Origin of the sequence: Pseudomonas sp. ZY71, assembly GCF_036542145.1 — a bacterium.
GTDB classification, from domain to species: domain Bacteria; phylum Pseudomonadota; class Gammaproteobacteria; order Pseudomonadales; family Pseudomonadaceae; genus Aquipseudomonas; species Aquipseudomonas koreensis_A.
This window is the reverse complement of record NZ_CP144274.1, coordinates 3,387,994-3,444,785: the sequence shown is the minus strand read 5'-3', so window position 1 is coordinate 3,444,785 and position 56,792 is coordinate 3,387,994. Positions and strand designations below refer to the sequence as shown.

Annotated in this window: 53 protein-coding genes (2 of these 53 only partly in view); 23 read left to right on the top strand and 30 right to left on the bottom strand. The window is 58.9% G+C overall.

The features are described from left to right. From VY732_RS15235 to VY732_RS15225, 3 genes are all read right to left on the bottom strand, one after another. Positions 1–689 carry the beginning of a hypothetical protein gene (locus VY732_RS15235; RefSeq protein ID WP_331691108.1) on the bottom strand. Its footprint begins 2,614 nt before the window's first position, so 689 of the gene's 3,303 nt are visible here — the first part of the coding sequence; its start codon is at positions 687–689; its stop codon lies beyond the left edge, outside the window. A 222-nt stretch (positions 690–911) separates the two neighbouring features. After that, positions 912–2,660: a phosphoethanolamine transferase CptA gene (locus VY732_RS15230; protein WP_331691107.1), complete on the bottom strand. Its 1,749-nt coding sequence runs from the start codon at positions 2,658–2,660 to the stop codon at positions 912–914. Between the two features lie 211 nt (positions 2,661–2,871). After that, entirely contained in the window at positions 2,872–3,054 is a 183-nt protein-coding gene (locus tag VY732_RS15225; protein ID WP_016983768.1) for a DUF6026 family protein, read from the bottom strand. Positions 3,055–3,327: 273 nt separating this feature from the next. On the opposite strand from VY732_RS15225, the gene gnd reads away from it, so the two are divergent. The 3 genes from gnd to VY732_RS15210 are packed head-to-tail and all read left to right on the top strand — an operon-like array spanning position 3,328 to position 6,646. Then, positions 3,328–4,308 (top strand): phosphogluconate dehydrogenase (NAD(+)-dependent, decarboxylating), encoded by a 981-nt coding sequence (gene gnd, locus VY732_RS15220; protein ID WP_331691106.1) that lies wholly within the window; start codon positions 3,328–3,330, stop codon positions 4,306–4,308. Then, complete coding sequence (gene zwf / locus VY732_RS15215; RefSeq protein ID WP_331691105.1) at positions 4,305–5,828, top strand: glucose-6-phosphate dehydrogenase; 1,524 nt, start codon at positions 4,305–4,307, stop codon at positions 5,826–5,828. Before gnd ends, zwf begins: the two co-directional genes overlap by 4 nt. Then, positions 5,825–6,646 (top strand): HAD family hydrolase, encoded by an 822-nt coding sequence (locus VY732_RS15210; RefSeq protein WP_331691104.1) that lies wholly within the window; start codon positions 5,825–5,827, stop codon positions 6,644–6,646. Before zwf ends, VY732_RS15210 begins: the two co-directional genes overlap by 4 nt. A 125-nt stretch (positions 6,647–6,771) precedes the next feature. Here VY732_RS15210 and nhaB read toward each other — a convergent pair whose 3' ends face one another. From nhaB to VY732_RS15195, 3 genes are all read right to left on the bottom strand, one after another. Continuing rightward, positions 6,772–8,274: a sodium/proton antiporter NhaB gene (gene nhaB / locus VY732_RS15205; protein WP_137216743.1), complete on the bottom strand. Its 1,503-nt coding sequence runs from the start codon at positions 8,272–8,274 to the stop codon at positions 6,772–6,774. A 73-nt stretch (positions 8,275–8,347) separates the two neighbouring features. Next, positions 8,348–9,649, bottom strand: a complete 1,302-nt coding sequence (locus VY732_RS15200; protein ID WP_331691103.1) for a hypothetical protein — start codon at positions 9,647–9,649, stop codon at positions 8,348–8,350. Between the two features lie 279 nt (positions 9,650–9,928). Further along, entirely contained in the window at positions 9,929–10,195 is a 267-nt protein-coding gene (locus VY732_RS15195; protein WP_116030401.1) for a hypothetical protein, read from the bottom strand. 354 nt (positions 10,196–10,549) lie between these two features. On the opposite strand from VY732_RS15195, the gene VY732_RS15190 reads away from it, so the two are divergent. Then, entirely contained in the window at positions 10,550–11,875 is a 1,326-nt protein-coding gene (locus VY732_RS15190) for a sigma-54 dependent transcriptional regulator (protein WP_137216741.1), read from the top strand. 99 nt (positions 11,876–11,974) lie between these two features. Here VY732_RS15190 and VY732_RS15185 read toward each other — a convergent pair whose 3' ends face one another. The 9 genes from VY732_RS15185 to VY732_RS15145 form a co-directional block, all read right to left on the bottom strand. After that, the gene (locus VY732_RS15185) at positions 11,975–13,282 is read right to left on the bottom strand and encodes a hypothetical protein (RefSeq protein ID WP_077572754.1); all 1,308 of its coding nucleotides are present in this window, start codon (positions 13,280–13,282) and stop codon (positions 11,975–11,977) included. 45 nt (positions 13,283–13,327) lie between these two features. Beyond that, on the bottom strand, positions 13,328–14,074 hold the full coding sequence (locus VY732_RS15180; RefSeq protein ID WP_077572755.1) for a hypothetical protein: 747 nt from the start codon (positions 14,072–14,074) through the stop codon (positions 13,328–13,330). Between the two features lie 44 nt (positions 14,075–14,118). Continuing rightward, positions 14,119–14,799 (bottom strand): C39 family peptidase, encoded by a 681-nt coding sequence (locus VY732_RS15175; protein ID WP_077572756.1) that lies wholly within the window; start codon positions 14,797–14,799, stop codon positions 14,119–14,121. 63 nt (positions 14,800–14,862) lie between these two features. After that, positions 14,863–15,870 carry a heme utilization protein gene (locus VY732_RS15170; RefSeq protein ID WP_077572757.1) on the bottom strand — a complete coding sequence of 336 codons (1,008 nt, stop codon included), beginning with the start codon at positions 15,868–15,870 and terminating at the stop codon, positions 14,863–14,865. Between the two features lie 73 nt (positions 15,871–15,943). Then, on the bottom strand, positions 15,944–16,519 hold the full coding sequence (locus tag VY732_RS15165; protein ID WP_116030400.1) for an adhesin: 576 nt from the start codon (positions 16,517–16,519) through the stop codon (positions 15,944–15,946). A 1-nt stretch (position 16,520) separates the two neighbouring features. Further along, positions 16,521–16,970 (bottom strand): hypothetical protein, encoded by a 450-nt coding sequence (locus VY732_RS15160; protein ID WP_331691102.1) that lies wholly within the window; start codon positions 16,968–16,970, stop codon positions 16,521–16,523. Between the two features lie 357 nt (positions 16,971–17,327). Then, entirely contained in the window at positions 17,328–17,852 is a 525-nt protein-coding gene (locus tag VY732_RS15155) for an AAA family ATPase (protein WP_331695875.1), read from the bottom strand. Then, complete coding sequence (pnuC, locus tag VY732_RS15150; RefSeq protein ID WP_331691101.1) at positions 17,849–18,412, bottom strand: nicotinamide riboside transporter PnuC; 564 nt, start codon at positions 18,410–18,412, stop codon at positions 17,849–17,851. Before pnuC ends, VY732_RS15155 begins: the two co-directional genes overlap by 4 nt. 150 nt (positions 18,413–18,562) lie before the next feature. After that, positions 18,563–20,197, bottom strand: coding sequence for a methyl-accepting chemotaxis protein (locus tag VY732_RS15145; RefSeq protein WP_077572761.1), 1,635 nt, complete (start codon positions 20,195–20,197; stop codon positions 18,563–18,565). Between the two features lie 305 nt (positions 20,198–20,502). Between VY732_RS15145 and VY732_RS15140 the strand changes: the two genes are divergently transcribed. Further along, a complete protein-coding gene (locus tag VY732_RS15140; RefSeq protein WP_077572762.1) occupies positions 20,503–21,333 on the top strand; it encodes an undecaprenyl-diphosphate phosphatase in 831 nt (276 codons plus the stop codon). After that, positions 21,330–21,761, top strand: a complete 432-nt coding sequence (locus VY732_RS15135) for a DUF1294 domain-containing protein (RefSeq protein ID WP_331691100.1) — start codon at positions 21,330–21,332, stop codon at positions 21,759–21,761. The genes VY732_RS15140 and VY732_RS15135 overlap by 4 nt, the downstream gene beginning before the upstream one ends. Positions 21,762–21,878: 117 nt before the next feature. Here VY732_RS15135 and VY732_RS15130 read toward each other — a convergent pair whose 3' ends face one another. Further along, positions 21,879–22,238, bottom strand: coding sequence for an MmcQ/YjbR family DNA-binding protein (locus VY732_RS15130; RefSeq protein ID WP_095118795.1), 360 nt, complete (start codon positions 22,236–22,238; stop codon positions 21,879–21,881). Then, entirely contained in the window at positions 22,235–23,143 is a 909-nt protein-coding gene (locus VY732_RS15125) for a LysR substrate-binding domain-containing protein (RefSeq protein WP_212621993.1), read from the bottom strand. The genes VY732_RS15130 and VY732_RS15125 overlap by 4 nt, the downstream gene beginning before the upstream one ends. A 127-nt stretch (positions 23,144–23,270) precedes the next feature. Here VY732_RS15125 and VY732_RS15120 point away from each other — a divergent pair, with 127 nt between their 5' ends. Beyond that, positions 23,271–23,882 carry an FMN-dependent NADH-azoreductase gene (locus VY732_RS15120; RefSeq protein ID WP_077572766.1) on the top strand — a complete coding sequence of 204 codons (612 nt, stop codon included), beginning with the start codon at positions 23,271–23,273 and terminating at the stop codon, positions 23,880–23,882. 236 nt (positions 23,883–24,118) lie between these two features. Then, a complete protein-coding gene (locus VY732_RS15115; protein WP_137216731.1) occupies positions 24,119–25,156 on the top strand; it encodes an alpha/beta hydrolase family protein in 1,038 nt (345 codons plus the stop codon). 120 nt (positions 25,157–25,276) lie between these two features. Here the strand turns inward: VY732_RS15115 and VY732_RS15110 are convergent, their stop codons facing one another. Continuing rightward, complete coding sequence (locus VY732_RS15110; RefSeq protein ID WP_331691099.1) at positions 25,277–26,464, bottom strand: MFS transporter; 1,188 nt, start codon at positions 26,462–26,464, stop codon at positions 25,277–25,279. Between the two features lie 276 nt (positions 26,465–26,740). Continuing rightward, entirely contained in the window at positions 26,741–28,327 is a 1,587-nt protein-coding gene (locus tag VY732_RS15105) for an ABC-F family ATPase (protein ID WP_077572769.1), read from the bottom strand. 380 nt (positions 28,328–28,707) lie between these two features. Between VY732_RS15105 and lpxO the strand changes: the two genes are divergently transcribed. Next, positions 28,708–29,607, top strand: a complete 900-nt coding sequence (gene lpxO, locus VY732_RS15100) for a lipid A hydroxylase LpxO (RefSeq protein ID WP_077572770.1) — start codon at positions 28,708–28,710, stop codon at positions 29,605–29,607. A 117-nt stretch (positions 29,608–29,724) separates the two neighbouring features. On the opposite strand, the gene ku is transcribed toward lpxO, so the two are convergent. Continuing rightward, positions 29,725–30,591 (bottom strand): non-homologous end joining protein Ku, encoded by an 867-nt coding sequence (ku, locus tag VY732_RS15095; RefSeq protein ID WP_331691098.1) that lies wholly within the window; start codon positions 30,589–30,591, stop codon positions 29,725–29,727. A gap of 190 nt (positions 30,592–30,781) precedes the next feature. On the opposite strand from ku, the gene VY732_RS15090 reads away from it, so the two are divergent. Continuing rightward, complete coding sequence (locus tag VY732_RS15090; protein WP_077572772.1) at positions 30,782–31,102, top strand: hypothetical protein; 321 nt, start codon at positions 30,782–30,784, stop codon at positions 31,100–31,102. 52 nt (positions 31,103–31,154) lie between these two features. Continuing rightward, a complete protein-coding gene (locus VY732_RS15085; protein WP_331691097.1) occupies positions 31,155–32,309 on the top strand; it encodes a PQQ-dependent sugar dehydrogenase in 1,155 nt (384 codons plus the stop codon). Between the two features lie 108 nt (positions 32,310–32,417). Here VY732_RS15085 and VY732_RS15080 read toward each other — a convergent pair whose 3' ends face one another. Continuing rightward, the gene (locus VY732_RS15080) at positions 32,418–33,518 is read right to left on the bottom strand and encodes a peptidase C39 family protein (protein WP_331691096.1); all 1,101 of its coding nucleotides are present in this window, start codon (positions 33,516–33,518) and stop codon (positions 32,418–32,420) included. Positions 33,519–33,610: 92 nt separating this feature from the next. On the opposite strand from VY732_RS15080, the gene VY732_RS15075 reads away from it, so the two are divergent. The 4 genes from VY732_RS15075 to nudC all read left to right on the top strand — a co-directional run bounded on the left by VY732_RS15075 (position 33,611) and on the right by nudC (position 37,972). After that, the gene (locus tag VY732_RS15075) at positions 33,611–35,185 is read left to right on the top strand and encodes a RimK family protein (protein ID WP_331691095.1); all 1,575 of its coding nucleotides are present in this window, start codon (positions 33,611–33,613) and stop codon (positions 35,183–35,185) included. 7 nt (positions 35,186–35,192) lie between these two features. Then, positions 35,193–36,116 carry a magnesium transporter CorA family protein gene (locus VY732_RS15070; RefSeq protein ID WP_331691094.1) on the top strand — a complete coding sequence of 308 codons (924 nt, stop codon included), beginning with the start codon at positions 35,193–35,195 and terminating at the stop codon, positions 36,114–36,116. A gap of 206 nt (positions 36,117–36,322) precedes the next feature. After that, the gene (locus VY732_RS15065) at positions 36,323–37,135 is read left to right on the top strand and encodes a crotonase/enoyl-CoA hydratase family protein (RefSeq protein WP_137216946.1); all 813 of its coding nucleotides are present in this window, start codon (positions 36,323–36,325) and stop codon (positions 37,133–37,135) included. Between the two features lie 6 nt (positions 37,136–37,141). Next, entirely contained in the window at positions 37,142–37,972 is an 831-nt protein-coding gene (gene nudC, locus VY732_RS15060; protein WP_331691093.1) for an NAD(+) diphosphatase, read from the top strand. On the opposite strand, the gene VY732_RS15055 is transcribed toward nudC, so the two are convergent. Then, entirely contained in the window at positions 37,940–38,719 is a 780-nt protein-coding gene (locus VY732_RS15055) for a TSUP family transporter (RefSeq protein ID WP_095118808.1), read from the bottom strand. The two genes, nudC and VY732_RS15055, sit on opposite strands and share 33 nt — an antisense overlap. A gap of 331 nt (positions 38,720–39,050) precedes the next feature. Between VY732_RS15055 and sfnG the strand changes: the two genes are divergently transcribed. Beyond that, on the top strand, positions 39,051–40,133 hold the full coding sequence (sfnG, locus tag VY732_RS15050) for a dimethylsulfone monooxygenase SfnG (protein WP_331691092.1): 1,083 nt from the start codon (positions 39,051–39,053) through the stop codon (positions 40,131–40,133). Between the two features lie 122 nt (positions 40,134–40,255). Here sfnG and VY732_RS15045 read toward each other — a convergent pair whose 3' ends face one another. Continuing rightward, on the bottom strand, positions 40,256–40,735 hold the full coding sequence (locus tag VY732_RS15045; RefSeq protein WP_038361256.1) for a nuclear transport factor 2 family protein: 480 nt from the start codon (positions 40,733–40,735) through the stop codon (positions 40,256–40,258). 55 nt (positions 40,736–40,790) lie between these two features. Next, on the bottom strand, positions 40,791–41,354 hold the full coding sequence (locus tag VY732_RS15040) for a TetR/AcrR family transcriptional regulator (protein WP_007914737.1): 564 nt from the start codon (positions 41,352–41,354) through the stop codon (positions 40,791–40,793). A gap of 216 nt (positions 41,355–41,570) precedes the next feature. Between VY732_RS15040 and pssA the strand changes: the two genes are divergently transcribed. Further along, positions 41,571–42,914: a CDP-diacylglycerol--serine O-phosphatidyltransferase gene (pssA, locus tag VY732_RS15035; protein ID WP_331691091.1), complete on the top strand. Its 1,344-nt coding sequence runs from the start codon at positions 41,571–41,573 to the stop codon at positions 42,912–42,914. 122 nt (positions 42,915–43,036) lie between these two features. Here pssA and efeO (VY732_RS15030) read toward each other — a convergent pair whose 3' ends face one another. The 4 genes from efeO (VY732_RS15030) to efeU are packed head-to-tail and all read right to left on the bottom strand — an operon-like array spanning position 43,037 to position 47,255. Then, on the bottom strand, positions 43,037–43,861 hold the full coding sequence (gene efeO / locus VY732_RS15030) for an iron uptake system protein EfeO (protein ID WP_137216952.1): 825 nt from the start codon (positions 43,859–43,861) through the stop codon (positions 43,037–43,039). A 29-nt stretch (positions 43,862–43,890) separates the two neighbouring features. Then, the gene (gene efeB, locus VY732_RS15025) at positions 43,891–45,189 is read right to left on the bottom strand and encodes an iron uptake transporter deferrochelatase/peroxidase subunit (protein WP_137216953.1); all 1,299 of its coding nucleotides are present in this window, start codon (positions 45,187–45,189) and stop codon (positions 43,891–43,893) included. Between the two features lie 18 nt (positions 45,190–45,207). Continuing rightward, complete coding sequence (gene efeO, locus VY732_RS15020) at positions 45,208–46,407, bottom strand: iron uptake system protein EfeO (RefSeq protein ID WP_331691090.1); 1,200 nt, start codon at positions 46,405–46,407, stop codon at positions 45,208–45,210. A gap of 8 nt (positions 46,408–46,415) precedes the next feature. Further along, positions 46,416–47,255, bottom strand: coding sequence for an iron uptake transporter permease EfeU (gene efeU, locus VY732_RS15015; RefSeq protein ID WP_123594525.1), 840 nt, complete (start codon positions 47,253–47,255; stop codon positions 46,416–46,418). A gap of 291 nt (positions 47,256–47,546) precedes the next feature. Here efeU and VY732_RS15010 point away from each other — a divergent pair, with 291 nt between their 5' ends. The 6 genes from VY732_RS15010 (at position 47,547) to VY732_RS14985 (ending at position 54,495) form a co-directional block, all read left to right on the top strand. Next, entirely contained in the window at positions 47,547–48,563 is a 1,017-nt protein-coding gene (locus VY732_RS15010; protein WP_331691089.1) for an AraC family transcriptional regulator, read from the top strand. A 225-nt stretch (positions 48,564–48,788) separates the two neighbouring features. Next, positions 48,789–50,453 (top strand): AMP-binding protein, encoded by a 1,665-nt coding sequence (locus tag VY732_RS15005; protein ID WP_331691088.1) that lies wholly within the window; start codon positions 48,789–48,791, stop codon positions 50,451–50,453. Positions 50,454–50,469: 16 nt separating this feature from the next. Then, positions 50,470–51,231 (top strand): SDR family NAD(P)-dependent oxidoreductase, encoded by a 762-nt coding sequence (locus VY732_RS15000; RefSeq protein ID WP_150792682.1) that lies wholly within the window; start codon positions 50,470–50,472, stop codon positions 51,229–51,231. A gap of 12 nt (positions 51,232–51,243) precedes the next feature. Beyond that, positions 51,244–52,437, top strand: a complete 1,194-nt coding sequence (locus VY732_RS14995; protein WP_331691087.1) for an acetyl-CoA C-acyltransferase — start codon at positions 51,244–51,246, stop codon at positions 52,435–52,437. Between the two features lie 142 nt (positions 52,438–52,579). Further along, positions 52,580–53,707: an acyl-CoA dehydrogenase gene (locus VY732_RS14990; protein WP_331691086.1), complete on the top strand. Its 1,128-nt coding sequence runs from the start codon at positions 52,580–52,582 to the stop codon at positions 53,705–53,707. A 14-nt stretch (positions 53,708–53,721) separates the two neighbouring features. After that, on the top strand, positions 53,722–54,495 hold the full coding sequence (locus VY732_RS14985) for an enoyl-CoA hydratase (RefSeq protein WP_331691085.1): 774 nt from the start codon (positions 53,722–53,724) through the stop codon (positions 54,493–54,495). Between the two features lie 711 nt (positions 54,496–55,206). On the opposite strand, the gene VY732_RS14980 is transcribed toward VY732_RS14985, so the two are convergent. Both VY732_RS14980 and VY732_RS14975 read right to left on the bottom strand, forming a co-directional pair. Beyond that, entirely contained in the window at positions 55,207–56,358 is a 1,152-nt protein-coding gene (locus VY732_RS14980; protein ID WP_331691084.1) for an acyl-CoA dehydrogenase family protein, read from the bottom strand. 3 nt (positions 56,359–56,361) lie between these two features. Next, positions 56,362–56,792, bottom strand: the final stretch of a protein-coding gene (locus VY732_RS14975) for an enoyl-CoA hydratase/isomerase family protein (RefSeq protein WP_331691083.1). The gene runs 676 nt beyond the window's last position; the window shows 431 of its 1,107 coding nt (coding positions 677–1,107); the start codon falls outside the window, past its right edge — the gene reads right to left on this strand; the stop codon is at positions 56,362–56,364.

Genomic DNA, 56,792 nt, shown 5'->3' with positions numbered 1-56,792 from the left:
TTTCTTATCGTCACCTCGGGGATGGTCACGACGAGCGGCGTCGTTCCGTTTGCCTGCTCCTCGGTCAGCTCCGGGGCTTCGTAGAATATACCGCCACAGGTGAACTGGAGCTTATCGCCGGCGGAAGCAAACGGATAAGGCGGCGTGCCGTCGCCCTTGCCGAGGGTGACGGGTATGCCGTTTTTGACGTTCTCCATGTTGATGCCACCCTCCAAAATCTCCTTGGGGATGGACATGACCAGAGCTGGATGGCCCGGGGTTTCGCTGTGGTCAGGGCCACCGGGGAGGGTGGTTTTGACCAGCACCTGCATCACTTCCGAGTGTTCGGGCGTACCGCCGAGGCGGGTGACGGCGTAGGAGATTTTGTGCATACCATCGGGAAAGTGTTTGGCCTGCACGAATATTTGCAGCTCGGTGTTGACCTCATCCTTATCAACGATTTCCAGCCCTATCAGCTGGTCGGAACCCCGCCAGATCCGCAGCGAGTCGCCGATATCCATCGTCCCCCAAGGCCCGGCCTGGCATAGCAGACCCTGACGAGGGAAGTTGAGCTTCAGTGCGGCGAGATTGATGCCCCACGTCAGAGGCGTCTGCGTCACCGGACCTGTACGGCCGGGGATTTTGAGCTCCTTGAGCAGTCGCGGGGCGTTGTTGGATGGGGCGTTGTTGGATGGGGCGTTGGCGGACATAGCGTGGCACTCCGTGGGTTTGAGCGATGGAGTGATTGAACGGCTAAACGGCAGTTTGCGCACCTGTCAGATCTGACAGGTGCGGGCTGAAATCCGACGTACGGTACCCATGTTTCCGGCCCTTGGAATAAAAAAAGCTCTGCATCTTTCGATACAGAGCTTTTCAATGGATCAGGCAAAACGCACTTCGGTTGCGTTCACCTAGAGAGATCCACAGCAGCTTTACTGCTGCGCGACGCCCGCAGGTGCTGCGTCGGGTTTCTTCGGCTTCATCAAACTGAAGTCGATCAACGCGCGCTGCTCAGTCTGGTACGGGTCGCCGATCAGCAATGGGCGCGCCTTGAAGCTGTCGCTGACCAGGCTCTTGCTGCGGTCGAGTTCATCGAAACTCAAACCGGCGAGGTCAGCCCAGGTGTGGATCAGGTGCGAGCTGCTGTAAGGGCGATCCAGATCACCGGCGAAGTTCCAGTCGTGGTTGGCCTTCCACTTCGGCGATGCCCAAGCCATGAACGGGATGGTGTACATCGGCGCAGTCGGTTTGTTTTCGTTGCGGCCCAGGGTCTTGTGGCCCACCGAGTCGAACACGTCTTCACCGTGGTCGGAGAGGTACAGCAGGAAGCCGTTCGGATCGGATTTGGCGTAGTCCTTGATCAGGCTCGACACGACGAAGTCGTTGTACAGCACGGCGTTGTCGTAGCTGTTGTAGGTCGGTACCTGATCATCACGCACACCCGGTGGCACGCCGTTGCGATCCTGAAACTTGTCGAACGTCGGCGGATAGCGGTACTGGTAGCTCATGTGCGTGCCGAGCAAATGCACAACGATGAGTTTGCGCGGTGCCGCATCAGCCAGCGCCTTGTTGAACGGCTCGATCACATCACCGTCGTACTGCGCGGCGTTCTGGTTGCGGTTGTTGTTCAGGTACACCTGCTCGTCAGCCTGTTCGGAGAAGGTCGTGAGCATGGTGTTGCGCTTGGTCATGGTCTGCTGGTTGGTGATCCAGAAGGTTTTGTAACCGGCCTGTTTCATCATGCTGACCAGCGACGGGGTCGACAGGTACAGATCCGGATGCTCTTCGTCAGCAAAGGTCAGCACCTGCTGCAACGCTTCGATGGTGTACGGGCGAGGGGTGACGACGTTGTCGAACACCGCCAGTTGATCCTTGAGCTTGTCCAGTTCCGGCGTGGTGTTGCGCTGATAGCCGTAGAGGCTCATGCGCTGACGGTTGGTCGACTCACCGATGACCAGCACCAGGGTCTTCGGTTGGTCGGCCGAGGCGTCCTTGAGGTTTTTCAGCGGCGGGATCTTGCTGACGTTATGCAGCATGCCCTGCATGTCGGCGAGGGTGTCCAGATAACGGTGATAAGCCACAGCCATCTGCCATGGCACTGCAGGCTCGATGCGGGTTTCGAATTTTTCGAAGCCTTGGGCGAAGGAGCCCATGCGCAGGGTTTGCTTGACCAGTGGATAGCCGACCACGGCGATCACGATTGCGGCGGCGGCTACCCATGCACGGCCACGGGGCATGTACACCGGGCGCAGGCGGGTCCACAGGAAATACGCGAACGCGGTATGTGCAAGGAACGCCACCACCATCCACCAGGCAAAGTACTGGGTCATGTACTCGCCCGCTTCAGAGATGTTCGACTCGAACATGATGAAGATGACGCTTTGCGAGAATTCCTGCTGATAGATGAAGAAATAACCCAGACTGGCCATCGAACAGGCCCACAGCACCACGCCGATCACGGCGGCGAGGACTTTGGTGCGTTTGGGGAAGAGCAGCATTGGCGCCAGCCACAGTGCGCTCATGAAGAACGCCTGACGGAAGCCGCTGAAGCCGGAGGTGCCGGTCAGCTGGATCAGCAGTTGGGTGATACCCGAGAAGTACCAGAAGAATACAAACAGCCAGAGAAGTCCGGCCCAGTCGAAACCTGTCGCAGTCGTTTTGCTGCGTTTGAACAATGCCATTCGGCGCTCCAGCTCACTCGTTACAACCACCGCCGGAACATCCATGAAGCCGACGAACGGAGGCCGTACACGCAGGTACGGCCAGAATGGGGCGGAGTATTACGAAGAGAATGTGAAAAGTTTGTGAGTTGCCGCTTTTTGGCTTTCGCCAGGCGGGCAGCGGTGCATCATGTCGGGAACAGCGGCGGCCGTTCCCGAATCGGGCGGGGGATCAGGCGTGGGGGTGACGCTGAACGACCGGCAAAGGTTGCGGTTGCGCACCCTGGGTCAACAGGCGCAGCTGCGCCAGCTCCTGCTTCAACTGGTCGCGTTCGTCTTTCAACTGACGCAATTCATCGCGACGAATCGTCACGTACAGGGTTTGTGGCGGCATTGCTGTGTGTACTGTGCCCATTGCTCACCTCGCAAATGGCGTGCATCAACTGTAGGTCGCGCCCGATTTGGGTCGCTGACTTACTATCGGCGCCGATTTTGATTTCTTTTGCCTGTGAATGGAACTTTTTTATTTTTCATGGTCGGTGTGTCTTCTGCATGATTCGGGGCGTTATCAGTCTGGATCGGGCACAATGCCCGGAAACTTCATCGCAACGCTCTGGACTAACCTCCATCAGTCGCGTTGGGCTATAACCCATGACACACATTTATTTGTAGTAAGGAGCATCAGCACATGCAACTCGGGATTATTGGACTGGGCCGCATGGGCGGCAATATTGCGCGACGTCTGATGCTCAACGGTCACACCACCGTTGTTTACGACCGCAATACCGCTTTCATCGATAACCTGGTCGCCGAGGGCTCCACCGGCGTCGCCGACTTGCCGGCACTGGTTGCCGGCCTGGCCAAACCGCGCGCGGTCTGGGTCATGCTGCCGGCCGGCGCACCCACCGAAGACACCATCAACACCCTGAGCACGCTGCTTGAAGCCGGCGATACGATCATCGATGGCGGCAACACCAACTATAAGGATGACATTCGCCGGGCCAAGAACCTGGCCGAAAAAGGCCTGCACTACATCGACGTCGGTACTTCCGGCGGCGTCTGGGGCCTGGAGCGCGGCTATTGCATGATGATCGGCGGCGACGCTGAAACCGTGCAGCGCCTCGACCCGCTGTTCGCCGCACTGGCGCCGGGCATGGGTGACATACCGCGCACCAAGGATCGCAAGTCCGACGACCACCGCGCCGAACACGGCTACATCCACGCCGGTCCTGCCGGTGCCGGGCACTTTGTGAAGATGATTCACAACGGTATCGAGTACGGCATGATGGCCGCGTTCGCCGAGGGCTTCGACATTCTCAAGACCAAATCCAGCGAGCGCCTGCCGGAAGATCAGCGTTTTGATCTGAACGTGGCTGACATCGCCGAAGTCTGGCGTCGTGGCAGCGTGGTGTCGTCGTGGTTGCTGGATCTGACCGCTGATGCACTGGCCAGCGATCCGAAGCTCGACGGCTTCTCCGGCTCTGTTGCCGACAGCGGCGAAGGTCAATGGACCATCGAAGCGGCCATGGAACAAGCGGTGCCGGTGCCGGTGCTGTCGAACTCGCTGTTCTCGCGCTACCGTTCGCGCGGTCAGGGCACCTTTGGCGACAAGATTCTTTCGGCCCAGCGCTTCGGCTTCGGCGGCCACGTGGAGACACCGAAGAAATGACCCATACGATCCGCAGAAAATCCAAGGCAGAACCCGCACCACCGACCACGCTGTTTTTGTTCGGTGCCCACGGCGACCTGGTCAAGCGCTTGCTGATGCCAGCGCTGTACAACCTCAGTCGCGACGGCTTGCTTGACGAAAATCTGCGGATCGTGGGCGTTGACCACAACGCCATTACCGATGAGGCCTTCGCGCAGAAGCTTGAAGACTTCATCCGTACCGAAGTGGCGGCGAAGGTCGGCAAGGGCGATCAGATGCTTGATCCGGCCTTGTGGGCCAAGCTCGCCAAAGGTATCAGCTACGTTCAGGGCGACTTTCTGGACGACAGCACCTATTCAGCCCTGGCGGCGAAAATCGCCGACAGCGGCACCGGCAATGCGGTGTTCTACCTGGCCACCGCGCCGCGTTTCTTCAGCGAAGTGGTGCGCCGACTCGGTAGCGCCGGTTTGTTGGAAGAAACCCCTGAAGCGTTCAGAAGGGTGGTGATCGAGAAGCCGTTCGGCTCCGATCTGCAAACCGCTGAAGCGTTGAACGCCTGCTTGCTCAAGGTGATGTCCGAGAAGCAGATCTATCGGATCGACCATTATCTGGGCAAGGAAACCGTGCAGAACATTCTGGTCAGCCGGTTCTCCAACAGCCTGTTCGAAGCGTTCTGGAACAATCACTACATCGACCACGTGCAGATCACCGCAGCTGAAACCGTCGGTGTCGAAACCCGTGGCAGTTTTTACGAGCACACCGGCGCACTGCGTGACATGGTGCCCAATCACCTGTTCCAGTTGCTCGCCATGGTGGCGATGGAACCACCGGCGGCGTTCGGCGCCGACGCGGTTCGCGGTGAGAAAGCCAAAGTGGTCGGGGCGATTCGTCCGTGGACCACTGAAGAGGCGCGGGCCAACTCGGTTCGCGGCCAGTACAGCGCCGGCGAAGTCGACGGCAAGTCACTGAACGCTTATCGCCAAGAGCCTAACGTTTCGCCTGAGAGCAGCACCGAAACCTACGTTGCACTGAAGGTGATGATCGACAACTGGCGTTGGGTCGGCGTGCCGTTCTACCTGCGTACCGGCAAGCGCATGAGTGTGCGCGATACCGAGATCGTCATCTGCTTCAAACCGGCGCCGTATGCGCAATTCCGTGACACCGAAGTCGACGAATTGCAGCCGACCTACCTGCGCATCCAGATCCAGCCCAACGAAGGCATGTGGTTCGACCTGCTGGCCAAGCGACCGGGTCCAGCCTTGAACATGGCCAACATCGAACTGGGTTTTGCCTACAAAGACTTCTTCGAGATGCAGCCGTCGACCGGTTACGAAACCCTGATCTACGACTGCCTCACCGGCGATCAGACGCTGTTCCAGCGCGCCGACAACATCGAGAACGGCTGGCGCGCCGTGCAACCGTTCCTCGACGCCTGGCAACAGGACGCGAGCGTGCAAACCTATGCCGCCGGTGAAGACGGTCCGCAAGCTGCCGAAGATCTGCTGACTCGCGATGGCCGCGTCTGGCATGGCCTGGGATGAGTGACTTGCCGAAACAACCTGTCCGTTTTCTGCTCAGCGACATGGACGGCACGCTGTTGCTGCCGGATCACACGCTGAGTCAGCGCACCATTGATGCGGTGCGTTCGTTGCGTGAGGCGGGCGTGTTGTTCAGCCTCGCCACGGGCCGACCGCCGAAAGCCATGCTGCAGCAGATCGAAGCCCTGGGCGTTGATCTGCCGACAGCGGCGTTTAACGGTGGAACCATCGTCAATCCGGATGGCAGTTTGCTGGTTGCGCATTACCTGCCGGCGACCACCGCGCTGATTGCGCTGGCCACGTTTGCCGATCAGCCGGATGTGGAAATCTGGGTGTTCAGCGGCGGTGACTGGCTGCTCAAGGATCCGCACGGGCCGATGGTGCCGCGCGAACAGCATGGCCTCGGTTACCCGCCGGTGGTGGTCGAGAGTTTCGAGCCGTATCTGGAACGCATCGACAAGATTGTCGCGACCAGCAACAACACTGATCTGTTGATCGAACTGGAGGCGCAACTGCTGGCCAAGGTCAACGGCATGGCGCAGGTGTCGCGTTCACAACCGGTGTATCTCGACGTGACCGCGCTGGAAGCCAACAAGGGCACCGCGCTGGCGACCCTGGCCGCGCACTTGGGCATAGCGTTGGAGCACACTGCTGCGATTGGTGACGGCGGCAACGACCCGGCAATGTTTCATTGCGCAGGGCTGTCGATTGCCATGGGCCAGGCGGAGGAGGCGGTAAAGCGCCAAGCCGACGTGGTCACAGCGCCGAACACCGAAGACGGCGTGGCCCTGGCGATCGAAAACTACATCCTCCCTCGCTGAAAGCACGCAAAACCAAATGTAGGAGTGAGCCTGCTCGCGATAGAAATATATCAGTCACCATTTCCTGGGGCTGACACACCGCTATCGCGAGCAGGCTCACTCCTACAGTTTTTAAGCGGTGTTGATCAGAGCCAGTAGCTCACCGCATACCAGCCCAACAGGCCCATGACGAAAGTGTACGGCAACGCCATCCACACCATCCGCCCATACGACAGACGCACCAGCGGTGCAATCGCTGAAGTCAGCAGGAACAGAAACGCCGCCTGGCCATTCGGCGTCGCGACACTCGGCAAATTCGTACCTGTATTGATCGCAATCGCCAACGTCTCGAAATGCTCACGGCTCATGTGCCCGGCGAGGAATGCCTGTTTCACTTCAGTGATGTAGATCGTCGCGACAAACACGTTGTCACTGATCGCCGACAACAGGCCGTTGGCAATAAACAGCATGCCCGGTTGCTGTTCGACCGGCAGGGCCAGCACCCACTGGATCAACGGCGCAAACAGCTGTTGATCGTGAATCACCGCCACCACGGCAAAAAACACCACCAGCAATGCCGTGAACGGCATGGCGTCCTTGAATGCACTGCCCAAACGATGCTCGTCGGTGATGCCGGTGAACGCGGTGATCAACACAATTACCATCAAGCCGATCAGGCCGACCTCAGCGATGTGAAAGGCCAGGCAGCCGATCAGAATCAATGCCGCCGCGCCTTGCACCAGCAGTGCCGCGCGTTGACGCGCCGTACGTTCGGCGTTGTCTTCGGCAGCGTAGTTGGCCAGCACAGTGCGAACGTTGTCCGGCAGCAGCGTGCCGTAACCGAACCAGCGCAGCTTTTCCAGCAACACGCAGGTGACCAGGCCCGCCGCCAGCACCGGCAGCGAAACCGGCGCTACTTTGGTGAAGAACTCGCCGAAGTGCCAGCCCATTTCATGGCCGATCAGCAGGTTCTGCGGCTCGCCCACCAGTGTGCACACGCCACCCAGCGCCGTACCGACAGCGCCGTGCATCAACAGGCTGCGCAGGAACGCGCGGAATTGTTCCAGGTCTTCGTGGTGCAGTGCCGGCAGGTTCTGGTCGTCGGCAAACTCACTGTCCTGACGCGGATCGTTGCCGGACGCGACACGGTGATAAACGGAATAGAAACCGACCGCTGCACTGATGATCACGGCGGTTACCGTCAAGGCATCGAGAAACGCCGACAGAAACGCGGAAAGAAAGCAGAACATCAAGGCCAGCGCCGCTTTTGAGCGCACGCCCAACAACAGCCGCGAGAACAGAAACAGCAACAAGTCCTTCATGAAATAGATGCCAGCCACCATGAACATCAGCAGCAGGATCACCGGAAAGTTGTGCACCAGTTCATCGTAAAGCGCCTGCGGTGTAGTCATCTTCAACAGCAGGGCTTCGATCAGCAGCAAGCCGCCGGGCATCAGCGGATAGCACTTGAGCGCCATCGCCAGAGTGAAGATGAATTCGATCACCAACAGCCAGCCGGCCGCGACCGGGCCAACGGTGAACAGCACCAGCGCATTGAGGATCAGAAAACCGACGATGGTCGCCTTGTACCAGCGTGGCGACTGCCCGAGAAAGTTGTGCGCGAACGCCTGGGCCATTGAACCGGACATCGGTTGCTCCTTGTCTTTAGAAGCGCGCAAGTTGCCGGATGCCTTGCGGAAGATCAAGTACAGTCCGTGTTTTTCAATGATTGAGGTAACGCGCGACCATTGCTCGGTAGTTGCCATCCAGCGAATAACCGCCGACGAGGATCGCGTCATCCGCCTGCAGGGCCAGCGAATTAGCCGTGTCGAGACTGCGCCCCAGACGCGTGCGCAGCCAACCTTTGCCTTCGCCGAAACTGTGATCCAGGCCGCCATCACTCAAATAACGGGCCACGATAAAATCCGCTTCGATTCCACCAATGGTTGCGCCGACCGCGATAATGCGGCCGTCCGCCATGCGCTGGGCGGCGCTCCATTGGCAGCCGCTGGGGCCGATTTCCAGCAGGTGGGGCTGGCCGCCATGGTTGTGCAGGTTCGGACGGCCATTGGCGTGCAGGCTGTACGCCATGCAACGGATTGGGTCGCGGCTGCTGCCGAAGCAGTGCAGTGCATCTGAAGATTCAATCACCCGACTGACTTGGGCGCTTTTGCCGTGGGCCCTGAAGGCCATGAATCCGTCTACGGCAAAACGCTCGTCGAGACGGCCATTGGGCTCATAGCGCGCTAACAGACCCTCCTGTGGAAAGTCGATTGAACCCGCCACCACAATGCGCCCGTCCTTTTGCAGCATCAGACTGCTCAGCCAGGTGTTGAGCAGCAAGTGACGAATCATCACGAAGCCGCGGCCGTTGAAGGTTTCATCGAGGCTACCATCGGGCTTGAGGCGAATCAGCATGCCGGCATGGTCGGCGAGTTCGAAGTGGTGATTGGCGATCAGCAGAATATGGCCATCGTCCTGCACGACGAAGTCGCAGGCTTCGGCACCCGGTACGCCGGGCGGCAGCCAGCTGTCGCGGCTGCCCATGGACAGATCACCGGGCAGGCCCACCACTTGACGACCGTTGTCACCGAAACTCGGATCCGGCTTGCCCTGTGCGTCGAACAAGGCCAGCGCCGGCAAGGTGCGATGAGCGTTTTCATAATGCAGACCAGCGAGCAGGATGCGCCCGTCGGGGAGTATCCGGACTTTGCCGGCGGTGGCTTCGAAGCCAAGGGCGAAGGTAGTGATCACGCTGCCTTGAACACCGAAGGACAGATCGGCGGAGCCATCGGCGAGCATGCGGGCCAGTCCGAATCGGCTGCCGGCGGCGACGCCGACTTTCGCCGCGACCAGAATCCGACCCTGCGCATCGACGGCGACATCCACCGTCAGGCTCGACACGCTGCCAGCGAAATACACTTGGGCAACGCCAGTCCCGGCAAATGTCCTGTCGAGTTGACCGGTCCGGTTCAATAACGTCGCTGATAACGCCGGTAGCGCAAAAGTGTTCAGAGTGGACATGCACGCATCTCCTTGCGAGTTGACCCGTACCGGGAGCCGGGCGGGTAACTGCATGAGCGAAACATTCAATCCCTGAACCGGGAGAAGTACAACTGTAAGAACTAACAGGTGGAGAGTCGCACTGTGCCAGAACAGTGTCTTTTTGAACCAATAGCAAGCCGGCCAAGCAGTTAAGCCTGAGGAAGTTGCAAATAGTTGTACAAAAGTACGAAGGGTTAAAAAGAAAACAACTAATAGAAGAGGGCGGATGACCTGAACGTCATCCGCATCGCCCGGCTGTTAGTGTGGCATCGACCAGGATTGCAGGCTGTAACCTTCTTCGCTGAGTTCAGCGCGAGCCTGCTGCAGCAGTTGCTCGAGTTGCGCCGGATCGGAATAGGCGCTGCTTGGGATCTGTTTGCGACCGATATGGGAATTGGTCCGGTCGACGACGGTCAGGCTCAGTTCGCCATTGCCGTCTTGTGGCGCCCAGGCCACGCACTGGAAAGGTTTGAACGCGTGGTTGGCAATCAAAAGTGCTTCGTTGATACGGAGCGGGGCGGTCATGGGGTTTTCTCTCTGTCGTGCCCAATCAAGTGATGTGCCGTCGGTTGGGCTTACCGTGCGGCTGGTACTTGTACTGATGCACCGAACCCGCAGGCAGGTCACACATGAAACAAAGAAATTTCAACTTTCTTTCATGGCGTTGCTTTGCAGAGAGGTTTTTGAAAGCTCCCTGAAAGGTTAAGGCTGGAATTAGTCGATAGCTTACTAACAACTTCCGTTCTTATAACGGGTTTGCTTGTACACCTATAAGCAATCGATACAAGGCGCTGTCAAAATCTTGCTAATGTTACAGTCGGGTCTGCCAAATGACTGTTTTTACAATCATTTCTAATAATTTGGCGCCAAGGAACAGTCATGAGCGAAGCGCCTGCGTTACGACGTTTATTGGTGGTCGATCCGTGCGACGATTGCCACCGCTTATTGCCCGGATTACGCGGCGTAGGTTGGGATGTCGACAGCTGTACTTTGGAAAACGCCGGCGATAGAAGTTGTGATGTCGGTTTGTTGCGATTGCAGCCGTTTCACCTCGAACGTCCCGAAGCCGTCAAGGAGCTGATCAGCCGCAGCGGCACCGAATGGATCGCTGTGCTCAATCAGGAAGTCCTGCGTTTACAAAATGTCGGTGATTTCGTCTGTGAATGGTTTTTCGATTTCCATACCTTGCCGTTCGACGTGTCGCGGGTGCAGGTCACCCTCGGCCGGGCATTCGGCATGGCACGGTTGCGCGGGCAGGGCACGATTCACGTGGATCAGCCCGAACATGAACTGCTTGGCGACAGCAAACCGATCCGTGAACTGCGCAAGTTACTGAGCAAACTGGCACCCACCGAATCGCCGGTTCTGATTCGCGGTGAAAGCGGCACCGGTAAAGAACTGGTCGCGCGCACGCTGCATCGACAATCCCAGCGCCACAGTAAACCGTTTGTGGCGATCAACTGTGGGGCGATTCCTGAGCATTTGATTCAGTCCGAGCTGTTCGGCCACGAAAAGGGTGCTTTTACCGGCGCGCATCAACGCAAGATCGGGCGCATCGAAGCGGCCAATGGCGGCACGCTGTTTCTCGATGAAATCGGTGATCTGCCGCTGGAATTGCAAGCCAATCTGCTGCGTTTCCTGCAAGAAAGGCACATCGAACGCGTCGGCGGCAGCCAGCCGATTCCGGTGGATGTGCGCGTTCTGGCGGCGACCCACGTCGACCTTGAGGCCGCCATCGAGAAGAAGCGTTTTCGTGAAGATCTGTATTACCGGCTCAACGTCCTGCAAGTGGTCACCGCGCCTTTGCGCGAACGCCACGGCGACCTCTCAATGCTGGCCAACCATTTTTCCCACTTTTACAGCCACGAAACCGGCCGACGCCCACGCAGTTTCAGCGAAGACGCGCTGATTGCCATGGGCAAGCATGACTGGCCGGGCAACGTCCGTGAGCTGGCCAACCGTGTGCGGCGCGGGCTGGTGTTGGCCGAAGGCCGGCAGATCGAGGCCCGAGACCTGGGGCTGATCAGCCAGCACTCGATCGCGACCCCCATGGGCACGCTGGAAGACTACAAGACCCGCGCCGAACGCCAGGCACTGTGTGATGTGTTGAACCGGCACAGCGATAATCTCAGTGTTGCGGCCAAGGTCCTTGGCGTGTCTCGGCCGACGTTTTATCGCCTGCTGCATAAACACCAGATTCGCTAGATAGCTGAAGATCAAAAGATCGCAGCCTGCGGCAGCTCCTACAGGGATTACACATTCCCAATGCAGGAGCTGCCGCAGGCTGCGATCTTTTGCTTTTACCTAGAAGTAATACGGGAATTTCAGGCTGAAGGAAAAGTCCGGGGCATCGTCGGTCAGACCGATCGACAAGTTCGGAACAATCGTCAGGTTGTCGGTGGCCGCAATGGTCATGCCGACGTTGAAATAACCGGCGTTGGCGTCACTGGACACCACCGATTGCCAATCGCCGCCATCCTGTTTCAGCTTGCTTTTGCGTTGCACCAGGTCAGACATCGAGAACGACATACTCATCTTCTCGTTCAGCGCAAACGCAATACCGGCGCCGATCTGGAAGCTGTCGCCGATCTTTACCTTGCCCGGGTTTTTCTGGTTGACCGTCGAGCTGATGTCGTCAAACGACTCCTCCAGGTTGTGGGTATAGGACAAGCTGCCGAACAGCACCGCCGGGTCAAACGTCTTGACCAGCGATATGCCCGGAGTGACCGACCAGACGCCGTTGCCGGTAGGCAGGGTGTCAGGCACGAACAGGTTCGAGTTGGCATCGGTCTGGCGCAACTTGATGCCGAACGGATCCTTGCCGGTTGGCGCTTTGACCCGCAAGGTGACCACCGCATCCGGCGTATTGACCGACTCGTCGAGGAACTTGTAGGCGATACCGAAATTGACGTCGCCAATGGTTGGATCGCGTGTTACGTCCTGCTCGGTCGTGACGTTGGACGCACCGCCGTTGCCGCCGCCGGATTGATAAGTCGAATCGCGGTAGACCACCGGCACGTTCAGGTCGAACTGCCAGCGATTGTCGAAGTTGTAGCGGCCCGTGAGGTCGAGGGTCCAGGTGTCAGCCTTGATTCGGTCAAGGTTGATGTTGCCGAGAAAAATCGAGTCCAGTGCCAGAAAGCCGTTGAGAATCAACTGACGGGTGTCGTAGCGCGAGTAGGTGATACCGGTTTCGAAGCTGAATTTGCCACCGCCGAAGAAGCCACTGGCCTCGTCGTACAGGTTGGACACACTTTGTGCCGGTTGCGAATCATCTGCCAGCGATTGCCCGTAAGAAGCCCCACTACCTCCGGCTGCGCCCCCCGACGCTGCTGCGGCCCCGGTACCGGTGGCCACTTTTGGATTGCCTTTCAAATCCGATGGCGACTTGGCCAACCGTTTCGGTTGCGGCGCCGCCGGTTGATCTTCGACCTGGCGAACCCGTTGTTCGAGTACCGCCAGGGCTTTTTGTTGTACTTCGTAACGTTGCTTCAGCTCCAGAAGTTCTTGTTTCAGGACTTCTACGTCGGCGTCCGGTGCCGCTTGCAGCATCGCTGCAGGTAGAAGAGTGCTCAAACAAACAGCGGCACGCAGTGATACTGATCGATACATGAATAAGCCGTCCCTTTAAGCCCAATGATCGAGACTCAGCGTAGTTCAATATCCAATATTGCGTAGTGCCCTGAGTTGAGTCAGGTTGCAATCCAGTGCGCCGGCGCTCATGCCGTTATTGTTCAGGACGACGTTGAGTTGAGTCATGTTATTGACCACGTTGGCACTGCCCAGCAAACGGGTGTTCTGCAGCAACCCACCCTGGGCGACTTGTTGCAGGGCCGTGCCTTGATTGCCGGAGGCCTGAATGGCCATTTGCACGCCGCCTCCGCTTGCCGAGACGGCGACGCTGCCTGCCGCATTGCTGCCGCCGATTGTCTGGCCGGCCATCAAGGCCTGCCCTTGGGCGGGAGCCAGTGCTGGCGCCTGATTGGCCTCTTTGACGTTGATGGCGACGTTGTTGTAGGCCGTATTGCTGTCGCCAGCGGCACGCACGCTTTGTGTCACGCCCTGGCTGCTATCAAGGCCGGCGCCACCGGTGATCGTGCCAGTACCCGCTGACAGGGTGCCGCCGTTGCCGTGTTCCTTGATGGTTTGAACATAGAATTCAGGTTTTACCGTTGCAGCCTGAAGTTGCATCGAGGTCGAAGCCCCGATCAAATCGCCACTGGCGTTGCGCCAGGTACTGCTCATGACAATGCCGAAGCTGATAATCCGCCCCGGCATGACATAACGACCACGTAACTCGGACAACTCCTTGTCTTGTATTTCTATAGGTTTGAATCCTGCATTGGCATAGCCTGACGCACTCGCTGCCAGGCAGGCGGCGGCCAGCCAGTATGAGGTTTTCATCTGCTGCTCCCGGGACATCCAGTCCCATTCTCTATAATCGGCGATTAAAAGAAGTCGCTCTGTATGAACCCGAAATCCATCAATTCAGCATCTTTGACCGGGTTGAATCCATCCAGCTTGTTCTTGGCCGTCAAAGGCACCGGAGGGCTGCGCAAGGCGTTGGCCTTGTCATATCCGGGACCGACGATGGCGAAGACAATGCCGTTCCAACCTTTGACAAAGTCATCATGTTTGTAGCGTTTATGGCCGAGAACCGGGTCTCCGATGTAAACCCAATCCTTGTCCGCTCGCTGCAGCACGACGAAATGCTTGTAGCCGCGAATTTCCATCAGTACCACCACCGGAATAGTGACTGCGTCGAGCTTCTCCGATGGAATCTTGTAACCCCTGGCGCGCATGCCGATGCTTTCTATGTAGCGCTTCATGTCCAGCATGGAAAACCCTTGAGTACGAACCAGGTTCTGGTCAGCGTTGACCAGCATGCCTTTGATGATGTGCTCCTCATCGACGTCGAGCCAATAGGCCTGGCGTAACACCGTGGCCAGTGCAGCAGCGCCGCAGCTGAAATCGGTTTTCTGTTCGACGATGTCGGCAAACTTGCGCTCACGAATGCTTTGCACGTTCTTGTAGATGAGCGTGCCACCCGGCAAGGCAGCCACGGGCATCTGCCCGGCCTGAGTCAGGCCACAGACGAGAAGCAGAGGGAGGAGGGCAGTCTTACGCATGATCGATACGCCTTTGCGGACTGAGGAAAAGCCCCGTTTCCGGGGCTTTCGTTTCGATCGCGACTACAGGCAGGCTTTGCAACCTGCAGCGATGGACAGCGAGTTGCTTTGTTGGTTACCAACACCGGCGGCGTTGTTGTAACCAGCGTTGCCGGAGAAGCTGTTACCAACGTTGGAGATGCTTGCGTTGTTGGTCACAGGGTTTTTCCAGCCGTCTGGGGTCAGCACTTGTTGCGTGGTTACACCGGCGAGACCGAAGATGCCGACAGCTTCAAAGGTCGCTTTCTGATCTTTGCTGCCGCCGCTGCCGCCATGACCACGGTCGTTGTCGCCATAACCGCCACCACCATGGCCTTTGTCGCCTTCGATGGTCGCTTTGCCAGCTGCTACGAATGCGCCAGCAGCGGTGAAGGTACCTCTCAGAGTATCGGTTTTGTAGGTTTGAGTGCCGTTGTTGGACACAGTCAACCCAGTGGAGCTTTGGTTGGCGGCGGCAGCGGCGTTAGCGACACGACCACCGGATACAGCAATGGCCAGGTTGTTTTTCTGTTGGTTGAAGTTGCCGGCACTGTTGTTCACACCGATGTTGCCGGAACCGCCGTTACCCACGTTGTTGAGGTTGGCGTTGTTGGTTGTCGAGTAGTTGGCAACCGCGTTGTTGTTGTTGACTTGAGTCGCGCTGGAAACGGACACGGCAGTGCCGAAGATAAAGCTTTCGTCGGCAGTCGCCAGTGCAGCGGCGTTGTCTTGCTGGTTGCCATCGCCGGCGGTGTTGTTCATGCCGACGTTGCCGTTGGTGCCATTGGCCGAGTCGCGAACGGAGGCATCATTTTTGGTGCCTTGGTTGCCCACCAGGTTGCCATCGCTGTTCTGCGTGTCGAGTACGGCAGCACCAGCGCCGGCGCCGATTTGCAGAAGTTGTTCCAGGGTAGGGCCTTTTGGTTCATGGTTGCCATGACCATTGCCGTGCCCGTTACCATGATCGTCATCACGACCGCCTGCCTGTGCTGCGATTGCCATCACTGCTGCAAGTGCGAAAACCAGTGGTTTGAGAGCCATTGTAGGTTTCATGGTGTTTCTCCATCGTGCTTATTAGTTGGTTAAGTGTTGGTACTTTCTAATTGCACTGCTTTTGTTGTTTGGGTCAGTCAGCGACCCGGATGCTCAGGGTGTTAGCCATTCGGTTCCCCACCCCGGCACTCTGGTTCACCTGGATTACCCCGCGGCTGCCGGTGAAGGCCTGATCACTTGTCGTGACCTGGCGACTGCCGGGTGAGGTACCAGTTGCTCCTGAGCTCGGTAAAAGCGCCACGTTCTGTTGGGAAAGGGCACTGTCGTCAACGCTCTGCGGGCCAGCACTGATGCTGATGCGCGTGACGTTGGCCATCTGGTTGTTGGCACCGGCGCCCTGGTTAACACCGAGGATTCCGTTGCCATTGCTGAAAGAGTTGCCGCCGATGGTGGCGCTGGCATTCGTCGAGGGGTTACCGGGTGTGTCGATGTGCTGGCGGACGGTGGTGGTGGCGCTGGCCGCGGTGCCAATGGCGATGGCCTTGGTGTTGGTCTGTTGCATCTGGTCGCCAGCGGCCTGGTTGACGTTGTAGTTGCCGCGGTACTGAATGCCGGTGTCCTGAATGTTCGCGTTGTTCACTGAGCTGGGGTCGGCCGCCATGGCACTGGCGCAGCCGAAGAGGGCAAGCAGGAGCAGGCAACGATTCATCTTATTGGCCTCCAGCCATGCGGGTCAGCGGCGCAAGGCCTGCGCCCATGGCGCGGTTGACGGTATTGGAGATGGAACCGCCGGCGCCGCCGCCGTGGCCGCTGCTCATGCCGGGCAGGCCGTTGGTATTGGTCAGGGTGTTCATGCCGGGCAGATTCGCCGTCGGCGTGCTGATGTTGCCGCGGATCGAAGAGCCACTGGCCACGCTGGCAAACTCGCCGTCATTGAGCTCAGTGCTGCTCATCGCTTGATTGATGCGGCCTGAAGGGTTGGCATTGACGGTGGTTGGATAAGGGTCTTTACCGCCGCTGCGACCAATAGGAATCGGCTGAACATCGCGATTGAGGACAATCACGCCGTTGCCTTCTGCCTGTACGTTGAAGCTGATAAACGTACTGGCTGCTGATCCGATCAGCAGAAGGCAGGTCAAACCTTTTTGGATATTCCCCACGGCTGCAATTCCTTCTTCAGTGGGCTGGCCCGAGTCAGCGTTGTGAAGGAGAGAGCGAAAGCTGTGCCGCTTTTTAAAAGTGTTTGGGTTTCAATGAGTTGCAGAATAAGCGCGCACGTTCGATACACAACCTGTTTCAATCTTGAAACACGCATTGCTGGGCCGACCTGTCCATTGGCTTAACAAAGCTCTGGAACAAGGGTTTGCAGCGGTGTGTATCAGCCTTGTAACAACCGGGATGACAAAGCGATGAACAGTGCTGAAACGGCCACTTTGCACACGGACGAGTGTTTCAGGAACGGACACTTTGTCCCCGAAACAGGGGAAAGCGCCGGGTAAGGTGACCCATTGGCTGGGTCACTGGGCCAGTAATTGCTCGACGGCGGCAAATGCCTGAGTCTGGCGTTCGCCCCAATTGCCCTGAATGATCTGAAAACGCTGGTGATGGTTTTCAAGCCAGTTTCGCGTGGCCTGGTAAAACGCCAGTCGCTCGTCCAGATCGGGTTGGCAGCGCTGGCCGTCATCGCTCCAGTCGATCTGCTCTGGCGAGAGTAAAAGGTGCAGGTCGTAATGCCGCCCCGACAATTCCGATTCCAGCCAGTCCGGGCAGTCGCCGAACAGCGTCTGACTCCACAGCATATTGCTCAGCAAATGGGTGTCGAGAATCAGCAACGACGGCTGTTGCGCCCGCGCTTCATCTTCCCACTGCAACTGGCCCCGAGCGATTCCAGGGATGTCTGCCAGACAGGTGTCACGGGGATTGAGTTCGATAAAGCGGCGCACGTACTCATCCACGCGCAAGCCGCCAAAGCGTTGTTGCAGGCCCGCCGCCAGCCAGCTCTTGCCGGTGGATTCAGGCCCGGTCAGCACCACGACCTTCATGTGCGCAACGCCGGATCGGCGCGCCATTCGCGAAAGCCTTGAATCGCCAGCAAGGTAAACAGCCCGTACAGCGCAGCGGTCAGGTACAGCCCTTTGTAGACGAACAAGCCGACAAAGATCACATCGAGCACGAACCACAGCGCCCAGCACTGCAGGCGTTTCTGCGCCATCCACAGTTGCGCGACCAGGCTGAAACCGGTCAGCGCCGCATCCAGCCACGGTTGCGCGGCGTCGGTCCAATGCGCCATGGCTGCACCGAGCAAGACACTGCCGACGGCGCCAACGGCCAGACCGACCAATAGCGAACGGTGATCGAGGCGGGTGACCTCGCGGCCGTCATGCATCGTCCCGGCGCGGGTCCATTGCCACCAGCCATAGACTTGCAGCGCGGCGTAAATCACTTGCAGCAACATGTCCGAGTACAGCTTCACTTCAAAGAAGATCCAGCTGTAGAGCAAGACCATGACCAGCCCGATCGGCCAGCACCACGGATTCTGTTTGACCGTCAGCCAGACGGCGATCACGCCGAGTGCGGCGGCAAACAGTTCAAGCCCGGACATGTGGGTTCCTTGGGGGAGTGAAAGAAGGGGGCGGATTGTACCCAAAAACGTGTAGGAGTGAGCCTGCTCGCGATAGCGGTGTGTCAGCGAAATTTATACCGGCTGAAACACCGCTATCGCGAGCAGGCTCACTCCTACAGGGGGTGGTGTCTAGACGCGGAACTGGCGCAGGAGGGCGTTCAGTTGTTCGCTCAATTGGCCGAGGCGCAGGCTGGCCGCACTCGACTGCTCGGCCGCGATCGCCGTGCTGTGCGAGAGGCCAGCAGCCTGTGTCACGTTCTGATTGATGTCCTCGACCACATGCGCCTGCTGCAATGTAGCGCTGGCAATCGACGCATTCAGACCATTGAGATTACGCAGGGCCTGGCCAATGGCATTCAGACTGGCACCGGCCAGCCCGGCTTGTTCGATGGTCAATTGCGACGCCTTGCTGCTGTCGCCGATCACCTTCACGGCGGCTTCGGAATGGTTCTGCAGGCGCTCGATCATCGACTGGATTTCCGCGGTCGATTTCTGCGTACGCTGCGCCAACAAGCGCACTTCATCCGCCACCACGGCAAACCCGCGACCTTGTTCACCGGCCCGCGCCGCTTCGATCGCGGCGTTGAGCGCGAGCAGGTTGGTCTGCTCGGCAATCGAACGGATCACCTCCAGCACGCTACCGATCTGGGTGCTTTCGGCAGCCAGAGTGCGAATCACCTCAACCGCTTGATCAATGGTCCCGGACAGCTTGTCGATCTGCTGCAAGCTGCCATCGATGTTGATCTGGCCCTGTTGCGCCTGCGCTTCGGCGTCGCGCATTTCCGCGGCGGCGTGTTCGGCGTTCTTCGCCACATCTTGCACGCCATAGGTCACCTCGTTGATCGCCGTGGCCACCAGTTCCATCTGCTGCGACTGCTGCTGGCTGCGTTGCTGGGCCTGCGAGGCGTCGTTGCCCAGTTCGCTGGACGACTGGCCCAAGGCGCTGGCCGACACCTGCAAATCACCGATCACCCGGCGTAGTTTGGCGGTAAAGGCGTTGAAGTGATGCGCCAGTTCAGTGACCTCATCCTTGCCATGGGTATCGAGGCTGCGCGTCAGGTCGCTTTCGCCACTGGCGATGTTGGCCATGGCGTTCACGGTTTCCTGCAGCGGGCGCACAATGCTGCGCGCGATGAGGATCACCAGCAGCGCCATGATCACGGCAATCGCCAGGCCGATGACGGTGGCCTTGATCACTTGGCCCTGGAATTCCGCCTGGACGTCGTCGACGTAAACCCCGGAGCCGAGCACCCAGCCCCACGGTTCGAACAGTTTCACGTAAGAAGTCTTGGCCACCGGCTCACTGGCACCCGGTTTTGGCCAGCGGTAATCGACCATGCCGGCGCCTTTGGCCTTGGCGATGGCAACCATTTCGTTGAACACCGCAAAACCGTCCGGATCACGGATCGCCGAGAGGTTCTGGCCTTCGAGTTTCGGGTTGGTCGGGTGCATGACCATCACGGGCGTGAGGTCGTTGATCCAGAAGTAATCGCTCTGGTCGTAGCGCAGTCCACGAATGGCGGTGAGGGCCTGTTTCTGCGCGGCGTCTTTTGTCAGCGTGCCGGCGGTTTCGAGGTCGTGGTAATAGGTCAGCAGGCCGCTGGCCGTCTGCACCACGTGCTGGGTTTTCTGGGCTTTGGCATGGTAGAGATCATCGTGAATCTGCTTGAGCATCAACACGCCCAAGGTCAGCAACATGACCACCGCCACAATCAAGATGAGCCACAAGCGTCGGCTGATCGACACACTGCGCAAGCTGTTCATAACGCTGTCACTCCGGATTCTTTTTCTTGTAATAAACGACCGCCAGCATCCAACCACGATTTTGTGAGCGGGCATACGCGACCCAAGTCGTATAACGCGGCAGCGCTATTAAGGCTTGTCTGTTAGGATTTCGGCCCCGCGCGTGAAAACCTGAATCCAAATTGATATTTCACGGAATTTTGACCGTTTCGTGTGGATCCTGTGCGTGCGGAATCGGTACAGCCATAACCAGCTACGCTGATCGCAGTGAACGCTAGAAAAATACTATCGGGGCATGCCGACGCGCATCGCTCTTTGGGGGATTGATGGATCTTTGGACGGCCTTGCAGGCACTGATACTAGGAGTTGTAGAAGGGCTGACGGAGTTTTTGCCCATTTCCAGTACCGGACACCAGATCATTGTTGCCGACTTGCTCGAATTCGGCGGCGAACGGGCCATGGCGTTCAATATCATCATCCAGCTCGGCGCGATCCTCGCGGTGGTCTGGGAGTTTCGCCGGAAGATTTTCGATGTGGTCATCGGTTTGCCGACGCAGCCGAGCGCACGGCGTTTTACCGCCAACCTGCTGATTGCGTTTCTGCCCGCGGTGGTGCTGGGCGTGATCTTTGCCGACCTGATTCACCAATACCTGTTCAACCCGATTACCGTTGCGACAGCACTGGTGGTTGGCGGCATCATCATGTTGTGGGCAGAAAAGCGTCAGCATGAAGTGCACGCCGAAACGGTCGACGAGATCACTTGGAAAGATGCCTTGAAGGTCGGCTTCGCCCAGTGTCTGGCGATGATCCCCGGCACCTCGCGCTCCGGCTCGACGATCATTGGCGGATTGCTGTTCGGCCTGTCGCGCAAGACTGCCACCGAGTTTTCGTTCTTTCTGGCGATGCCAACCATGGTCGGTGCGGCGGTCTACTCGGGCTACAAGTACCGTCACCTGTTTGTCCCGGCGGACTTCCCGGTGTTCGCCATCGGTTTTGTCACCGCGTTCATCTTCGCCATGATTGCCGTGCGCGGCCTGCTCAAGTTCATTGCCAGCCACAGCTATGCGGCGTTCGCCTGGTATCGGATCGTGTTTGGTCTGGTGATTCTGGCGACCTGGCAGTTTGGCTGGATCGATTGGGCGGCGGCCAAACCATGAGTGATTCCCGCGCACGCCGGCCCGAAGGACGACCTTCGGGCGGCAACAACATCCAGAACCTGAAGCTGAAACTGCTGGTTCTGCTGATCGTCTGCGCGCTGCCATTGTTCGGCTCAGTGGCGATGTGGCTGCGCGGGATTTCACTGGTGCCGCTGACCGCTTATGGCGTCGTCAGCGTGCTGGCGTTCTTCATGTACTGGGCCGACAAGCGCAAGGCGCGCACGGATGCCTGGCGCACCCCGGAGAACGTTCTGCACGCCGTGGAACTGGCCGGCGGCTGGCCGGGCGCGTTGATCGCCCAGCAGGTGTTCCGGCACAAGACGCGCAAGGTCTCGTTTCAGATTCTGTTCTGGGTGATTGTCGTGTTGCACCAAGTGTTCTGGATCGACCAGTTGTTTCTCGGCTCGAATCTGCTGACGCTGTTCTGAATACACCGCAATTCCCTATGTAGGAGTGAGCCTGCTCGCGATAGCGGAGTGTCAGTTGGAATTTCTTTGACTGACACTCCGCTATCGCGAGCAGGCTCACTCCTACAGGGATCGGGTTTACAGCAATAAACCGATTTGGGTCTTTTTCGGCAACTTGCTCACCACCAATTGATGCGAACGCTGCAACAACCCCTGCAATTCCTCGGCACCCAGCGGGTAGGGCGGGTGCATGATGATCCACTGCGCCCGCGCCAGATACGGCGCCGGGTGAATGCCCGGGCGGTCGCAATGGCCGAGAAACAGATCCTTGTCGACCTTGAACGCCAGTGAATCTCCGCGCAGCCCCTGCAAGGCAAACATCTTGTTGCCGGCAATCGAAAACACCCGCACGCCACCCCACTTGTAATCTTCCCGAGCGCCCGGCAATGCCAGGCAGAACGCCGCGACGTCGGCTTCGCTCATCTTTCCCTTGCTCATAACAACCGCTCCCCACAGGCATTGAACGATTCGACCAGATGATCGATCCACGCGCGCACTGCCGGCATCACCCCGCGTCGATGCGGATACACCGCTTGCAGCCAGCCGCCCGGCAGCGACCACTCTGGCAGCATCTGCACCAGCGTGCCGTTTCTCAGTTCCTCTTCGCAATACATCATCGGCAGTAGAGTGAAACCCTGACCGGCCAGCACGCAGGCCTTGCGCACAATAAAGTCATCGATGCCCAGGCGCGCCTCCATGTTCAACTCGAAGCTTTCACCCTGTTGATCAAGCAAGCGCACATGCACCATGCGATCCGCCTCCAGCGCGCCGAGCACCGGCAGATTTTTCAGGTCTTGCGGATGATTGATCGTCTGGCCCTGCAAAAACGCCGGACTGGCTACTACAACCATTTGCGCCTGACGCAAGCGTCGAGTGACCAGCAACGGGTCTTCATCACCGTGTTCACGCACGCGCAGCGCCACATCAAAACCTTCGCCGACCAGATCGACCCGGCGATTGAGCAGGACGACTTCCAGTTGCACCTGCGGGAATTTGCCTAAAAATTCGCTGATGACCCACGGCAACATTTCCCGGGCCAGACCGGTCGGGCATGACACCCGCAAACGTCCACGCGGCTCGCTCGACATGCTCGCCACCGCCTCATCGGCCATTTCTGCTTCGAGCAACATGGCCTGGCAGTGACGCAGATAACGTTCGCCAACGGCAGTGAGATTGAGTTGCCGGGTGGTGCGTTGCAGCAAACGCGCGCCGAGGCGTTCTTCCAGTTCGGCAATGCGCCGTGACAGGCGTGACTTGGGAATCCCGAGCAATCGCCCGGCCGCGGCAAAACCGCCGGCCTCGACGACTTTGGCGAAATAGTAGAGATCGTTGAGGTCTTGCATAGGGAAATCCAACTGTTCTATCAGTGGGACAAACTATCGCATTTCAGGCGGCTAATCATCCATTGGTTTCTTGCGTAGGATTGTCTCCATTCCGTCGCCACCGGCGATTCCTTCCAGGAGATTCCACATGAAACTGCTGCATATCGATTCGAGCATTCTGGGCGACAACTCGGCTTCCCGTCAGTTGAGCAGCGAAGTCGTCAAAGCCTGGCAAGCCGCCGAGCCAAGCGCCGTGGTGACCTACCGCGACCTGGCCGCCGACGCCATCAGCCACTTCTCGTCGACCACGCTGGTCGCCGCCGGCACCACCGCTGAGCTGCGTAACGCTGCACAACAGCACGAAGCCGAACTGAGCGCTTCGACCCTGGCCGAATTCATCGCTGCCGACGCCGTCGTCATCGCCGCACCGATGTACAACTTCACCGTACCGACCCAACTCAAAGCGTGGATCGACCGCGTTGCCGTCGCCGGTCAAACCTTCCGTTACACCGAAGCCGGCCCTGAAGGCCTGTGCGGTGGCAAGAAAGTGGTGATCGTTTCCACCGCTGGCGGTATTCATGCCGGTCAGGCCAGCGGCATCGCTCACGAAGAATACCTGAAGCTGGTGTTGGGCTTCCTCGGCATCACCGACATCGAAATTGTCCGTGCCGAAGGCCTGGCGTATGGCGACGAAGTGCGCAACAACGCCATGACCGCCGCTCAAGCGAAAATCAGCGAGCAATTGTTCGCCGCGGCGTAAGGCTTGCGTAAAGAACAGCTGTTGTTCAGGTAACACTCAAAAAACTCTGTATTCTGGTTCCGCAAGGGGCGAATACGGAGTTTTTTGTTTCTGGCTGTTACATAATCTGGCCCGGGTTATGCAGTCACACAATCAGCGTCTGAGTGCATTGTCGTACCGAAACACCGAATCCCCGGCGTTTCAGGCCCGCAACGCAACGGAACTTTCGATTGAGTCACAACAGGGTGGGGCATCCCATGATGCGTCTTTGTGCAACGTTACTGATTTGCCTGCTGGGCAGCTTTAACACAGTGCACGCTGCGCCTGGGCGGCACCCGGTGTGGAGCGTCGGCTACCACGAGATGACGTTTCTCGATCCGCTGGACCTGCAACCGATGCGCGCCATCGCCTTCTATCCGTCCAGCGACCGCGAGCACATGAGTCTGCTCGAGGGGTACTCCGTCGAGGCTGGCGAAGACACCAAAGTCGCCATCGGCCGCTTTCCGATGCTGATGCTCTCCCACGGCAACACCGGCACGCCGCTGGCGTTGCACGATCTCGCCACGTCGCTGGCACGCAAAGGCTTTGTCGTGGTGGCGGTGATTCACCCCGGCGACAACTCCAAAGACCACAGCCGATTGGGCACCCTGAGCAATCTCTATGGCCGGCCGATTCAGATTTCCGAAGCGATTACCGCGACCCTTGGCGACCGCATGCTCGCGCCGTACGTCAATGCCGATCAGGTCGGGGTGATCGGTTATTCGGCGGGCGGCGAGACCGCTCTGATCCTGTCCGGAGCGCAACCGGATCTCGATCGTCTGCGTCGTTACTGTCAGGAACGTCCGGATGATCGTGATGCCTGCAATACGCAGGGTGAGCTGATCGTCGATCGTGATGACCTGCAACCGGTGGCTGATCCGCGTGTTCACGCGTTGCTGTTGATGGCGCCGCTGAGCTTGAAGTTCGGCCGGCACACCCTGGCCGATGTGCATGTGCCGGTGCTGCTTTACAGCGGCGATGGCGACAAACTGGTGGCTTTCGACAAAAACGCTGCAGCGCTGGCGCGCAAACTGCCGACAGCGCCGGATTTCAAGTTACTGGCCGGGGCAGGGCACTTCGTCTTCATGGCGCCGTGCAACGAAGAGCAGATTCGCGCGATGCCGGCGTTGTGTACCGATGCTGATGGGGTGGATCGCGAAGATATTCACCGCAACCTCATCTCCGAGGCCGGGCGGTTCTTCTCGCATACACTGGGCAAGCCGACCCGGGCCGGCATGCAAACCGCGGATCAATAACCCCGCAAATCCCCTGTAGGAGTGAGCCTGCTCGCGATAGCGGTGTGTCAGAAAAGAAAATGTCGACTGACACACCGCTATCGCGAGCAGGCTCACTCCTACAGGGGGCCGTGTCGGACTTCAGATTGTTGCCCGGCGCTGCAGCAGCAGGGTCAGGCCCAATCCGATCACCGACAACAACGCCGCACTGAAGAATATCCACGAATACCCCAGATTCAACGCCACCGCGCCCATCAACGGCCCGGCAATCGCCAGCGCCAGATCGAAGAACACCGCATAAGCGCCCAACCCGGAACCACGACTGGAACTGGGCACCTGCTTGATCGCCTCGACGCCCAACGCCGGGTACACCAGCGACAAACCAAACCCCGCCAGCCCCGCGCCGATCAAGGCGAACGCGGTCGACGGCGCAAGCCACAACAGCACCAGCCCTAAGGTTTCGATGGTCATGCAGGCGATAGCGGACCTGAACCCGCCAAACCGACTGATCGCCGAGATAAACATCAGCCGCGACAGGATGAAGCACACGCCAAACACCGTCAGGCAGTACGCCGCGCCGGTCCAGCCACGGTTGAGGTAATAGAGGGTGATGAACGTGGTCAGCGTGCCGTAGCCGATCGAGGCCAGGGTCAGGCTGGCGCCATACGGGGCGATGCGCCCGAACACCGCCCAGAACGGCAGGCGTTCGCCACGGATCACCGGTACCGAAGGCTTATTGCGAATCAGCAGCAGCGCACCGGCCGCCAGCACGGCCAGCGCGATGCCGAGGCTGGTGAAGCCGTAATCGGCGACCATCACCACGCCCAGCGGCGCACCAATCGCAATCGCGCCATAGGAAGCGATGCCGTTCCAGCCAATCGATTTTGCCGTGTGTTCGACGCCGACCTGGCCCATGCACCAACTGATGGTGCCGACGCCGATCAAGCCCTGCGCGATACCGAGCAGCAAACGGCCGATAATCAAAATGATCAGGCTGGTCAGCGCAAAGTCCTGTAGCAGCGTAGAGAGCAGCGTCAGCAAGCCGCTGAGGACAATCCCCCACAAGCCATAAATGATCGCCCGTTTAGTCCCGACCGTATCCGACATGCGCCCGGCCATCGGCCGGCTGAGCAGGGTGGCCAGGTACTGCGAGCCGATCACCAGCCCGGCAATGACTGCGCTGAAACCCAGTTGTTCATGCACATATCCGGGCAACACCGCGATCGGCAGACCGATGCAGAGGAAGGCAATAAAGGTGTAGAACACGATGGAAACGATCTGCAGGGTGATCGCCATGGAGCTTTGCGGTGGCAGTTGCTGCGCAGACATGAGGACTCGTTCGCGGGCGGCGGTGGGAGAGTTCGCATCATGGCTTGGGTGTCAGATAAAAGAAAGCAGGCTAACTATTTTTCCTGAGGATTGATCGCGTTGCTGATGGCCCTATCGCGAGCAGGCTCACTCCTACATTTGAAATGCATTCCCCTGTAGGAGTGAGCCTGCTCGCGATGGTATCTGAACCAATGAATTTCTAACCGAACACATGCAAAAAGCCCCGTCACACAGGACGGGGCTTTTTATTGAAGCTAACAGCTAGAAGCTGCTTTTTTAGAACACCACACCCTGACTACGCAGGTAGTCATCGTAAGTGCCGCTGAAGTCAGTCACGCCATCCGGGCTCAGCTCGATGATGCGCGTGGCCAGGGACGATACGAACTCACGGTCGTGGCTGACGAAGATCAGCGTGCCCGGGTAGTTTTCCAGCGCCAGGTTCAGCGCCTCGATCGATTCCATGTCCAAGTGGTTGGTTGGTTCGTCCATGATCAGCACGTTCGGCTTTTGCAGGATCAGCTTGCCGAACAGCATGCGACCTTGCTCACCACCGGAAATCACTTTGACCGACTTGAGGATCTCGTCGTTGGAGAACAGCATGCGGCCCAAAGTGCCGCGAATCATCTGCTCGCCCTGAGTCCACTGACCCATCCAGTCGAACAGGGTAACGTCGTCTTCGAAGTCGTGCGCGTGGTCCTGGGCGTAGTAGCCCAGTTCCGCGGCGTCGGTCCACTTGATGGCGCCGGCGTCCGGGGTCAGTTCGTTGACCAGGGTGCGCAGCAGCGTGGTTTTGCCGATACCGTTCGGGCCGATGATCGCTACGCGCTCGCCGGCTTCAACCTGGAAGCTGAAGTCTTTGAACAGGGGTTTGCCGTCGAAGCCTTTGGCCATTTTTTCGACGATGACCGCCTGGCGGTGCAGCTTCTTGTTCTGATCGAAGCGGATGAACGGGCTCACGCGGCTCGAAGGCTTGACCTCGGCCAGCTGGATCTTGTCGATCGCCTTGGCGCGGGAAGTAGCCTGTTTGGCTTTCGAGGCGTTGGCCGAGAAGCGGCTGACGAACGATTGCAGCTCGGAAATCTGTGCTTTCTTCTTGGCGTTGTCCGACAGCAGTTGCTCGCGGGACTGGGTCGCCACGGTCATGTACTCGTCGTAGTTGCCCGGGAACAGACGCAGCTCGCCGTAATCCAGGTCAGCCATGTGCGTGCACACGCTGTTCAGGAAGTGACGGTCGTGAGAGATGATGATCATCAGGCTGTTGCGCTGGGTCAGCACGTTTTCCAGCCAACGGATGGTGTTGATGTCCAGGTGGTTGGTCGGTTCGTCGAGCAACAGCACTTCCGGATCCGAGAACAGCGCCTGCGCCAGCAATACGCGCAGTTTCCAGCCTGGCGAGACTTCGCTCATCGGGCCGAAGTGCTGCTCGATGCCGATACCCAGACCCAGCAACAGTTCACCGGCACGGGACTCGGCGGTGTAGCCGTCCATTTCGGCGAATTCGGTTTCCAGCTCGGCCACGGCCATGCCGTCTTCTTCGCTCATTTCCGGCAGCGAGTAGATACGATCGCGCTCGGCCTTGACCTTCCACAGCTCTTCGTGACCCATGATCACGGTGTCGATCACGGTGAATTCTTCGTAGGCGAACTGGTCCTGGCGCAATTTACCCAGACGCACGTTCGGCTCGAGCATGACCTGACCGCCGGACGGATCGAGATCGCCGCCGAGGATTTTCATGAAGGTCGACTTGCCGCAACCGTTGGCGCCGATCAGGCCGTAGCGATTGCCCGCACCGAATTTGACCGAAACGTTTTCGAAGAGCGGCTTGGCGCCGAACTGCATCGTGATGTTAGCTGTAGAAATCAAGAGTTTTTCCTGCGAAGCATTCTTAAAAAGCGAGGGTGCGGCTGCAGCGCTTGGCCCGAGTCAAAGTGCGCTGAAGCGGGAGAGTCCCGTCATCAACCAAGGGGGGCGCGTAAAGTTTGGCGGCGATTGTACTGGTCTGGCTCTTTAAACGATAGGGCGATCACGCCACGATCGCCGATTGGCATGATCACGGGACAGTTTTTCACAGTTGAAGATTCACTATCGGTTACAAACTGTGGCTAAAATGCCATCTTTCACCGAGCGTCCGGTTACGGCGCGGGCCAGGGACGTGCCATGTGTATTCAGACCACTGCATAAGACGCTGGGCCTCAGGCCGCCGGGTGCGCAGTTTGTTCACTTTCTGACGTGTGACGATTTCCGTGAAACTCATCATTGCTGCTATTTATGTCATTTCCATTGCATACGTTCATTTGCGTGGGCGTGTGCGCCACAAGCTCGGTCGGCAACTGAGTGACCATTCGACGTTTCTCGCGCCGATCAACTGCTTCCTTTATCTGTTCTCGAAAAAGCCGAACCAGCCGTACCTGGACCCGAGCGAGTTTCCTGACTTGAGCCCGTTGCAGGCGCACTGGGAAGAAATCCGCGAAGAAGGGCAGAACCTGCTGCGTGCCGGTGAGATCAAGCGCTCTAACCAGTACGACGATGTCGGTTTCAACTCGTTCTTCAAAAGCGGCTGGAAGCGTTTCTATCTGAAGTGGTACGGCGAGAGCCATCCGTCGGCGATGAAGCTGTGCCCGCGCACCACCGAGCTGGTGCAGAGCATCGGTTCGATCAAGGCCGCGATGTTTGCCGAGCTGCCACCGGGTTCGAAACTGGTGCGTCACCGCGACCCGTATGCCGGTTCCTATCGCTATCACCTGGGCCTGGACACGCCGAACGACGCTGGCTGCTATATCAACGTCGACGGTGAGAGCTACCACTGGCGCGATGGCGAAGCGGTGATGTTCGACGAGACGTTTATTCATTACGCCGAAAACACCACCGACAAGAACCGCATCATCCTGTTCTGCGACATTGAACGACCGATGAAGTACCGCTGGGCGGCGGCGTTCAACAGCTGGTTCAGCCGTACCGTTATGTCGGCTGCCGGTGCACCGAACGATGCCGGTGATCGTACTGGCGGGATCAACCGTTTGTTCACCCGGATCTACAAGATTCGCCTGCGTGGCAAAGAGCTGAAAAAGCGTAATCGCAAGCGCTACTACATGGAAAAGTGGGCGATCTTCGGTGGCTTGCTGGCGGTGTTCATTCTGATCTGAATTCAAAGCAGACGCTGCTGACGCCATCGCGAGCAGGCTCGCTCCTACATTTGAAATGCGTTCCCCTGTAGGAGTGAGCCTGCTCGCGATGACGGTCTCAAGGGCAACCGATTACTATCAGGAAGCCTTCTTGGTCTTCTTTGCCGGCGCAGCTTTCGCCGGTTTCTCAGCCTTCGCCTTCGGCTTGGCCGTCGCTTTCCCACCCAGACTGCGTTTAAGCAGCTCGGTCAAGTCGATCACATCAGCGGTTTTGCGCTCTTCCTCACCACCCACCGTTTCAACATCCTCGATCTTGCCTTCATGGGCCTTTTTCTCGACCAGCGCCATGATCTTGTCTTCGAACTCATCCTTGTAATCCTCGGGCTTCCAGTCCGCGCTCATGTCCTGCACCAGCCGTTTGGCCATGTCCAGTTCACCCTTGGCCAGCTGCGGCTTGGTCACTTCAGGACCTAATTCCAACTCATCGAGGCCACGCACCTCCTGCGGCCAGCGCAATTTCACCAGCACCAATGCATCTTCCAGCGGCATCAGCGCCGCAAGGTACTGGCGTGTATGCATCACTACGCGGGCGAGGGCGACTTTATTGGTTTTGCTCAGGGTTTCGCGCAGTAGCGCGTAGACCTTGCCACCGCGTTTGTCGGGTGCCAGGTAGTAGGGCGTGTCGATGTTCTGCAGGGGAATCTGTTCGGCATCGACAAAGGAAAAGATGTCGATGGTCTGCGTCGAGACAGGGTGCGCCGAGCGGATTTCCTCTTCGCTGAGCACCACATAGCGGCCCTTTTCATAGGCCACACCTTTGACGATATTCTCCTTGGTGACTTCCTTGCCGGTGACCTTGTTCACCCGTTTATAACCCACCGGGTCCATGCTGCGGCTGTCGAGCCAATCGAAATCCACGCCCTGCGACGAGGTCGCCGAGACCAGTGCGACAGGGATGTGAACCAGTCCGAAACTGATCGCGCCTTTCCAGATTGCTCGAGCCATGGTGAGTTCTCCGAGTGATGATCGGATGACCTGCGGCTGTGACTGAAAGTTTCCCCGCAATGCACGGGGTTTCGGGGACTCGGTCAAGTCGTGTTACATGTTGTTTAAGGCTTGTGGGTTAACAAATCCGAACCCTCGGCGTAGCGTGGACTCGAAGGCTCTATCCCCGGCCCCATCGAGAGGCAGCGTCATGAACCGAATTCTGCTTGGCATCGTCGTCCTGACCCTCAGTGGCGGTCTGGTTCATGCTGACGTCTTGCTGGCGCAAAGCCCAACCGGCAACAGCAATAACCCCTACAACAGCCCGATACGCCGGGCCAACCCCAACAGCATGCAGGGCACCCAGCCCAGCGCTCCACCCATCCGCGGGCCGAGCACGGTACCGACGCCACGTCAGCCTACGGTCGAGAACCGTGGCATTGGCAATGGCCAACCGATCCGCTCGGTGCCGAGCACGCCACCGACGTTCATTCCCAATCCACCTTCGCGCAGCGGAGACAGCAACCGTTGAGCGGCAGGACTGAGCTTCTGTCGACCCTTGAAACGAACAAAAGGAATCGTGCATGTTGCGTAAAACCCTTCTAGCCACACTGTGTGCCGGCGCGCTGATCAGCGCTCCGACATTTGCCGCGGCGCCCAAAGAGCTGCAAAGCGAACAGGGCACCCTCGAAGTCACGACCATTACCGCAGGCCTTGAACATCCGTGGGCGCTGGCGTTTCTGCCGGATCGCCAAGGCATGCTGGTGACCGAACGGCCCGGCAATCTGCGTGTAGTCGCGGCCGACGGCAAGCTGTCGGCGCCGATCTCCGGTGTGCCGCAGGTCTGGGCCAAGGGGCAGGGCGGGTTGCTGGATGTCGTGCTGTCGCCGGACTTCAAACAGGATCGTCTGGTCTATCTGTCCTATGCCGAAGGGGGTGGGGCCGGCGACAAGGCGGGCACCGCCGTCGGGCGTGGGCGGCTTTCGGATGACTTGAAGACACTGAAGGATTTCAAAGTGATCTTCCGTCAGGAACCGAAGCTTTCGGTTGGCAACCATTTCGGCTCGCGACTGGTGTTTGACCGTGACGGCTATCTGTTCATTACCCTGGGTGAAAACAACGACCGGCCGACCGCACAGGATCTCGACAAGCTGCAAGGCAAGGTCGTGCGCGTCTATCCGGACGGCAAGGTGCCGGATGACAACCCCTTTGTCGGTCAGTCTGGCGTACGGCCGGAGATCTGGGCCTACGGCCTGCGTAACCCGCAGGGCGCGGCACTCAATCCTTGGACAGGCACGTTGTGGGAAAACGAACACGGCCCGCGCGGTGGCGATGAGGTGAACATCATTGAACGCGGCAAGAATTACGGCTGGCCGCTGGCGACCCACGGCATCAATTACTCGATGCAGCCGATCCCGGAAGCCCAGGGTAAAACCGCCGAAGGCACCGTTGCACCGCACCATGTCTGGGAGAAGTCGCCGGGCGTCACCGGTATGGCGTTTTACGATGCCGACCGCTTCAAGCCGTGGCAACACAATGCGTTTATCGGCGCGTTGGTGACTCAGGAGCTGATCCGCTTGCAGTTCGATGGCGACAAGGTAGTGCATGAAGAGCGCTTGCTGGGCGAACTCAAGCAGCGAATTCGCGATGTACGGCAAGGGCCGGATGGTTATCTGTATGTGCTGACCGATGAAGAGAAAGGTTCACTGTACAAAATCGGCTTGAAGCCCGCGCTTTAAAGACGATCCCCCTGTAGGAGCTGTCGAGTGCAACGAAGCTGCGATCTTTTGATCTTGTTTTTCAAAATCAAAAGATCGCAGCCTTCGGCAGCTCCTGCATGTGGAGGCTTACGTTTCGCGAGAATACAGCACCACCGCCGCACGCAATTTACCCCGACCAAACCGGCACATTTTCTCGAATTCCCCATGGCTCACCGGCACATGCTGGCAATCCATGGGCTGTCGATGCTGGCTGTGATCGACATCCGGGTCATGCAGGTAAACGAAATCCTCGTCGCAATCGGTCACGACCACCCAGTGCGGGGATTTGGAGCGCGTCAGTCGATAGCTGCTGATCAATACCAGTGGCTGTCCACCGGAGTCCAGCAGTCGCGGCAGATCCAGAGACGCACCGATCAAACACTCAACATCGGTCTCCTGCAATTGCCCCGTGAACTCTTCGTGTACCAGGCGCATGACGTCTTTTTTATGCGCATCCCGCACACCGTCGAGGAACAATGGCCCGGCCAGACTCAGTTGCAATCCCACCCTGTAACCCCGACGCCACGCCGCCAACGCCAATCCCTGCGGGCTGCACCCGCCATGGCCGGAGGTCATGAACACCGTGGTCGCTTCCCGCCAGATCTGCAATTCTTCGCGCCGCTCCAATAAACGTTCCGATTGCAGAGCACCCATGGCCATCAGCAGGCACGCCGGGCCACAGGTGAAATCGGTGGTTTGCCGGTAGTAGGGCACCTTGATGCTGCGCGAGTCGCGGTGCTGAAGAATGCGTTTCTCCAACCGCAGCGCATCGGCGTGGTCTTCGTAGTAATCGTGAATCAAAGCAAAACGCCGGTAGCCATTGCGTTCGTACAGCGCGATGGCCGCAGGGTTGTCGAGGCGCACTTCCAGGCGCAGGTACGCGCAGTCGTGTTCCAGCGCCAGCGCCTCAATGCGCTGCAGCAATTGTTTGCTCAGGCCGGTGCCGCGCGCCTCAACCGCGAGTGCGATGGAATACAGCCGCGCGAGCGAAGTACCGCGATGAAACAACACCAACGCATAACCCAGCAGTTGGCCGTCGCACTCGGCCACCAGCAACTGCCCGTGAGCACGAGTGATCATCCACTGAAAGCTGCGACTAGTGAGCCGGTCCGTGGTGAAACATTGCATTTCCAGTGCCAGCAGCGCCGGCAAGTCTTCAACTACCGCCAAACGAAAAACAGCCTTCATATGACCACCGTAAAAGTTGCGTAACGAAACGAGACTTTCAAAAAACTTCGTGCTTAATAGGAAAGGTCTTGTTCTCCAACGGATCAATCTCTATGTCAGCGGTACAGGGTCATTGGCGCGAAGTATCCGAGCAAAGTTTGCCGGCGGCAACTTATTTAAAATCAGCGATTAAAACATCCAGTCAGGTTTTGATTATTGTCGAACGCAAGGAAGACTGGGCTTCATACTTCCCCAGCGAAGACATCGTGACAGCGCAGGAATACCTCGAGCACAGCTGTGACAGCGAACCGGGCAAGCGCGTGCAGGTGATCAACCTGTGTCGCAGCTACAAGTACCTGGGCCACGGCTACTACTGCTCGTTGCTCGCCGAAGCACGGGGGCACAAGGTGATTCCGTCGGTGCGCACCATCAGCGAGCTGACGAAAAAATCACTCTACGGCCTGGCGCTGGACGATCTAGATAAAACCCTGGAAAAAGCCCTCAGTCATCATCTCTACAGTGATACCGAAGGCTTTACTCTGACCCTGTATTTTGGCCGAACACATATCGAGCCATTACAGGATCTGGCGCGGCAGTTGTTTGAAGTATTTCCCTGTCCGATTCTGTTAGTTGAGTTTCGCCGAACTAACGGTTGGCATATCGAAGGTATAAAGTCCGGCGCCTTGCACAAGTTGCGCGATGATCAGGAAGATCAGTTCGCCAATGCGCTGGACGGCTTCAGCCGTAAAGTCTGGCGAGTGCCGCGCTCGCCGCAAGTGGCGCGTTACGATTTGGCAATATTGCACGATCCGCAGGAGGCTCTACCGCCCTCCAACAGCAAGGCACTGGCGAATTTCGTCCGGGTCGGCAAAACCATGGGGATCGACGTCGAACTGATCGAACGTAAGGATTACGCACGTCTCGCCGAGTACGACGGCTTGCTGATCCGCGAAACCACCAGCGTCGACAACCACACCTATCGCTTCGCCAAAAAGGCTGAAAGTGAAGGACTGGTGGTAATGGACGACCCGACATCGATCCTCCGCTGCACCAACAAGGTCTACCTGACGGATTTGCTCAACAGCCATCAACTGGGCATGCCCGCCACCGAGATCCTCTACAAGGAACGACCCGAAGATTTCGAACGGGTCGGCGAGCGCCTTGGTTTTCCGCTGGTGCTGAAGATCCCCGATGGTTGCTTTTCCCGTGGCGTGATCAAGGTTGAAAGTCAGCAGGCCTTGCTCGAAGCCACCGCCGAACTGTTTGAACACTCGGTGTTGCTGCTGGCTCAGGAGTTTTTCTACACCGAGTACGACTGGCGCATCGGCGTGCTCAACCGCAAACCGATCTTCGCCTGCCAATACTTCATGTCCAAGGGCCACTGGCAAATCTACAACCACAAGGCCAAGGGTCAGGACGTCAACGGCGAATGCCGGACGATGGCGATCCACGAGGCGCCACGCGCTGTAGTGGAACTGGCGGTGAAGACCGCCAACCTGATCGGCGACGGCCTCTACGGCGTCGATCTGAAGCAGGCCGGCGACAAAGTGGTGGTGATCGAAGTCAACGACAACCCCAACCTCGACGCCGGCATTGAAGACGCCTATTTGCACGACGATCTGTATTCACTGGTGCTGGAAGAATTCGTGCGCCGTCTGGAACTCAAGCGTCGCGGTCAGGCCTGGTGATGCGCCGATGATCAACAGCTTTGCACTGAGCCACGGCGCCCTGCAGCGGGTCGAGCGACTGGACGCCGAGGTGATGCTGTTCAGCAACCCCGACGCCGCCGAACGCGACTTGCTGCACAGTCATTTCAAGGTTGATGAGCATGCATTGGCGTCAGCGCTGGATCCGGACGAGGTCTCGCGCATCGAGTTTCACCCCGACCATTTGTTCCTGATCTGGAAGCGCCCGGAAAACTATTCCGGTGGCGGCACGCTGGCATTTGAGGTGTCGTCCTGCGGATTGCTGTTCGCGCCGGGGCAATTGCTGGTCATCGCCACCGACGACACGCCGCTGCACGGCCTCGGCACCCGCCAGCCGTTGAATACGCCGCTGGATGTCTTGCTCGATCTGCTGTTCAACAACATCCACCACTACCTCGGGCACCTGAAGGTGATCAAACTGGTCGCCCGCGAACTGCAGCAGAAATTCAATGCATCGATGCAGAACCAGCACTTGGTGCAGATGTTCAACCTCAGCGAAAGCCTGATCTATTACATCAACGCGCTGCACAGCAACGGCGCGGTCCTCACGCGCCTGCGCAATCATGCCGAGAAGCAGCATTTCGGCAGCGAAGCGCTCAGTTTGATCGACGACCTGATCATCGAAAACAACCAGTGCTACAAGCAGGCGGAAATCTACTCGACAGTGTTTTCCGGGCTGATCGATGCGCGTGGCAATCTGATGAACAACAGCATGAACAACCTGCTGCGCAAGCTGACCTTGATCAACGTGGTGTTTCTGCCGTTGAACCTGATTGCCAGTATTGGCGGGATGTCGGAGTTCAGCATGATGACGGCGGGGACGCCGTGGTGGGTTTCCTATCCGTTGTTTCTGGCGGTGATGTTGCTGGGGGCGGGGGGGATGTTGTTTGGGTTGCGGCGTTTGGCCAGATGATTTGTAGTGCCTGATCGGACGCCTTCGCGAGCAGGCTCGCTCCCACAGGGGAAAATGCATTTCAACAGGGTGGGAGCGAGCCTGCTCGCGAAGAGGCCGGCACAGGCGAAGTAAAACTCAAGACAGTCCCGCATTTGGCCGAACCGCCACTGTGATGCCTTGTTATAGTTCGGGCCTCATTTTCAGCCCGGTAAAGGATCACTGCCATGACTCAATACTCCGCCTTCAGCGTCGAACTGGCCGACAACATCGCCCATGTGCAGATCAATCGCCCGGAAAAGATCAACTCGATGAACGCCGCGTTCTGGAGCGAGATCGTCGAGATCTTCCAGTGGATCGACGACACCGACGAAGTGCGCGTGGTGGTGCTCAGCGGCAATGGTAAACATTTTTCCTCCGGCATCGACCTGATGATGCTCGCCGGCGTCGCCAATGAACTGGGCAAGGACGTCGGCCGCAACGCGCGCCTGCTGCGTAAAAAAATTCTGACCCTGCAAGCCTCGTTCAACGCCGTCGACAACTGCCGCAAACCGGTACTCGCGGCCATTCAGGGTTACTGCCTGGGCGGCGCGATCGATCTGATCGCGGCCTGCGACATGCGCTACGCCGCTGAAGACGCGCAATTCTCGATCAAGGAAATCGATATCGGCATGGCCGCCGATGTTGGCACTTTGCAACGGTTGCCACGGATCATCGGGGACGGCATGCTGCGTGAACTGGCTTACACCGGTCGCACCTTCGGCGCTGACGAAGCGCGCAGCATTGGCCTGGTCAATCGCGTCTACAGCGACAAGGACGCGCTGCTCGAGGGCGTGCTGGACATCGCTCGCGAGATCGCTTCGAAGTCACCGATTGCGGTCACCGGCACCAAGGAAATGATCAGCTACATGCGCGACCATCGCATCGACGACGGTCTCGAATACGTTGCCACCTGGAACGCCGCCATGTTGCAATCCACCGACTTGCGCGTGGCCATGGCCGCCCATATGAGCAAACAGAAACCCGAATTTCTGGACTGAGAAACCATGACATCTCGCTGGACCACTGCAGTACTGGACACCGATCAACCCGGCGGCTGGGCCGTGGCGCGCAGCCCGGAAGGCTTTTTGTTCGACGACAACGGCGCGCTGTTCCCACGTGAATGGCTCAGGCGTCAGGACTTGTCGATCCTCGCCGAGCACGGCATCGGCCATCTCGATGGCGAGCCGGTGTACTTGCTGGAACTGCGCAGTGCCAGCGAAGTGTCGGGTTGTAACTGGAAAGGTTTGCGGGCGTTCATGCTCGACGGCGATCACACCATCTACAAAGTGCTTGGGTATGCCGCACAGATCGGCACCTGGGCCCGTGAGCACCGTTTTTGCGGCAATTGCGGTCAGGCGATGACCCAGGTGCCGCGCGAGCGGGCGATGTATTGCCAGCCGTGCGACCTGCGCAGTTACCCGCGCATTTCGCCGAGCATGATTGTGCTGATCACTCGCGGCGACGAGATTCTGTTGGCGCGTTCACCGCGTTTTGTCACCGGGGTCTACAGCACGCTGGCCGGGTTCGCCGAGCCGGGTGAGTCGGCCGAGGATTGCCTGATTCGGGAAGTACGCGAGGAAGTGCAGATCGAGGTGCAGAACATCCAGTACATGGGCAGTCAGTGCTGGCCGTTCCCGCATTCGATGATGCTCGGCTTCCATGCCGAATACGCCGGTGGCGAGATTGTCTGTCAGGAAGACGAGATCGAAGACGCCCAGTGGTTCAACGTCCATGACCTGCCGCCGTTGCCGGCGTCCAAGTCGATTGCCCGTTACCTGATCGACGTCTACGTGGCGCGGCGCTTAGGCCACGCTGAACCAGTGCTGCCAGGCTAGGCGCACGGTCAATCCCAGTACCACGGTGATGAACACCGGGCGAATGAACTTGGCGCCGCCGCTGATCGCGGTGCGCGCGCCAAAGAACGCGCCGACCATCACCGACAGGCCCATGCTCAGGCCGATGATCCAGTCCACCTGCCCGGAAAACACGAACACCGACAGCGCCGCAATGTTGCTGACGAAGTTCATGCTGCGCGCCACACCGCTGGCCTTGACCAGGTCGATCGGGTAGAGCAACAGGCTGCTCACCGTCCAGAATGCGCCAGTGCCGGGACCGGCCACGCCATCGTAGAAACCGAGGCTGAAGCCTTGGGTCGATTGCCATTTCTTTTTGATCGGGGCGTCGCTGTCGAGCGGCGCTTTTGGCGTGCCGCCGAATAGCAGGTACAAGCCACAGGCGAACACGATCACCGGGAGCATCTTGTTCAGCCATTCCGCCGGCAGGTAATGGGCGACGACGGCACCGGTCAGTGCGCCGATCAACGTGCCGACAATCGCATGCGTCCACTGTCGAGGGTGGAACAGCTTGCGTTTGTAGAAGGTGAAACTGGCGGTGGCCGAACCGAAGGTCGAGCTCAACTTGTTGGTGCCCAGCACCAGATGCGGTGGCAGGCCAGCCGTCAGCAGTGCAGGCGTGGTCAACAGACCGCCACCGCCGGCGATGGCATCGATGAAACCGGCAATGAAAGCGACAACGGCCAGAATGGCGAGGGTGGTGAGGTCAACGCTGAGTTCGAAAGGCATGGAATCGGCTTATTCGGCAGGGCGCAGATTTGGCTGCGGGGAGGGCGGTCATGTTACTCATTTCCAACTGTTGCGGCGACCCGTAAAGCCCAATCGCGAGCAGGCTCACTCCTACAGGGGAACGCATTCCAAATGTAGGAGTGAGCCTGCTCGCGATGATGCCAGTCCGGCCACCCCATCACCCACTGTTGCCCACCCGACACCCAGACAACAAATCTCCTTGTGCAAAACATCTGCACAATCGAAAAAACCAACAAAACCAGGCATTCCAACCCTGGCACGCTTGCTGCTCTACCACTCCCATCTCCGCAAATGTCCCGAGGACACGCCAATGAGTCAGCAAGCCGTTAAATTTGCCTACTGGGTGCCGAACGTCAGCGGTGGGCTGGTGGTCAGCAAGATCGAACAGCGCACCGATTGGGGCATCGACTACAACCGCAAACTGGCGCAGATCGCCGAAGCCGCCGGGTTCGAATATGCGCTGACGCAGATTCGTTTCACCGCCGGTTACGGCGCCGAGTTTCAACACGAGTCCGTCGCGTTCAGTCATGCACTGCTCGCAGCCACCAGTAAACTCAAAGTGATCGCGGCAATCCTGCCCGGCCCGTGGCAACCGGCGTTGGCCGCAAAACAGCTGGCGACCATCGATCAACTCACCAACGGCCGCATCGCGGTGAACATCGTCAGTGGCTGGTTCAAAGGCGAGTTCCAGGCCATCGGCGAGCATTGGCTGGAGCACGACGAGCGTTATCGTCGTTCCGAAGAGTTCATTCGTTCATTGCGCGGCGTGTGGAGTCAGGACAACTTCACCTTTCGCGGCGACTTCTACCGCTTCGACAATTACAGCCTGAAACCGAAACCGCTGGGTCGTCCTGAGATCTTCCAGGGCGGCAGTTCCCGTGCGGCGCGGGACATGGCCGCGCGGGTTTCGGACTGGTATTTCACCAATGGCAACAGCGTTGAAGGGATCAAGGCGCAGGTTGACGATATTCGTGCCAAAGCAGCGGCGAATAATCATTCGGTGAAAGTTGGCGTCAACGCGTTTGTCATCGCCCGTGATACCGAAGAAGAAGCGCGCGCCGTGCTTGCGCAGATCATCGATCAGGCTGACCCGGAAGCCGTGAACGCCTTCGGCGATGCAGCGAAGCAGGCGGGCCGGGCATCGCCGGAAGGAGAGGGCAACTGGGCAAAATCGACGTTTGAGGATCTGGTGCAATACAACGATGGTTTCAAGACCAATCTGATTGGCACGCCGCTGCAGATTGCCGAACGGATCGTGGCGTTGAAAGCGGTGGGTGTGGATTTGGTGTTGGCGGGGTTTCTGCACTTACAGGAGGAGGTGGAATATTTCGGGCGGCGCGTATTACCGTTGGTTCGTGAACTGGAGGCCGAGAAGACCGCCGCCGTCGCCTGAACCCCACACATCCCCTGTAGGAGTGAGCCTGCTCGCGATGGCGTCTGAACATTCAACTTATATGTTGACTGACACAGCGCTATCGCGAGCAGGCGAAGGCCTACAATTGGATCTCTGCTGGCTTAGAGACCCAGGTCGGACAAGCTCGGATGATCATCCGGGCGCCGGCCCAGTGGCCAGTGGAACTTGCGTTCGCTTTCCTTGATCGGCATGTCGTTGATGCACGCGTAGCGCTGGAACATCAGGCCCTGTTCATCGAATTCCCAGTTTTCATTGCCATAAGAGCGGAACCAGTTGCCCGAATCATCGTGCCATTCATAGGCGTAACGCACAGCGATGCGGGTATCCGAGTAAGCCCACAGCTCCTTGATCAAACGATAATCCAGTTCCTTCGCCCATTTACGGGTCAAAAACGCTTTGGCTTCTTCACGGTTGTTGGCGAATTCGGCGCGGTTGCGCCATTTAGTGTCGAGGGTGTAGGCCAGCGATACCCGTTCCGGGTCGCGGGAGTTCCAGCCATCCTCGGCCAGACGAACTTTTTCGATCGCCGATTCACGGTTGAAGGGCGGCAATGGCGGACGTACCTGGGCTGCAGTAGACATATCAGTCTCCCGAAATAGTTAACGGTTAAAACAACTTGTCCGGCTTATTAAGGCGTTACAGGTCCAATAACTTTCGCGCCATGCATTGCGCATTATCGGCGGCACTGTGATCACCCATCACAAGCGCTACGGTAATGGCACCGTCAATCAGGATCAGCAGCTGTTTGGCCAGCAGTTGCGGATCCTCGGCACCATGTTCGGTACACAGCTCGCACACGTAGTCGAGCAGCTTCTGTTTGTGTTCTTTGGCGACCAGGCGCACCGGGTCCTGTGGATCGCCGGTCTCGCCGCTGGTGTTGATGAAGGCGCAGCCACGGAAACCTTCCGAGGCGAACCAGCTCTTGAGCACGGTAAACAGGTTGAGCAGGCGATCGGCCGGGGTTTCGGCTTGATCGACAGCGCTTCTGTACCAGTGCATCCAGCGTACGTCACGGCGTTGCAGAGCGGCGACGGTCAGTGCGTCTTTGTCGGCAAAGTAACGGTAGATGCTTTTTCTGGAGACGCCGGCGGTTTTCACCAGAAGATCCATGCTGGTGGCAGCGATGCCACTTTTGTAGATCAACTTTTCAGTGACATCCAGAATGATGTCGCGTGTGTCGTTGCTAGTGATTTCGTTCATGTGGCGAACAGTAGAACGATTGTTCTCCTTGGTCAAGCGGGGATTTTTGTCGACTGTGAGATCGTCTTCGCGAGCAGGCTCGCTCCCACAGGGATATGCATTTCAAAGGTGGGAGCGAGCCTGCTCGCGAAGGGGGCATTACAGACACTAACAAGACCCGAAGGATGTGATGGTGTAAGCTCTCAGGTTCTTCGGATTCGACCCATTGCGAGCCCTATGCCGTTGCTTTTCAAACGTTCCTTGCTGCCCAAATTGCGCAGCTTTCCGCTGACCGCCGAGGCCGTGACCATTCTGTCCGGCGCCGCCGAGTTCCGCCGTTGCCTGCTCGAGAAAATCGCGGCCGCGACCCAGCGCATCTACATCGTTGCGCTGTATCTGCAACAAGACGAAGCCGGTCAGGAAATTCTCGATGCACTCCACGCCGCCAAGCTCAAGCGTCCCGAGCTGGAAATCGCCGTGGTGGTCGACTGGTTGCGTGCCCAGCGCGGGCTGATCGGCGCCGGCAAGCAGCCGGGCAACTCGGCGTGGTACCAGGAAATGACTCGCACGCACCAAAGCGAAGTGCCGGTGTACGGCGTGCCGGTGCAGACCCGCGAGCTGTTCGGCGTGCTGCATCTGAAGGGCTTTGTGATCGACGACTGCGTGGTCTACAGCGGTGCGAGCCTGAACAACGTCTACTTGCACAAGTTCGACAAGTACCGTTTCGACCGTTATCACGTCCTGCAAAGCCGCGAACTGGCCGACTCGATGCATCACCTGGTCAAGCACGGTCTGATCGAATCGAAAGCGGTGCATCGCCTGGATCTGCCGAACCTGCCGACCACGCGTAGCCTGCGCAACGACATCGGTGATCTGCGCAGCCGTCTGAAGTACGCCACTTACGACACCGCCACGGGCACCACCGCCAGAGACGGTCTGTCCGTTACACCTTTGCTTGGTGTGGGCAAGAAAAACCCGTTGAACCGGGCGATTCTCGAACTGATCGCCAGCGCGCAAAAGCAACTGACCATCTGCACGCCGTACTTCAACCTGCCGCTGGGTGTGATTCGTGAGATCAACCGCGCGCTGGCCCGAGGCGTGAAGATCGATATCGTCGTCGGCGACAAGACCGCCAACGACTTCTATATCCCGCCGAGCGAGCCGTTCAAGGTGATCGCAGCGTTGCCGTATCTGTACGAGATCAGCCTGCGCCGCTTTGCCAAACGGCATCAGCGCAACATCGACAGCGGTCAGTTGAACCTGCACCTGTGGCGTGATGGCGACAACACGTATCACCTCAAGGGCATGTGGATCGACCAGCGCTATACGTTGCTGACCGGCAACAACCTCAATCCACGGGCGTTCCGCCTGGATCTGGAGAATGCGTTGTTGATCGATGATCCGAAAGGGGAGTGGCTGGAGCCGCGGGCGAAGGAGCTGGAAGAGATTTTCCGCCATACCACGCGAATCGACAGCTTTCAGAATCTGGAGACGCTGCCGGATTACCCGGCCGGGGTGGCCAAGTTTCTCAAGCGGGTGAGCCGGGTGCGGATTGAGCGGTTGCTCTACCGGATTCTGTAAACCTTAACATTTGTGGCGGTCATACAACCGCTATCGCGAGCAGGCTCACTCCTACAGGGGAACGCATTCCTAATGTAGGAGCGAGCCTGCTCGCGAAGGGGCCAGACCAGACGCTAAAGAAACTAGTTCAGACCCAACTTGCCACGCAACGTGGACAGGTCTTCCGCCAGTGTATTCACCGGCCCAACCAGCGCTTTGCGGTCGTTATCCTTCACCTTGTCATACGTCTCGAAACCACCATCCTTGGTCTTGTACTTGGCCAGAATCTTGTCGACGGTGGCAAAGTTCTTGTCGACCTTCGCGACAAACGCCTTGTCCTGGTTTTCAATTTGCGGACGGAACAGATCAACGATTTTCTTCGCACCGTCGATGTTGCCCTGGAAGTCGTAAAGGTCGGTGTGGCTGTAGCGATCTTCTTCGCCGGAGATCTTGGTCGCGGCGACTTCTTCCAGCAGCGCAGCGGCACCACCGACGACTTTCTCTGGCGGGAAAGTCAGGCCAGCCACGCGAGTCTGCAGGTCTTTGACGTCGCTGTTGAGTTTGTCCGCCAACTCGTTCAAACCCTGGGTGCTTTTCTCCGAGAACAGCGAGTATTCGATGCGGTGGAAACCGGTGAAGTCTTCAGCTTTCACGCCTTTCTCGTGGTCGTCGACGCGGGAGTCGATGGACGCATCGAGGTCACTGAACAGCTCGGCAATCGGCTCGATCGACTCGTAGTAAACGCGGGTCGGTGCGTAGAGTTTTTGCGCGGTGGCCAGATCACCTTTTTTCACCGCATCGGTGAACTGCTGGGTGTGGCTGCCCAGCTCGTCCAATTGCTCGGTGACGTAAATCTTGTAGTCCGAAACCGGCCCGACCAGATCCAGCGGTGCCGTCGCGGCGAACGCCGACAGCGGGGTGTTGAGCAAACCAAGGGTTAGCAATAGCGCGAGTGGCGTCTTTTTCATGGGGGCGGCTCCAGTGTTGGGATGTTGTTTCAGGCAGCGGTTTTCGGTTGTGTGGCGTTGAGCAGCGAGCGACCGATGAAGTCCTTGTCGCCGGTGACACCCGGCAGGGTGAAGAAGTAGCCACCGCCGACCGGTTTGAGGTATTCCTCCAGCGGTTCGCCGTTGAGGCGGGTCTGCACGGTGATGAAGCCTTTTTCCAGATCGGCCTGGTAACAGATGAACAGCAGGCCCATGTCGAGCTGACCGTTTTTGTTCACGCCGTTGGAGTAGTTGAACGGCCGGCGCAGGATCAGGTTGGCCTGGCTCGCGGCGGTGCGCGGGTTGGCCAGACGAATGTGCGCGTCGAGTTTGGTCAGCTTGCCCGCCGGGTCTTTGCTGTAGTCCGGGACTTCGCTTTCATGCTGGCCACCCATCGGTGCACCGGTGGTTTTGACCCGGCCAAGAATGCTTTCCTGCTCCTGCAGCGGCGTGCGATCCCAGCGCTCGACGAAGTTACGGATGATCCGCACTGCTTGGTAACTGCCGTGCGCAGCCCAGGCCGGTTCGTCACTGCCCGGTTGCACCCAGACCAGGCGATCCATGGCTTTGCTGTCGTTGGAGTCCGGGTTGGCCGAACCATCACGGAAACCAAGAAAGTTGCGCGCCGATTGCGCTGGCACACCGGGTTTCGCCGGGGCTTGGGGCGGCACACTGCCTTCCTGTTTCCAGCGCACCAGCAACAGATCAGGGAGGTTTTTGACGATGTCGCGCAGGGCGTGAATGTTGGTGTCGGCGGTGTTCGAGCAGAACTGCAGGCTCAGGTCGCCGTGGCAGCAATCGGCATCCAGCGCATCGTTGGGGAAACCGACCATACGGATCAGCCGTTTGGGTTTGGCGTCGGCCAGACCGAAGCGCTCGTCGAACAGCGATTCGCCGACGGAAACGGTGATGGTCAGGTTGTCCGGCGTCACGTTCGGGCCGAGGATGCCGGAGTCCGGCGGCGGCAGTTTCGGATCGATCTGCGCGACTGGGCCGCCCTTCATCAGAAACGCGATGCGCTCGTTGAGGGTGCGGAATAGCCGCTCCAGGTCTTCACGATCACTGGCCAATACGTCGAAGGAAACCAGCATGCCCGAGGCCGGGCGCGGGGTGACGATGCCGGTCTGATGCACGCCGTGGAAATCGTGACGGTCTTCGGTCTTGTCGCTGCTCGGTGCTTCGGTGACTTGCGCAGGCGCGGCAGCCATGGCCGGGCAGCTCAGGGCGGACCCGGCGAGGGCGACACCGGCGGCGCCCATGCCCATCAAGACACGGCGACGTTGCAGGTTGAGTGGTTCGATATCTTTCATCGGGAATTCGTCTTCTGCTTACAGGCCGGAGAGGCCGAGGGCGGGATCGATGCCATCCAATGCGTCGGCCAGAGCCTGGGCCTTGTCGGCGATCTGCTTGCGTTGTTCGCCGCTGATGGCGTCGTAACTGGCGTAGCCGTCCTTGATCTTGTAGGTATCGAGTTCGCTGTCGAAATCCGCCAGTGCCTTGTCGATGTTCGGCAACAGCTCGGCCGCCGACTTGCTCAGCATTGGCCGCAGCAGGTCGACGACTTTGTGTGCGGTTTGCGCGTTGGCAGCGAAACCGTTGAGGTCGCTGTGGCTGTAGCGTTCTTCTTCACCGCTGGCGGCGCGCACGTCGGCCAGGGTGTTGAGGTTGCGCACGACGATGTTGACCAGTTGCTCCGGTGGCAGGCTCTGCGCGAGCAGTTGTTGTTTGAGCGTGGTGACATCGCTGAGCAAGCGCTGGGCGACCGGCGTCAGTTCGTCGAGTTTGCGTTGCTGGAACAGGGCGTATTCGACGCGGTGGAAGCCGACGAACGCCGGATCCTGCTCGCGTTTTTCGAAATAATCGGCGCGGGCGTTGATGCTGTTGTCCAGTTCGGCCAAGCGTTGCGCGGCAGGGGCCAGACGTTGATAAGCCGCACGTGCCGGCAGGTACAGCGCCTGCGCCTGGCTCAGATCGCCACTTTCGATGGCTTGATTGAGTGCCGTCACAGCTTTGATCAGCGCGCTGCTTTGGCTGGCCAGGTACACGCGGAATTCCGACAGCGGCCCGACGAAAGCGACCATCGACGGTTTGGCCTTTGCGGCAGCATCAGAAGCGGCCGTCGGCGTCACGTGCAGCGTGCCGCGCGGGTTGCTCAGCAGGCCGCAGGTGATCGCGTAATCGCCGGGCTGCAGATTGGCATTGATGACCTGACTCAGGCCCGGCGCGATGTTTTCGCGCTCCTCAACGACGAGCACGCCGTCGAGGATTTCCCATTCCACGGCCCGCTCGGAGCGGTTGACGATGCGGAAACTGGCGCGGCCGGCCGGAACCGTCAGCGCGTTCGGCTCGCAACTGCCCGGATGAATGTTCACCACCACTTCATCGTGATTGTGCTGACGCTTGGCCGCAGCCATTTTCGAGGCGTAATAAAACAGACCACCGGCGGCGATCATCACCACCACCGAACCGGCCACCGCCCAGCGCAAGGCGCGGGGAGGGGAGGCCTGAGGAGAGTTAGGCTTTGACATGAATGCCCTTATTGGCTGGAAACGGAAGACGATTGTGCGGAGGGCTTCGGCGCCGGGTAAAAGAACATCATCAGCGCCACCAGCAGATAGATCAGATACGCCCCAAGGGTGCTGACAGTCGGCGCATCCTGATAACCGAACATGCCGGCCAGCACAGAGCCCAACGGGCCATCCATTGGCAGCGTCGCGCTGAAGTCGAACAGCACGGTTTGCAGGTGATTCCACAGCCCGGCTTCATGCAGCGCTTGCATCGAGTTGGCAAGAATCCCGGCGGCGACCACCAGAATGAACAGGCCGGTCCACTTGAAGAACGCCGAAAGATTGAGGCGCATGCTGCCGCTGTAGATCAGGAAACCGACGATGATCGCCAGAATCAACCCGAGCAGGGCACCGATGGGCGCGCCCGGGCCTTCGCTTTGCTGGAACACCGCAAGCAGGAAAAAAACCGTCTCCAGGCCTTCACGGGCGACGGCGAAAAAGACCATCGCGATCAAGGCGATCACTTGGTGCTTCGAAGAAGTCAGCGCCTGATCCAACGAGGCTTGCAGCGAATGCTTGATCGAACGCGCGACCTTGCGCATCCAGAACACCATCGAACTGAGTATGCCCACGGCCACCAGGCCGACGATACCTTCGAACAGCTCCTGCTGCTTTTGCGGGAATTCGGCACTGACCAGTTCCAGACCACCGCCGACCAGCAGGGCGAGGGCGGCGGCGAGGAACACGCCGATCCACACGGCGGGCATCCATTGACCACGGCCGGTTTGCTGGAGGTAACTGGCGATAATGCCAACGATCAGCGCGGCTTCAATGCCTTCGCGCAGCATGATCAGGAAGGGAACGAGCATTCGGTATCCAACAAGTCATTCGAAGAGGTTACAAGTTGTAACATAATGAAAGTCATTCTCACATGACATTGATTGACATAAACCTGAACACAAGCTGAACAACCTGTTTTTTGCCCCAGCACAGAACCCTGTGGGAGCGAGCCTGCTCGCGATGGCGTCGTGTCAGTCAGCGCTGATTTTTCAGACCCACCGCTATCGCGAGCAGGCGAAGGCCTACAGGGGGTTCGTGTTGAATTCGCCACCTGCGGTAAGATGCCCACCACTCAAAAACAACAAGGTTCACCGCGCTCCATGTCGGAAAAAGACACCATCGCCGTTCAACTGGTGCGTGAAGCGCTGCTGCAAAGTTGTGCCCCGGGCGTGGCCACGGAAGAAGCCTTGAACAAGGTCGGGATCGATCCGGCGTTGCTGCAAACCGAGCACGGCCGGGTGCCGGCGTCGCAATACGCCAGACTCTGGCGCCTGCTGGCCCGACGCGGTGATGACGAGTTCTTCGGCATGGACCCGCGCAAGCTCAAGTCCGGCAGCCTTGAATTCCTCTGTCGCAGTGCGATGGCGCAACCGACACTCGCAGCGGGTTTGAGCACGGGGTTGAGTTTTCTCTCACTGATGCTGGAGCGCATGCCGGCGCAACTGGTGCATCAGCAAAGTCTGGCGGAAATCGTCTTGCTCGAAGACGACCCCGAACCACGCCGCGCCTTCAGCTATTTCACCTACTGGATGATTGTCCACGGCGTAGCCTGCTGGCTGGCCGGGCGACGCATTCCGATTCTGGCCATCGAACTGCGCTGTCCCGAGCCGGAATTCACCGATGACTATCGGGTGATGTTCTCGGAAAACCTGCGTTTTGATCGGCCTCGTACGCGGATGATCTTCTCGGCGGATTGCCTCGATCTGCCGATCAAGCGCACCGCCGAGGAATTGAAGCGCTTTCTCGCCCACGCCCCGGCCAACATTCTGGTGAAGTACCGCGATCCGGAGAGTCTTGCCAGTCGGATCAAGCAGGATTTGCGGCAACTGCCGGCCGAGCAGTGGCCGGAAACCGAAGCGTTGGCCCAGCAACTGTGTATGTCCGCTTCGACGTTGCGCCGGCGCCTGGCGGAGGAAGGGCAGACCTATCAAGGCCTCAAGGACAGTGTGCGCAAGGAGTTGGCCATTGTCTGGCTGGCGGAACCTTCGATCAGTTTTGTCGAGATCGCCAGTCGATTGGGGTTTGCCGATGCGAGTTCGTTCTACAAGGCGTTTCGCAAGTGGTCGGGGTCGAATCCTGGGCATTACCGTACGCTGATTTTGAATGAGGTTGTCTGATCTGGCGCTATCGCGAGCAGGCTCACTCCTACATTTGAAATGCGTTCCCCTGTAGGAGTGAGCCTGCTCGCGAAAGCGCCAGTCTATGCAACAAAAAAATTGAGGCATGGCCAAACCAGTCAGCCACATTGGTAGCTTTGACCATTGCCCCAGTCCCCGCACAGCGCGACTATCCCCCTGTTGTTTACGCTTCCCAGCCTAATAAAAAACAGAGGGATTCTGGCAATGCGCGATTACTTGTCTGCCACCGCACAGTTCAACTATCAGCACACCGTGAATGCCGCGCTCAGCGGTACGCTTGCGGCGCTTAACGCCTGCGTCGAGTGCTGCGACCGCCATGCCTTGCCGGGGCGCATTGCGCTGTTCTGGGAAGGCCGCGATGGCGCCAGCGCGACGTACACGTTCAGCGAGCTGCAGGACAAAGCCGCGCGTTTCGCCAATTTCCTTCTCGCCCAAGGCGTGCAGAAAGGTGACAAGGTCGCCGGGCTGTTGCCGCGCAACGTCGAATTGCTCATCACCGTGTTGGCCACCTGGCGCATTGGCGCGGTGTATCAGCCGCTGTTCACCGCGTTCGGCCCGAAAGCCCTCGAACATCGCCTGAACAGTTCCGGCGCCAAAGTCGTGGTCACCGACGCGGTCAACCGGCCGAAACTCGCTGAAGTCGCCGATTGCCCGACCCTCGTCACCGTCGGCGGCGCTAAAGGCCAGGGCATTGTCCGTGGCGATTTCAGTTTCTGGGCTGAACTGGCCAACTATTCCAATGTGTGCGAACCGGTACTGTTGACCGGTGAAGCCCCGTTCCTGCTGATGTTCACCTCGGGCACCACCGGCCCCTCGAAAGCGCTGTCGGTGCCACTCAAAGCCATTGTCGCCTTCCAGAGTTACACCCGTGACGCCGTCGATCTGCGCCCGGAAGATTCATTCTGGAACGTCGCCGATCCGGGCTGGGCTTACGGCATCTATTTCGGCGTGACCGGGCCGTTGTCTATGGGCCATCCGATCACCTTCTACGATGGCCCGTTCACTCTCGAAAGCACCTGCCGGGTGATCAACAAATACGGCATCACCAATCTCACCGGATCGCCAACGGCTTATCGCTTGCTGATCGCTGGCGGTGACGAGTTCGCCAAGTCGATCAAAGGCAAACTGCGCATCGTCAGCAGTGCCGGCGAGCCGCTGAACCCGGAGGTGATCCGTTGGTTTGCCGACAACCTCAACGTGGTGATCCACGACCATTACGGTCAGACCGAGCTGGGCATGGTGCTGTGCAACCACCACGGTCTCGACCACGCGGTTCATGTCGGCGCCGCCGGTTTCGCATCGCCGGGCCACCGTATAGTCGTACTCGACGAGCAGTACAACGAACTCGGTGTCGGCCAGCCGGGCATCCTCGCCATCGACCGGCCGCAATCGCCGATGTGCTGGTTCGGCGGTTACGAAGGCGCGCCGACCAAAGCCTTCGTCGGTGATTACTACCTCAGCGGCGACACCGTCGAATGGAACCCAGACGGCAGCATCAGTTTCGTCGGCCGCAGCGATGACGTCATCACCACGTCCGGCTACCGCGTCGGCCCGTTCGACGTGGAAAGCGCGCTGATCGAACACCCCGCGGTGGTCGAAGCAGCGGTGGTCGGCAAACCCGATCCGGAACGCACCGAACTGGTCAAAGCCTTCGTCGTGCTGAGTGCGCAATACCGCGCCGCGCCGGAGCTGGCCGAAGAGCTGCGCCAACACGTACGCAAGCGTCTGGCCGCGCATTCGTACCCGCGTGAAATCGAATTTGTCAGCGAATTGCCCAAGACCCCGAGTGGCAAATTGCAGCGCTTTATCTTGCGCAACCAGGAAATCGCCAAGGCTCAAGAGGCCGCGGCGCATAACGTTTCAGCTTGAATCAGGAAATACCGTCATGCAGATCGAGAACAAGGTTTTTATCGTCACCGGCGGCGCCTCCGGCCTCGGTGCGGCTACCGCTGAATTGCTGGTGAGTGCCGGCGCCAAAGTGATGCTGGTGGACATGAACGCCGAAGCTGTCGCCGCACAGGCTCAGCGTTTGGGCGCGCAAAGCGTGGTTGCCGATATCAGCAACGAAGCCGCTGCCGAAGCCGCCGTGCAGGCGACCGTCAAAGCCTTTGGCAGCCTCAATGGTCTGGTCAACTGCGCCGGCATCGTGCGTGGCGAGAAGATCCTCGGCAAGAACGGCCCGCATGCTCTGAGCAGCTTTGCTCAGGTGATCAACGTCAACCTGATCGGCAGCTTCAATATGCTGCGTCTGGCTGCTGCGGCGATTGCCGAATCCGAGGCCAACGCAGATGGCGAGCGTGGCGTGATCATTAACACCGCGTCGGTCGCAGCGTTCGACGGCCAGATCGGCCAGGCAGCGTATTCCGCCTCTAAGGGTGCGATCGTCAGCCTGACCCTGCCGGCCGCCCGCGAACTGGCGCGCTTCGGCATCCGCGTGATGACCATCGCCCCAGGTATTTTCGAAACCCCGATGATGGCCGGCATGACCCCGGAAGTCCGTGATTCGCTGGCCGCCGGCGTGCCGTTCCCGCCGCGTCTGGGCAAGCCTGCCGAGTACGCCGCACTGGTTCGGCATATCATCGAAAACAGCATGCTCAACGGCGAGGTGATCCGTCTCGACGGCGCCTTGCGCATGGCCGCCAAGTAAGGAGGATTTGTCATGACTATTTCCAACGATCCGATTGTTATCGTCAGCGCCGTGCGCACGCCAATGGGCGGTTTTCAGGGCGAACTGAAAAGCCTCACCGCACCGCAACTCGGTGCTGCGGCGATCAAGGCTGCGGTTGAGCGCGCCGGTGTCGCCAGCGACTCGGTCGATGAAGTGCTGTTCGGTTGCGTACTGCCTGCCGGCCTTGGTCAAGCACCTGCACGCCAAGCGGCATTGGGCGCCGGGCTGGATAAATCGACCCGTTGCACCACGGTCAACAAGATGTGCGGCTCGGGCATGGAAACAACCATTCTCGCTCACGACATGCTGATCGCTGGCAGTGCCGACGTGGTGATTGCCGGTGGCATGGAAAGCATGTCCAACTCACCGTATCTGCTGGATCGCGCGCGCGCCGGTTACCGCATGGGCCATGGCCGCGTGCTTGACTCGATGTTCCTCGACGGCCTCGAAGACGCTTACGACAAAGGCCGCTTGATGGGCACCTTCGCCGAGGATTGCGCCGAGACCAACCACTTCAGCCGTGAAGCGCAAGACGCCTTTGCCATCACCTCGACCACCCGCGCGCAGCAGGCGATCAAGGACGGCAGCTTCAAGGACGAGATCGTCCCGCTGACCGTGACCGTCGGCAAAGAGCAGGTGCTGATCAGCCATGACGAGCAACCGCCGAAAGCCAAACTGGACAAGATCGCCTCGCTGAAACCGGCGTTCCGCGAAGGCGGCACGGTGACAGCGGCGAACTCCAGTTCGATTTCTGACGGCGCGGCGGCGCTGGTGCTGATGCGTCAGTCGCAGGCGCAAAAACTCGGGCTGACACCGCTGGCCGTAATTCATGGCCACGCCGCGTTCGCTGATACCCCGGGCCTGTTCCCGGTGGCGCCGATTGGTGCGATCAAGAAACTGATCAAGAAAACCGGTTGGTCGTTGGGTGATGTTGATCTGTTTGAAGTCAACGAGGCGTTTGCCGTGGTCGGCATGGCGGCGATGACGCATCTGGAAATCCCCCATGACAAGTTGAATGTGCATGGCGGTGCTTGTGCTTTGGGTCATCCGATCGGTGCGTCGGGGGCGCGGATTCTGGTGACGTTGCTGTCGGCGCTGCGCCAGAAGAAGCTCAAACGCGGTATCGCGGCGATCTGCATTGGCGGCGGCGAAGCCACGGCCATGGCTGTGGAATGCGTTTACTGAGCCCAACACCAATCCCCTTGTAGGAGTGAGCCTGCTCGCGATAGCGTCTTTTCAGTCAATAATGATCTGTCTGATCCACCGCTATCGCGAGCAGGCTCACTCCTACAGGGAAAGCGGTGCGACTGACATTTAAGGATTCACCATGATTCCCAACGAAGACCAAACCCAGATCCGCGACATGGCCCGGCAGTTTGCCGAGGAACGCCTGAAACCGTTCGCCGCCGAGTGGGATCGCGAGCACCGTTTCCCCAAGGAAGCCATCAGCCAAATGGCTGAGTTGGGCTTCTTCGGCATGCTCGTGCCGGAGCAGTGGGGCGGTTGCGACACCGGTTATCTGGCCTACGCCATGGCCCTGGAAGAAATCGCCGCCGGCGATGGTGCCTGCTCGACGATCATGAGCGTGCACAACTCGGTCGGCTGCGTGCCGATCCTCAAGTTCGGCAACGACGATCAGCGTGAACGCTTTCTCAAACCGCTGGCCAGCGGCGCCATGCTCGGCGCATTTGCATTGACCGAACCGCAGGCCGGTTCTGACGCCAGCAGCCTGAAAACCCGTGCACGGCTGGAAGGTGATCACTATGTGCTGAATGGCTGCAAACAGTTCATCACCTCAGGGCAAAACGCCGGGATCGTGATTGTGTTTGCGGTGACCGATCCGAGTGCCGGCAAACGCGGCATCACTGCGTTTATCGTGCCGACGGATTCACCGGGTTATAAAGTCGCTCGCGTCGAAGACAAGCTCGGTCAACACGCGTCCGACACCTGCCAGATTCTCTTCGAAGACGTCAAAGTGCCGGTGGCCAACCGTTTGGGCGAGGAGGGCGAAGGCTACAAAATCGCCCTGGCCAACCTTGAAGGTGGCCGCGTCGGCATCGCTTCGCAATCGGTGGGCATGGCCCGCGCGGCGTTCGAAGCGGCGCGCGATTACGCCCGTGAGCGCGACACCTTCGGCAAACCAATTATTGAACATCAGGCCGTGGCATTCCGCTTGGCCGACATGGCCACGCAGATCGCCGTCGCCCGGCAGATGGTGCATTACGCCGCCGCCCTGCGTGACAGCGGTCAACCGGCACTGGTCGAGGCCTCCATGGCGAAACTGTTCGCTTCGGAAATGGCCGAAAAGGTCTGTTCGATGGCGTTGCAAACTCTCGGCGGTTACGGTTACCTCAACGACTTCCCGCTGGAGCGCATCTACCGCGACGTACGCGTCTGCCAAATCTACGAAGGCACCAGCGATATTCAGCGCATGGTCATTTCGCGCAATCTTTAAGAAGGAATTTGTTTATGACTTACGAAACCATTCTGCTCGAAACACACGGCCGCGTTGGCCTGATCACCCTCAACCGCCCGCAGGCGTTGAATGCGCTGAATGCGCAACTGGTCCGTGAAGTGAACCAGGCCCTTGATGCGCTGGAAGCCGATGCGAACATCGGTTGTATCGTCATCACTGGCTCGAAAAAAGCCTTCGCCGCCGGCGCCGACATCAAGGAAATGGCCGAGCTGACTTACCCGCAGATCTACATGGATGACTTGTTCAGTGACAGCGATCGCGTGGCCAATCGCCGTAAGCCGATCATTGCCGCCGTTAACGGTTTCGCCCTTGGCGGTGGTTGTGAACTGGCGTTGATGTGCGACTTTATTCTGGCCGGTGATAACGCGAAGTTTGGCCAACCGGAAATCAACCTTGGTGTGTTACCGGGCATGGGCGGCACCCAGCGCCTGACCCGCGCCGTCGGTAAAGCCAAGGCCATGGAGATGTGCCTGAGCGGGCGTTTGATTGATGCGGTGGAGGCTGAGCGTTGCGGCATCGTTGCGCGGATTGTGCCGAGCGATGAGTTGCTGGACGAAGCGCTGAAGGTTGCTGCCGTGATTGCCAGCAAGTCGCTGCCGATTGCGATGATGATCAAGGAGAGCGTGAATCGTGCCTTTGAAGTGAACCTGACGGAAGGCGTGCGTTTCGAGCGTCGGGTGTTCCATGCGGCGTTTGCCACGCAGGATCAGAAGGAAGGGATGGCGGCGTTTATTGCCAAGCGTGAGGCTGCGTTCAAAGGCAAGTAATGCGTCTAAAGCGAAAAGCCCCTCACCCTGACCCTCTCCCGGAGGGAGAGGGGACTGATTGGGGGATGCTTGGAATGTACGCCGACCTGATCCTGCTTTAGCGAATCCATAATCGACCCGGTCTTTCAGGTCGATGTATGACGCCAGACACCTCGGTCAGCTCCCTCTCCCTCTGGGAGAGGGCTGGGGTGAGGGAAAGGGGCCAACACCATTACAACTGATAGTTCTTCAGCTCCCGCGCAATCACCATCCGCTGGATCTCCCACATGAGGTTATCGGCGTTCACAAGATCTGTGTTCGCTGGAGATCTCTGTGGGAGCGAGCTTGCTCGCGAAGCTTTTAAGGCTTGATGTACATCAAAATCAAAAGCCCCTCACCCTAACCCTCTCCCGGAGGGAGAGGGGACTGATTGGGGGATGCTTTAGATGTACGTCGACCTGAAAGAGCTTTACTGAATCCTTAATTGACCTGGTTTATCCAATCCATAATCGACCCGGTCTTTCAGGTCGATGCAGGACGCCAGACACCTCGGTCAGCTCCCTCTGGGAGAGGGGACTGATTGGGGGATATTGATGATCTGCGCCGACCTGATTCTGATTTAGCGAATCCATAATCGACCTGTTCTTTCAGGTCGATGTATAACGCCAGACACCTCACCCCAGCCCTCTCCCTCCGGGAGAGGGCTGGGGTGAGGGAAAGGGGCCAACACCATTACAACTGATAGTTCTTCAGCTCCCGCGCAATCACCATCCGCTGGATCTCGCTCGAGCCTTCATAGATCTGGGTGATCCGCGCATCGCGGTAGTACTTCTCGACCGGATAATCCTCCAGATACCCATACCCGCCATGAATCTGAATCGCCGACGAACACACCTTCTCGGCCATTTCCGACGCAAACAGCTTGGCCTGCGAGGCCTCGGACAAACACGGCTTGCCCGCCGTCCGCAGTCGCGCCGCATGCAGAATCATCAGCCGCGCCGCATTGATCTGCATGTGCATGTCGGCCAGCAGGTTGGCAATGCTCTGGTGCTCATTGATCGGTTTGCCGAACTGAATACGGTCACGCGAATACACCAGCGCCGCTTCAAACGCCGCCCGAGCGATGCCCAAAGCCTGCGCGGCGATACCGATGCGTCCGCCTTCAAGGTTGGACAGCGCAATCGCCAGACCTTTGCCGCGTTCACCGAGCAGGTTGGCCTCGGGAATGCTGCAGTTGTTCAGCGTCACCGCGCAGGTATCAGAAGCGCGGATGCCCATCTTGTGTTCAGTACGATCAACGATGAAGCCCGGGGTATCGGTCGGTACCAGAAACGCCGAAATACCTTTCTTGCCCAGATCCGGATCCGTCACCGCAAACACGATCGCCAGCTTCGCCCGTTTGCCGTTGCTGACAAATTGCTTGGCGCCGTTGATCACCCACTGGCTGTCACGCAGTTCGGCGCGGGTGCGCAGGTTGTGCGCTTCGGAACCAGCCTGCGGTTCGGTCAGGCAGAAGCAGCCGATGGTTTGCCCGCTGGCCAGATCCGCCAGCCAGGTCTGTTTCTGTGCTTCGCTGCCGTAATTGAGCACCGGGCCGCAGCCGACCGAGTTGTGGATGCTCATGAATGCGCCGGTCGCGCCGTCACCGGCGGAAATCTCTTCCACGGCCAAGGCGTAGGCCACGTAATCGACGTAAGTGCCACCCCATTCCTCGGGCACCACCATGCCGAGCAAACCGAGTTCGCCCATCTTCGCGACGAGAGCGTCATCGATCCAGCCAGCCTTTTCCCAGGCCTGCGCGTGGGGTGCGATTTCACCACGGGCAAAGTCCCGGGCCATGTCGCGGATCATTACTTGTTCTTCAGTCAATTCGAGATCGTGCATGGCTCAGCTCCCGCTCTCATCAAAGCCTTGGAAGAAACTCGCGACATGCTCTGCGTTCAGCGCAGCGAGGGTCGGCGGGTTCCAGCGCGGTGTCTTGTCTTTATCGATCAGCAGGGCGCGTACGCCTTCGATCAGGTCGCCACGGGTGAACCACTGACGATCCAGATGCAGCTCCAGAGCGAAGCAATGTTCCAGGCTCAAGTGGCGGCCACGACGCAGCATCTCCAGCGTAACGGCCATGGCCAGCGGCGAGCGGGTTTCCAGCAGGTCAGCGGTGGTGGTCGCCCACTCATGACTGTCGGCGACGGTCACCGCGCGCAATTGCTCGACCATGCTCGGCACGTCCGGCAGGGCGAAAAAGTGATCGATGGCCGGGCGCAAGGTCTCAAGTGGCGCATCGGGCAAGGTCTGCACGGCGTGTTTGGCCAGCAGGT

Bases quoted from the DNA above. Each gene is read 5' to 3' on its own strand.
- VY732_RS15130 (WP_095118795.1), bottom strand. From the start codon at position 22,238: ATGAGCAAGGGAAAGATGAGCGAAGCCGACGTCGCGGCGTTCTGCCTG.
- efeB (WP_137216953.1), bottom strand. From the start codon at position 45,189: ATGAAAGATATCGAACCACTCAACCTGCAACGTCGCCGTGTCTTGATG.
- gnd (WP_331691106.1), top strand. From the start codon at position 3,328: ATGCAACTCGGGATTATTGGACTGGGCCGCATGGGCGGCAATATTGCG.
- VY732_RS15110 (WP_331691099.1), bottom strand. From the start codon at position 26,464: ATGTCTGCGCAGCAACTGCCACCGCAAAGCTCCATGGCGATCACCCTG.
- VY732_RS15075 (WP_331691095.1), top strand. From the start codon at position 33,611: ATGTCAGCGGTACAGGGTCATTGGCGCGAAGTATCCGAGCAAAGTTTG.
- VY732_RS14985 (WP_331691085.1), top strand. From the start codon at position 53,722: ATGACTTACGAAACCATTCTGCTCGAAACACACGGCCGCGTTGGCCTG.
- VY732_RS15085 (WP_331691097.1), top strand. From the start codon at position 31,155: ATGTTGCGTAAAACCCTTCTAGCCACACTGTGTGCCGGCGCGCTGATC.
- VY732_RS15135 (WP_331691100.1), top strand. From the start codon at position 21,330: ATGAGTGATTCCCGCGCACGCCGGCCCGAAGGACGACCTTCGGGCGGC.
- VY732_RS15145 (WP_077572761.1), bottom strand. From the start codon at position 20,197: ATGAACAGCTTGCGCAGTGTGTCGATCAGCCGACGCTTGTGGCTCATC.
- VY732_RS15115 (WP_137216731.1), top strand. From the start codon at position 24,119: ATGATGCGTCTTTGTGCAACGTTACTGATTTGCCTGCTGGGCAGCTTT.
- VY732_RS15155 (WP_331695875.1), bottom strand. From the start codon at position 17,852: ATGAAGGTCGTGGTGCTGACCGGGCCTGAATCCACCGGCAAGAGCTGG.
- VY732_RS15090 (WP_077572772.1), top strand. From the start codon at position 30,782: ATGAACCGAATTCTGCTTGGCATCGTCGTCCTGACCCTCAGTGGCGGT.
- zwf (WP_331691105.1), top strand. From the start codon at position 4,305: ATGACCCATACGATCCGCAGAAAATCCAAGGCAGAACCCGCACCACCG.
- VY732_RS15040 (WP_007914737.1), bottom strand. From the start codon at position 41,354: ATGAACGAAATCACTAGCAACGACACACGCGACATCATTCTGGATGTC.
- VY732_RS15175 (WP_077572756.1), bottom strand. From the start codon at position 14,799: ATGCGTAAGACTGCCCTCCTCCCTCTGCTTCTCGTCTGTGGCCTGACT.
- VY732_RS15140 (WP_077572762.1), top strand. From the start codon at position 20,503: ATGGATCTTTGGACGGCCTTGCAGGCACTGATACTAGGAGTTGTAGAA.
- VY732_RS15210 (WP_331691104.1), top strand. From the start codon at position 5,825: ATGAGTGACTTGCCGAAACAACCTGTCCGTTTTCTGCTCAGCGACATG.
- pnuC (WP_331691101.1), bottom strand. From the start codon at position 18,412: ATGTCCGGGCTTGAACTGTTTGCCGCCGCACTCGGCGTGATCGCCGTC.
- pssA (WP_331691091.1), top strand. From the start codon at position 41,571: ATGCCGTTGCTTTTCAAACGTTCCTTGCTGCCCAAATTGCGCAGCTTT.
- VY732_RS15065 (WP_137216946.1), top strand. From the start codon at position 36,323: ATGACTCAATACTCCGCCTTCAGCGTCGAACTGGCCGACAACATCGCC.
- VY732_RS15125 (WP_212621993.1), bottom strand. From the start codon at position 23,143: ATGCAAGACCTCAACGATCTCTACTATTTCGCCAAAGTCGTCGAGGCC.
- VY732_RS15185 (WP_077572754.1), bottom strand. From the start codon at position 13,282: ATGTATCGATCAGTATCACTGCGTGCCGCTGTTTGTTTGAGCACTCTT.
- VY732_RS15195 (WP_116030401.1), bottom strand. From the start codon at position 10,195: ATGACCGCCCCGCTCCGTATCAACGAAGCACTTTTGATTGCCAACCAC.
- VY732_RS15165 (WP_116030400.1), bottom strand. From the start codon at position 16,519: ATGAATCGTTGCCTGCTCCTGCTTGCCCTCTTCGGCTGCGCCAGTGCC.
- VY732_RS15070 (WP_331691094.1), top strand. From the start codon at position 35,193: ATGATCAACAGCTTTGCACTGAGCCACGGCGCCCTGCAGCGGGTCGAG.
- VY732_RS15190 (WP_137216741.1), top strand. From the start codon at position 10,550: ATGAGCGAAGCGCCTGCGTTACGACGTTTATTGGTGGTCGATCCGTGC.
- VY732_RS15055 (WP_095118808.1), bottom strand. From the start codon at position 38,719: ATGCCTTTCGAACTCAGCGTTGACCTCACCACCCTCGCCATTCTGGCC.
- VY732_RS14995 (WP_331691087.1), top strand. From the start codon at position 51,244: ATGACTATTTCCAACGATCCGATTGTTATCGTCAGCGCCGTGCGCACG.
- efeO (WP_331691090.1), bottom strand. From the start codon at position 46,407: ATGTCAAAGCCTAACTCTCCTCAGGCCTCCCCTCCCCGCGCCTTGCGC.
- nhaB (WP_137216743.1), bottom strand. From the start codon at position 8,274: ATGTCCGGTTCAATGGCCCAGGCGTTCGCGCACAACTTTCTCGGGCAG.
- VY732_RS15045 (WP_038361256.1), bottom strand. From the start codon at position 40,735: ATGTCTACTGCAGCCCAGGTACGTCCGCCATTGCCGCCCTTCAACCGT.
- ku (WP_331691098.1), bottom strand. From the start codon at position 30,591: ATGGCTCGAGCAATCTGGAAAGGCGCGATCAGTTTCGGACTGGTTCAC.
- efeU (WP_123594525.1), bottom strand. From the start codon at position 47,255: ATGCTCGTTCCCTTCCTGATCATGCTGCGCGAAGGCATTGAAGCCGCG.
- VY732_RS14990 (WP_331691086.1), top strand. From the start codon at position 52,580: ATGATTCCCAACGAAGACCAAACCCAGATCCGCGACATGGCCCGGCAG.
- VY732_RS15170 (WP_077572757.1), bottom strand. From the start codon at position 15,870: ATGAAACCTACAATGGCTCTCAAACCACTGGTTTTCGCACTTGCAGCA.
- VY732_RS15225 (WP_016983768.1), bottom strand. From the start codon at position 3,054: ATGGGCACAGTACACACAGCAATGCCGCCACAAACCCTGTACGTGACG.
- VY732_RS15005 (WP_331691088.1), top strand. From the start codon at position 48,789: ATGCGCGATTACTTGTCTGCCACCGCACAGTTCAACTATCAGCACACC.
- efeO (WP_137216952.1), bottom strand. From the start codon at position 43,861: ATGAAAAAGACGCCACTCGCGCTATTGCTAACCCTTGGTTTGCTCAAC.
- VY732_RS15000 (WP_150792682.1), top strand. From the start codon at position 50,470: ATGCAGATCGAGAACAAGGTTTTTATCGTCACCGGCGGCGCCTCCGGC.
- VY732_RS14980 (WP_331691084.1), bottom strand. From the start codon at position 56,358: ATGCACGATCTCGAATTGACTGAAGAACAAGTAATGATCCGCGACATG.
- VY732_RS15080 (WP_331691096.1), bottom strand. From the start codon at position 33,518: ATGAAGGCTGTTTTTCGTTTGGCGGTAGTTGAAGACTTGCCGGCGCTG.
- nudC (WP_331691093.1), top strand. From the start codon at position 37,142: ATGACATCTCGCTGGACCACTGCAGTACTGGACACCGATCAACCCGGC.
- VY732_RS15010 (WP_331691089.1), top strand. From the start codon at position 47,547: ATGTCGGAAAAAGACACCATCGCCGTTCAACTGGTGCGTGAAGCGCTG.
- VY732_RS15180 (WP_077572755.1), bottom strand. From the start codon at position 14,074: ATGAAAACCTCATACTGGCTGGCCGCCGCCTGCCTGGCAGCGAGTGCG.
- VY732_RS15200 (WP_331691103.1), bottom strand. From the start codon at position 9,649: ATGTCCACTCTGAACACTTTTGCGCTACCGGCGTTATCAGCGACGTTA.
- VY732_RS15120 (WP_077572766.1), top strand. From the start codon at position 23,271: ATGAAACTGCTGCATATCGATTCGAGCATTCTGGGCGACAACTCGGCT.
- sfnG (WP_331691092.1), top strand. From the start codon at position 39,051: ATGAGTCAGCAAGCCGTTAAATTTGCCTACTGGGTGCCGAACGTCAGC.
- VY732_RS15230 (WP_331691107.1), bottom strand. From the start codon at position 2,660: ATGGCATTGTTCAAACGCAGCAAAACGACTGCGACAGGTTTCGACTGG.